The organism is Arthrobacter sp. C9C5 (assembly GCF_013359735.1).
GTDB lineage: Bacteria > Actinomycetota > Actinomycetes > Actinomycetales > Micrococcaceae > Arthrobacter.
In genome coordinates this window covers 57,021-113,855 of sequence record NZ_JABFMX010000003.1, presented here as the reverse complement: position 1 = coordinate 113,855, position 56,835 = coordinate 57,021, and the positions used below count along the sequence as shown (strand labels likewise).

The window sequence follows — 56,835 nt, the reverse complement described above, 5'->3', positions numbered from 1 at the left end:
CCGCAGCCGGTCCGAGATTCCCGAGGCCACCGTGTGGGTGGACGTGGACGCCACGGCGCTCGTGGAGCTTCGTGCCGCATTGAAGAAGGCGGATCCGCACCACACCCCGGGGCTGCTGGCGTTCATTGCCCGCTTCGTCACCGCCGGGCTCAAGAAGTTCCCCGAGCTGAACACCCGGATCGTCACCACCGAGGACACCACGGGCGGGGCCAGCCAGGAAATCGTGGCTTTCGATGGCGTCAACCTCGGCTTCGCGGCGCAGACGGACCGGGGCCTGATGGTCCCCTCCGTGCGGAACGCGGACAAACTCAGCGCCCGCGAACTGGATGCGGAGATCCGCCGGCTCACCGCCGTCGTCCGCGACGGTAAAGCGACGCCCGCGGAACTGGGCAGCGGCACTTTCACGCTGAACAACTACGGCGTCTTCGGCGTGGACGGTTCCGCGGCGATCATCAACCACCCCGAGGTGGGCATCCTCGGCGTCGGACGCATCATCGACAAGCCGTGGGTGGTCAACGGGGAGCTCGCCGTCCGCAAGGTCACCGAGCTGACGCTCACCTTCGACCACCGCGTGTGTGACGGCGGAACCGCCGGCGGATTCCTCCGCTACGTGGCCGACGCGATCGAGAACCCGGGGGCCGTGCTCGCCGATCTGTAGCCGGCACCTCTGGCAGGGGCAACCGCGCTGGGACCGGCCCCGGATGCTCGGCACCGTCTGAGTCACTCGACTGGACTGTCCGAAGGAGACGCTTATTATAGGAGCAACCACATCTGCAGCTGGGGGACATGTGTCTGACTTGCACACTCCATTCCTGAGTATCATCACCGTTGTCTTCAACGACTGGCCGGGCCTGGAGAGGACCCTCGCCAGCGTTGCCCCGCTTCGATCCGAGGCCGTCGAGCACTGGATTATCGATGGCAGCAGTGATGGCCAGGTCAGGGAGGCCTTGGATGGGCATCTGCCCGCGCGGACGTTCCTCGTGAGTGAGCCCGACGATGGGCTTTACGACGCGATGAATAAGGGCCTGGCCCGCTCGTCCGGGGAGTATGCGCTGTTCCTCAACGCGGGGGACTCCCTCCACAAGGAGTTTTCGCTGGACAGGGTTGTGGACGCCGCGGCAGGTCAGGTCCTCCTGGGCTACAGCATCGAGCGCTGGAAGGATGATCGATTCCTGCGCCCAGGACTGGGCCGCGAGGCCGATGCGTTGTCCATGCCGGCACACCAGGCAACGTTCTACCCCAGACGCTTCTACGAAGCCAACAGGTACACGCTGGCCCGTCCCATCGGGGCTGACGGAGCCTACACCGCGCATGCCGTCAGGGCTGCCGGAGCTACGTTCCTGCCCGTAGTCGTGTGCGAGTTCGAAATGGGAGGGCGCAGCACCCGCTACGACGCTGACACTACTAAGGCCCGCCTTCTGGAATGCCGCACCAACCGTGATCGTGCCAAGATTCTCACCAAGCGGATACTTTGGGCCGTGCTTCCGCAACATCTGTTTTACCGGTTTCTTGCGAAGGGCAAATTTACGCGCCTGGCCACCTCCCGTCTGCCCGCGCTGCACCCTGATGCGGTGGCGCTGGCTGCAGCAGGCTTGCACAACGACGACGCCTAAGGGTCCGCTCCTCCCCGGCACCGTGCTGCGTGTGCGCGGTGAGTGCCGGTGATGCCGGATGCGATGGGTAGAATCGAGGCCAGAACATCGCACCAACCATGCCGGCACAGCGTCGGAATACGGAGATTTCATGTCACGATGGCTCGAGGTCGGTCAGGACAACTACGTACTGACTACCCAAGGATCCCTGCTCAACACCGGCCTGGTTGTGGGCACCGAACGCGCCATGGTGATCGATACCGGCGGCGGGCCCCGGCAGGGCCGCGAGATCCTGGATGCCGTGCGAGAAAAGACGCAGCTGCCGCTGGTGGTCGTCAACACGCATGCCCACTACGACCACTTCTTTGGCAACGCCATTTTCGCCGACGACGGCGTGACCGAGTTCTGGGGGCACGAAAACTGCGCGGCGGACATCGAAGAGAACGGCGACGCCCAGCGGCACTTCGTCGCGTCGGCGGAACCGGAAATGGCTGCCGGCGAGGGCAGCTCTGTGGAGCTGGTGGTGCCGAACGCGATCGTCAAGGACCAGCCCGTCCTGGTGGACCTGGGCGGCCAGACGGCAACACTTTTCTACCTGGGACGCGGCCACACCGATGGCGACCTGCTCGTGGGGACGGGCACCACGCTGTTCGCCGGTGACCTGGTGGAACAGGGCGCACACCCGTCCTTCGAGGATTCGTTCCCGGAGGAGTGGGCCGATGCCCTGCGGCACCTGTCCGCGTTGCGGCACCGCTACGAGTTCCTGATCCCGGGCCACGGCGAACCGTGCAGCGACCAGTTCGTCAAAACCATGGCCAACACCATGAGCACCGCCGTGCGGCAGGCAACCCAGGCCACCCGCGAGACGCCGAACGACGCCACCAAAGCCGTGCCGATCCTTCCGTACGGACCGGAGCAGTCCCGGTGGTTCATCCGGCGTCTGCAGGAGACCCGCGCCCACCACTGAGGCGGCCCCAAAATCGGGCCACGGATCCGGCCGAAGCTAAGGGTGCTGGCGACTGCGCCTAGACTGGCTCTTTGAAAGAAGTCACAACAAGCGCCGCAGCGTGCTCCGCGGTGAGTCCTGGGGGAGAAACCAAAAGATGCCCGAATCGGTGGAAGACAACTCAGCTGCCACTGCTGAAAACTCAGGACAGCCTGAACTTCGCCGTCGCCGCGACCTGCGTCGTGCCGATGGTGAGAATCCAGCTGTCCGGACAGGAACCATGCCGGTCGTCAACCCCCGCAGCATCCCCGCGGAGCCCTCAGAAGCCCCCGCCCGCCCGGCCCCGCCGCGCAGCAGCTCCTGGGCCCAGGCCGCCGAGGCCGCCGATGAACGCTTTGGAAACCCGGCTACCGGAGCCACTCCGGTGATCAGTCAGGTCCCGGCTGCGCCGCGGCCGCCCGTCGCCCCGCCGACGTCGGCGGCGCCGGCAGTGCCGCAGGAGCCGGAGGAGCCGGACGCCCCCGAGGCCGCAGCCGCCTCCGTGCCGCCGCAGCCCACCCGCGCCACCCGCTCGGCCAGCCGGGCCGCCGCCCTGGCCAACGCGCCGGTGCCGGACTTCATCAGCTCGCCGGGCCTCTTCGTCCGCGAACAGAAGCCACGGCCGGTCGGCGGCTTCCGCGGCGCCCTCTACAACCTCACGGGCGGCAGCCTGAACCTGGGACCGAGTGCCCGGCAACGCGAAGAGGACGAACTCGCACGCCGGATTTCCCGCCAGCTCCAGGGCAGCTACAACACCGCGGTGCTGAGCCTCAAGGGCGGCATCGGCAAGACCTCCACCACGGTGGGCGTCGGACTGACCCTGGCCGAATACCGCGGCGACCCGCCGTGCGCGATCGACGCCAACCCGGACTCGGGCGACCTCGTGGAGCGCGCCCTCGGCGAGGGGATCTACCAGCAGCAGGCCCCGCGGACCATCAGCGACCTGCTCCGCAACGTCGAATCCATCGATTCGCTGACCGCCCTGGCCCGCTACATGCACCATGCCGGCCGCCTGCACCTGATCGCCGGGGAACAGGATCCGGAGGTGTCCGACTCGCTCACGGCGGAGGAGTACCTGCGGATCCGCAAGCTCATCTCCGGCTACTACTCCGTGGCCCTGACCGACTGCGGCACCGGCGTCACGCACAACGCGATGAGCGGGATCCTGCAGTCCGCGGACAACCTGATCATCGCCGCTGGCTACGCCGTCAGCGGCGCCAAGCGCGCACGGAGCACTCTGCACTGGCTCGCCAGCCACGGCTACGAGGACCTCGCGCGGAACGCCGTCGTGGTCATCACGGACAAGGACGAAGTCTCCTCGCGCGTGGACAAGGACGCCATCGAGGACCACCTCTCCGGCATCTGCCGCCAGCTGATCGCCGTCCCGCACGACCGCGGCGTGGCCGACGGTGACCTCGTCACGCTGGATTCCCTCCGCCCCGAAACCCGTCGGGCGTACCGGGAGATTGCCGCCGCAATCGTCGACGGCTACGTTTAGCCGTTACATTTAGGCCATGAGCAAGTACGCCGGGAACGACGCCGCAATCCAGCTGCAGGACCTCATTGTGGGCACCGAAAATGTCGAGGACTTCCTGGACCGCCTCGCGGAATTTTCCGCTTCCACCCTGAGCCAGTCCGTCGGCGCGGATATCGAGTGCGGTGTGACGCTCCGACGCCGGAAGAAAAACATGACCGTGGCCGGCAGCAGCAGCAAAGCCGTGATCTTGGACCGGATCGAGCAAAGCCTGGGCGAGGGCCCCTGCATCGAGGCGCTGCGCACCCGGGGCATCGTGCTCCTGGCCAATGTGGACACGGACCCGCGCTGGCCCGAATACCAGCAACAGCTCGCCGCCCACGGCTGCCGGAGCACCCTCGGCGTGCCCCTGGAAATCGGCGAGGACTCGGCGGCCGCGCTGAACTTCTTCGCCTCCTCGACCGGCGTCTTCACCGCGGCCATCGTGGCCGAGGCCTCGGGGTTCGCGGACCTCGCCGGCCGGGCGCTGCGCCTGGCCGTCCGGATCGGCACCGCCCAGGCCCGCGCCGAGGACCTGCAGGCAGCCATGGAGCACCGCACCTCGATCGACCTGGCCTGCGGCGTCGTGATGGCGCAGAACCGCTGCTCGCAGGACGAGGCGATGGCCATCCTCACCCGGGTGTCCAGCAACCGGAACCAAAAGCTCCGCGACGTCGCCGCCGACGTGCTCAAGAACGTCACGGGTGAGGAAATCCACACCCACTTCGACAGCTGATTTCCCGGCCGCCAGGGCGCACCCGGGCCTAGGATGAAAGCGATGACCACAACTCGCCCCGCCGCCTTCAGCCTCCGCAGCATCGCCGTCCCTGCCTTCGGCCCGGCACTGCTGTTCAGCATCGGTGAGGGAGCGATCCTACCGGTGGTGGCACTGTCCGCACGGGACCGGGGCGCCTCGGTCGCCGTCGCGGCCCTGATCGTGACGCTGATTGGGCTCGGCTCGTGGTTCTTCAACCTGCCGGCGTCGCTCATCACCCTGAAGTTCGGCGAGCGGTGGGCGATTGTCGGGGCGGCGGCCGCGAGCGCCGTCGCCCTCGCCGCCGCCGCCGTTTCCCCGCTGGTGCCGGACGGGATCTGGCTGCTGGCCGCGGCGATGGTGGTGGTCGGCATGGCCGCCAGCGTGTTCAGCCTGGCCCGGCAGAAGTACCTGACCGAGGCCGTGCCCGTCATCCTCCGCGCCCGGGCGCTCTCCACCTTGGGCGGGGTCAACCGGATCGGCATCTTCATTGGCCCCTTCATCGGCGCCGCGGTGATGCAGTTCGGCGGCATCACCGCCGCCTACTGGGCAGGCGTCGTGGCCATGGCCGCGGCCGCGGCACTGTCGGTCACCATCCCGGATCTCGCCGCGGTGCCCGGCCCGGCCGACGGCACGCCAGCCCCGCAGCCCACGCTGCGCAGCGTCGCGGCCTCCCACGCCGGGGTGTTCCTGAGCGTGGGCCTGGGGGTCCTGCTGCTCAGCGCGTTGCGCGCCTCCCGCCAGGTGGTGATCCCGCTATGGGCCGAGCACCTGGGCATGGACGCCACCCAGGCCTCGCTGATTTACGGCATCTCCGGGGCCATCGACATGCTGGTCTTCTACCCTGCCGGGAAGCTGATGGACCGCAAGGGCCGCCAATGGGTGGCGGTGCCCTCCACGCTCATCATGGGCACGGCGATGCTGCTGATCCCGCTCAGCACCGGATTCGTGGGCCTGCTGCTCGCCGCGCTCCTGATCGGGTTCGGCAACGGCATCAGCTCCGGGCTGAACATGACCCTCGGGGCCGACTTCTCGCCGGACAACGGCCGCGGCCAATTCTTAGGGCTCTGGCGGTTCATGGCCGACGCCGGCGCCACCGGCGGCCCGGTGCTGCTCTCCGGCGTCACCGCCGCGGCGTCGCTAGGGGCCGGTGTGGGTGCCACCGGCGTGCTCGGCTTTGCCGCGGCCGCCGTCTTCGCGATCACCATTCCGCGGCTCAGGCACCGCCGCAACTACTGAAGGCTCCTGCACCCGCTGCGCCAAGTCCCGCACCACATATGCCGCATCCCGGCCGACGCCGCCGATCAGGCCCGAAGTGAGAGCGTACTGGAAGGGCAGGCCCACGAAGTACAGCCCCGGCACGCCGGGGACAACGCCCCGCGTCGTTTGCGGCCAGCCCGACGGCGCCCGCTCCGGCCCGTGGACCCAGTCCAGGTCCGGGCGGAACCCGGTGGCCCAGATGACCGTGCGCACCTCCGCTGAAGCGCCGCCGTCGAACACGGGACGGCCCTCCGCTGTGCCGGTGAACCGTGGCATCCGGACGACCCCGGCGCGGTCAAGATCCTTCGGTGAGATGCGGATCAAGGGGGCCCCGCGCTGGTGGAAGGTCGCCGCGACTTTGCGCCCGACCGGGGTGTGCAGCGTCAGCACCGAGTGGATGAACCGCCAGTACGCCCCGCCGGCGTAGCGGAGCAGGGGGTCGGGAATATGGGGGGTGGGCCGGCCGGAGAGCAGCACCCGGTGCCCGGCTGAGAGTTCCAGGGCAATCTCCGCACCCGAGGTCCCGGCGCCCACCACCAGCACCTCGCCGTCCGGGATCTCTGCCGGACCGCGGTAGTGGGAGCTGTGGAGTTGGCTGATGGCCGGATCCAGACCGGCGGCGGCGTTCGGAATGCGGGGGAAGACGTTCGCGCCGGCTGCCACGATCACGTTGCGCGCCCGCACTGTCCCGCGTGCGGTGTCGACGGCGAACCCCGAACCTGCCGCCGTGACGGCGTCCACGCGGACGCCCGTCCGCACCGGCAGGCCGAAGTGGGCCGCGTAGTTTTCGAGGTAGGCGGCGAACTCTTCCTTGCCTGGATAGGTGTTCCGTGCCGCCGGGAAGGGCAGGCCCGGAAGACCGTCGTGCTGGGCGGGGGTGAACAGGCGCAGCGACTCCCACCGGCGCCGCCAGCCGTCGCCCACCCGCGGGGACTGCTCAAGGATTTCGAACCGTAACTTCGCACGGGCGAGGTGGTAGCCGGCGGCCAGCCCCGCCTGGCCCGCGCCGATAACTACTGCATCAAGCTGCTGGCTGTTCTGGTTCATGGTCGCCGCCTCCTTGCTGGGGCATCCTTTTGCTTATATTTAGAATACCGTTCTAGTCAGTGGAGCGATAGTCTAATTCCATGCAAAAAGTGACGCGCCGGGCCATCCAGGCGGCCGGCACGCGGGACGTGATTGTCGAAGCGGCCGGCCGGTTGTTTGCCGCCGACGGATACGTCCAGACCACCATCGACGGCATTGCCGCCGCGAGCGGGGTGGCCGTCCAGACGGTCTACAACTCAGTGGGGAACAAGGCGGCGCTGCTCTCGGCCGTGTTGGATAGCGCGGCCGCGGGGCCCAGGGCGCAGGCGGGCGTGCTGGACCTTATGCGGGATCGGACTCGACAGGCGGCCGACTTGGACGCCCTGATCGCCGTGCTGGCGGACTGGTTTGTGGAGGTTCATCCGCGCACCGCCGGCATCAACGCCGTCATCGCCCGGGCCGCGGCCGTCGATGACACGGCCGCGCAGCTGGAGCGGGACCGCGGGCAGCAGCGGCTCCGGCGCTATGCGGAGGCCGCCGCGGCGGCCCGGGAGCGCGGCGGGCTCAGCTCCGGAATGTCCGACGCCGAGGCCGCCGCAGCCATCTGGTCGCTGGGACATCCCCAGGTGTACCGCGCCATGGTGCAGGACGCAGGCTGGACGGTACCGGCATACCGGGAGTGGATCGCCAAGGCGCTCGCCGCGGCGCTCGACTAGGGCGGCGCTGGGCCCAGGCGGCGGACGAGGCCTCCGGCGCCGGAGGCCTCAGGCGCCGGAGGCGGCGCGCCGGCGTCGTGCGGCGTGGCCGAACAGCCACACACCGGCGACGGTGGCCAGGTACCCGGTGATGACGATCAGCGAGGTGCCGGCCCAGAAGTAGTTGGTGGTGCTGCCCTCCTGCCCCGGTCCCGGGGCGATCTTCAGCAGCGAGTACGTGGCCACCGCGGCGGAGGCGAGCCCCGCCAGCACCGGGACGGCAACCCACAGCCGGGCGGAGGCCCAGTGGCCGTTGTAGCCGTCCCACACGTTCCACTTGGGTCCCTTGCGCATGATCAGCCAGCCCGCCGGCAGCATGAACGCCCCGACCACCAGGAAAGCGGCCACCACGTCGGCGGGCCGGTGCCACTGGTTGATGAGCGTAGAGACCCCGGTGGCGACGGCGAAGCTGCCGCCCAGGAAGCCGGCCAGCGGCCGCCAGCGCGGCGAGACCATCAGGAACACCGCGGCCGCGGCCGAGGCCGCCAGGGTGGTGTGGCCGGACGGGAGCGAGTTGAACTCCAGCGTTTCGATCCCGCGGAACGGCCGCACCGGGACCAGATCCTTCAGAATCTGGGTGGCGACGTTGGCGCCCGCGGCGGCGGCGACGGCGATGCCGGCGGCCGCCCAGCGGCGGCGCGCCACGGTCACGAAGATGACCACCACGGAGGCGATCAGCACGGAGAGCGCGGGCAGCCAGTCCAGGAGTTTGTTGCTCGCCTTGCCAGCCGCGCCGTGGATCTCCACTGCCTCGACCAGCGCGGATTCGTCGATGAACTGGCCGGTGGTGGTCCGCACGAAGAAGTAGTACGTGGCGGCGAGGGCAGCCACACAGCCAAGGGTGCCCAGCAGGAAGAGGAATCCGGTGGCGCTGCCGGGCGCGGGGTTCACGTCCGGCGCGCCAAGCTGGGGCGCCGGGTACTCAGAAGTTGCGTGCCTGCTCGCGCGTTCCTGCCGAAAACTCATGCTTTACAGGTTCCCACAGAACACTGCGAGTTATCCGGGGGCATCCCGCCAGCATCCTGCGCGAGTAGTGTTTTGATCATGGATACCGTGGCTCGCCATTCGGATCCCGCCTTCCCGCGGTTCCACCCGCGGCCCGCGCAGGGGTGGATGGGCGGTCCCGCGGGCCTGCGGTACCTCGATGGCTGGTACCACGTGTTCTTCGACTACAACCCGGACCCGGCAGAGCACCGCCGGACCTGCTGGGGGCACCTGAGTTCCCTGGACCTGCTCCGCTGGGAAGAGCACCCCGTCGCCCTGCGTCCCCGGCTCCCGGGGCCGGACGTCTGGCAGCAGGACGGGCAGCCCGCGGCGCCGGTGCCGCCGGATCCCCACGTGACCGCGGTGCGCGATCCGTTCCTCTTCACCTTCCAGGGCCGGCGCTTTGCCCTGCAGGGGGCGGGCCTGGCCTCGGGGCACGCGGCCGTACTGCTCTACCGCGCCGACGAGCTGCGCGACTGGCGGTATGAGGGCATCTGGTTCACCACCGAGGACGCCCTGGCCGCCAGTCACCTGCCTGCCGGAATCTGGGGGTGCCCGCAGCTGGTCCGCGTGCCGGACTCCTCCGGAGCCGAGACCTGGCTCCTGATGGCCTCCCTCCGGGCCGCCTCGGACGTGCACCACCATCCCGGCGGCGTGGGCTACCTGCTGGGATCGCTCGCGGAGGACACCGCCACGGGGCTGCCGGTCTTCACCCCGGCCCGGGGCGGCAAAGCTGATCTGGGGCCGGACTTCTACGCCCCGCAGATCCTGTCCCTGCCGGACCGCGCCCTGCTGTGGGGCTGGTCCGACGAGGTGTCTGGCCTGGACGGCCGCGCGGGCCGGGGCCAGGCGGCCACGGATGCCGCGGGCTGGGCCGGCCTGCTGACCTTCCCCCGGCAACTGGCGGTGCACGGGGACGCGCTCGCCGTCGATCCGGCACCGGAACTGCGCGGCTACCGGGGCCGCCAGCGCGTCAGGGGTGCCGCGGGGACCCTGCACCTGCCCGGCCACGCGGAAGCCGTGGTCACCGGCGGGGAGGGCCGGATCCGGCTGGTCCTGGCCTCGGCGGCGCAGGTCCGGGCAGTCTTCGCTGACACCGTTGCCGGCGGGGACGAACTGCGGATCTTCGTGGACGGCTCGATCGTGGAAGTTTACCGCCACGGCTCGGTGCCGGCGACGGTGCGCGCCTACCCGGCGCCGGGTGAGGAATGGCGCCTGGAACTGCCGCACGGCGCGGCGGCCGATGTCTGGGACCTCGAGCAGCCCGGAACCGCCCAGCGCGACGGCGGCAGCTAGCGCCGCGGGTAGAGTACAGCCATGCCCACCACTGCCGACCACCCCACCCCTTCCGGCCTGAATCCCGGCGGCGTTGAGGAGCTCCTGGACCTGGCCCGGGTGGTGACCCTGCCGATGCGGGTGAAATTCCGCGGCATCATGCAGCGCGAGGCCCTGCTGCTCCCGGGCCCGCTCGGTTGGGGGGAGTTCTGCCCCTTCCCCGAGTACGGCGACGCCGAGGCCTCCCGCTGGCTTTACGCCGCCGTCGAGGCCGGCTGGCACGGCTTCCCGGAACCCCTGCGGGACAGCATCCCGGTCAACGCCACCGTTCCCGCGGTCGCTGCCGAACGGGTGCCGGAGATCCTGGCCCGCTTCGGCCGGGTGGACGCCGTCAAGGTCAAGGTCGCCGAGACCGGCCAGAGGCTCGACGACGACGCCGCACGGGTGGCCGCCGTCCGCGCCGCGCTGCCGGACGCCGCGATCCGCGTCGACGCGAACGGGGGCTGGGACGTCCCCGCGGCCGTCGAGGCACTGACCCGGCTGGCCGCCGTCGGACTGGAATATGCCGAACAACCGGTCCCGGACATCGCCGGCCTCGCGGAGGTGCGGCGCCGGCTCAGGGCCGCCGGCGTTCCGGTGCTGATCGCCGCGGACGAGAGCGTGCGCAAGGAGGAAGACCCGCTCAAGGTGGCCCGCGCCGGCGCCGCGGACCTGGTTGTGGTGAAGGTGGCACCCCTGGGGGGAGTGCGGCGCGCCCTCGACATCGTGGCACAGGCCGGCCTGCCCGCCGTCGTCAGTTCCGCCTTGGACACCTCCGTGGGGATTCGTGCCGGGTTGGCGCTCGCCGCCGCCCTGCCCGAACTGCCCTACGCCTGCGGGCTGGGGACCGTGTCGCTGCTCGCCGCCGATGTCACCCGTGACTCCCTGGTCCCCGACGACGGCGCCATCCGTCTCCGCGACGTCGCCGTCGACCCGGGCCTGCTGGCGGAATACGCCGCGGCCCCGGAGCGGAGGGACTGGTGGCTGGACCGGCTCCGGCGCGTCTACGGGGTGCTTGCGGCAGGCGGGTGACACGGCCGCCCGTCTTCCTGCTGAGGGGTGCTAGCGGCCTGCAGTGTGGTGCGCTTGGACCTGGCTTGCAGTGAGGGCAACGGGGTAGACGGCGGCATTGTCGACGCTGCCGCCGAAGAAGGAATCGGTGGAGGCGCCGGGCCAGTCCCTGTTCTTGTCGAAATCCATGCTGTCGTAGCCGACCCGCCAGTAGCCGCTGTAGGGGCGCTCCGCCACGAGGCCAGTGTTGGCAGCCACCCGCACCCCGTCCACGTAGAGAACCGACCCGGCCGAAGACATAGTGGCCGTGGCCAGATGCCATTGGCCGTCGTTGTAGGAGCCAGGGCTGGTGATGCCGGCAGCTTTGTACTGCTGGCTGTTGCCGTTGCGGGTTGCGGCGCCGAAGCCGATTCCGCCGGTATCCGTCAGATACAGGTGCCGGTCCGAGAGTGTGGAAAGTCCGCTCTGGGCGTTCCCGAACCCGAGCAGCCGCCCGCCCGCGGTGACTCCCGGCGTTGTCCTGAACCAGATTTCCACGCTGAACGTGTCCGGGGCGTTGAGGAGCTGTGGGGAGCTGACAACGCCGGAGGAGCCGCCGAGGACCAGGGCGGGACTGTCGCCGGCGCAGGATCCCGAAACGCGCTCAACGGCCCCGGACAGGGTGCCGTCGAGTTTGTTTCCGGACCCATCCACGGCCTCCGGCCCGGAGACCTCGTTAAACGCGTAGAACAAGGTGGGGTTGTCCCGGACAGTGGGGGATAGGCAGTCATATTTGCTCGATGCGGCAAAGCTGCCGGCTTGGGTGGGCGCGGCGGCCGAGAAAGCGGCATGCGCCGGTGCAGCCATCAACAGCTGCGGGGTGATGAGAACCGGAAGCGAGGCCAGGCACAGCAGGGTCCGGACGGTTGTTGTCCGCCGCGCCGCTGCCCGGGCACGCCGCCGGACGGCCCGGCGGGTAGTGGGGATATGACGGTGCGGCGTTTGCCGCGCATCGCGGGCGGCGTCGGGCTGGGCGGGAGCGCCGCCGTCGCGCGGGGCCGCACTGGAACCGGCGGCGGCTGCCACCGTCAGCGCTGAAACCGCGACGAACAGTGCGGCGAGGTTGCCCCAGTTCTTTTCAGCGATCCAAACCACCGGAAGTCCCACGTAGGGGACGCGGAGCACGGCCACGCCGTGGACTGCTTCGGGTGCCACCGGGGAGGAATCGTTGGCCTGGTTGGCGTCGCCGCGCAGGATGAGCCTGCCGTCCGGAGTGTCCTCGACATAGCGGTGCAGGCGCAGCTTGTTGGAGTGGTCCGGGTCCTCGACCAGCAGGACGTGCCCCAGCGAGGCCGTTCCGATGGCGATTGGCCGGGCGATGACCACGTCGCCGGCGGAGATCCGCGGCTCCATGGAACCGGTCATCACAGTGGTGGGGATCCATCCGAGGGCGAAGGGGAGCAACGCCCAGGCCAGCATCCCGAGGAGGGCGAAGAGCGCAGCCCTGGCTGCGACGGTGATAGCGAGCCGGACGGACCCTACGACGGCGGTTTCCGGGCCGCCGTCGTGGGGTGCCGCGGCGGCACTGGCGCTGTCACCGGCCACGAGGCCGGTGGTGGCTGGGGACGCGGGACCGTGGTCTCCGCGGGTGCCTCTGTGTGCCGTGGCCCGGCGGAGAAAGGCCCCATGTGTGGTGCCGCTGTCCGGTGCCCCGCCGATGTTGCCGCGGGACGCCCGGACAGCACGGTGCCCGGACGTCGCGGGCAGTCGGCTCGGTCCGGGCATCGGCTTAGCTGTTCTGTGCTTCCCAGGTGAAGCCCATGGAAGCGGAGCCGCCCTGGGTGCTGTTCGGGGCGTCCGACTTCAGCGTGTAGGTGATCTTGTAGGTGCGGGTTTCCGATGCGGTGCCCGTGGGAGTCCAGGAGCCCCAGCCGGTCGCGTAGCTGGTGCTTGCTGCACCGAACGCAGCGAGAGTTCCGGAGTAAGCCGTAGCTGCCGGGGTCAGGACTTTGAAGTCGTTGCAGGCGCTGTTTGAGCCGGTACCCTCGGTGATGTCCAGAGTGATCCAGGTGCTCAGGTCTTTGGTTGAGGCCGGTGCCGTGGCGTAGAGCTTCACTGCGGAGGCCAGGGTGCCGGTGGAGGTCACCGTGATGCACTTGGCACCGGTCGCGCCGGGCTTCATGTTCTCGGCCGAGAACGTCGCGGTGCCGGTGGTCTTGTCTGCGCTGCTGGAGATTGCCACGGTGCCGCTCTTCCAGCTGTTGGTCGCGCTCTCGCTCGTCGCGCTGAACGCGGAGTAAGAGGCCTGGGAGACGGCGACGCCGCTCACCAGGAGTGCTGCGGGGACTGCTGCCCATTTGACCCACGTGGCCGTGCGCGCTGAGACCTTTGACATGACGTGCTCCTGGTGGTGAATGGGGCCCCCGCCCCGGATGAGACCTAGCACAGGATCCCTGAGCGGACCCTGCTAAGGAAAAACTACATAAAGTTTGCTTGATAATCAAGCTAACGAATAATCTCTTTTGTTTTTGGGTCGAAAAAGCCCCGGAATGCAAGGGATTTGGCTAGATAGCTTGAGAGTAAAGTAGATCACAACACGGTTTCACCTTGGATCCGCGGCACGGCTCGAGGCCGGGCGCTTATGATGAATTGCCCGCAGATAGCTGGGCGAAGCAACAAGGAGCTAGACATGGCAGACCAGGCGGAGGGATCACTGGGGGACAAGGACGCGCTGCTGCGCATCACGCAGGGGCTGCGCCGCGTTGACGTAGGTACCTATGCCCTCCGGATCCGGCTGGCCGAGAAGCTTGGCATCGGCACCATCGACATCAATGCCATGGCCTTCGTGGGCGAAGTCGACGGCATGACGCCGAAGGCCCTGGGCAATCTGCTCAACATCACCACCGGATCTGTGACCGCGATGGTGGACCGATTGGAATCCAAGGGTTTCATGGTCCGCAAACCCAACCCCACGGACCGGCGCAGTGTGCTCCTGCACCTGAGTCCGGCCGGGACGCACGCGATGCAGTGGGCCACCGAACACTTCGCTGAAGCTGCCGCGGCAGTCCTTGAGGGATCACCCGAAGCCAGCATTTCCGACGTCGCCGGCTTCCTGGAAGGAATCGGGCAGCGGCTGCTTGTCGCCGCCAGCGCTCCGGACCAGTCGCCGCGATGACGGCCGCCAACCCGTGAGTTACGAGAGTTAACCGGAACTTCACCGGCGGGGCGGCTCCGCGTTGTCTGCCGCTGGCAGGGTGGCGGGGACGCATCCCTCTGCCCTGGAAGGTCCCACCCATGTCTGTCTCCTCCGGACGCAAGTTCTCCCTGCTGCCCATGCTGGGCCACACCAAGGGCAAGCGCAGCCCGGTAACCTGTGCGCTCAAGTGCGATAACGCCTGCTCCGGCGAGGTCTGCAACAGCAGCCCGAACGGCTACTTCCGCGACATTGCCTCCGCCACGATGTCCCGCCGCGCCGCACTCGGCTTCGGCGCCGCCGGCGCGCTCGCCGTCGTCTTCGGTAACGCCGTGACCTCCGCGGAACCGGCTGCCGCCGGCGGCCCCGGCCTGGCCGCCGCCGCCAAGACCGGCTTCGGCAAGTCCAAGCTGCAGTTCACCGCCATTGCCCCGGTTGACGCCGCCGTCGACGCGTTCACGGTGCCGGCAGGCTTCAGCTGGCAGCCGATCATCCGCTGGGGCGACCCGCTCTTCAACGACTCGCCCGCCTTCGACGTGGACCGCCAGAGCGCCGCGGCGCAGGGCCGCCAGTTCGGCTACAACAACGACTACACGGACATCCTGGCGCTCGACGCCAAGGGCCGCCGTGCCGTGCTCTTCACCAACCACGAGTACACCAACGAGAGCATCATGCTCCCGGCCGGCTTCGACGCCGCGGAGACCCGGGCCATCGGCCGTGCCGCCCACGGCCTCACCGTCGTCGAGTTGGAGCGCAAGAACAAGAACCAGCCGTGGCGCTACGTCCAGGGCGCCCCGCTGAACCGCCGCTTCCTGAGCGACACGAGCTACGAACTCACCGGCCCCGCTGCCGGCTCCGCCCTCGTCACCACCGTTGCCGACCCGGCCGGGCGGACCATCAAGGGCACCCTGGGCAACTGCTCCGGCGGCACCACCCCGTGGGGCACCATCCTCTCCGGCGAGGAGAACTTCAACGGCTACTTCGTGTCCGCCGGGACGTCCGCCGCGGACAAGCGTTACGGCCTGACCAGCAAGCCCACGGCCCGCCAGTGGGAGCTCGACGACCCCCGCTTCGACACCCGCAACCCCGGCTACGCCAACGAAAGCAACCGCTTTGGCTGGATCGTGGAGGTGGACCCGCAGGACCCGACGTCGACGCCGAAGAAGCACTCCGCGATGGGCCGCTTCAAGCACGAAGGCGCCAACGTGATCGTGGCCGCCTCCGGTCACGTCGTCGCCTACATGGGCGACGACGAGCGCTTCGACTACCTCTACAAGTTCGTCTCCAAGGACAAGTACCGTCCCGGGACGACGGCGGCCGACCGCCGGCACAACATGACCCTGCTCTCCGACGGCGACCTCTTCGTCGCCAAATTCGGCGGCGACTCCCCGGCGGCCGAGATCGACGGCTCCGGCAAGCTGCCCGCCGACGGCGCCTTTGACGGTGCCGGGGAATGGCTTCCGCTGGTGGTGGGCGGCAAGTCCATGGTGTCCGGGATGTCGGTCGAGGAAGTCCTGGTCTACACCCGCCTCGCCGCCGACAAGGTCGGCCCCACCAAGATGGACCGCTGCGAGGACGTCCAGCCGAGCCTGCACACCGGCAAGGTCTACGTGGCCTGCACCAACAACACGGACCGCGGCAAGACCGGCAAGGAGGGCGCCACCGAGGTCAACCCGCGCACCCTGAACCGCGACGGCCACATCGTGGAAATCACCGAGACCGGGGACCAGACGTCCACGAAGTTCAACTGGAACCTGCTGATGGTCTGCGGCGATCCGGCCAAGAACACGTCCGCGTACTTTGCCGGCTTCCCGGCCAGCCAGGTCTCGCCGATCTCGTGCCCGGACAACCTGGCCTTCGACTCGGTCGGCAACCTGTGGATTTCCACCGACGGCGCGCCCTCGAGCACCGGCTACGCCGACGGTCTCTTCAAGGTCACCCTGGCCGGTCCGGAGCGCGGCCGCGTGGAGCAGTTCCTTGCCGTACCGCGCGACGCCGAGACGTGCGGACCCATCATCCACGATGAGGAACGGCACGTCTTCGTCGCCGTGCAGCACCCGGGCGAGGATGGCAGCTTCGAGACGCAGAACTCCCGCTTCCCGGATTACGTCGCCGCCGGCGCGACGCCGAAGCCGGGCCAGGCGCGGATCCCGCGTCCGTCGGTCGTCCAGGTCTTCCGCGCCGACGACTAGCCCCTCCCGCCCCGGACGCTTCCGCAGTTGTGGGGGTGTTCGGGTGGACGCTCCCGCAGAGCCGCGCGACTGGGCGGCGTGATCTGCGGGAGCGTCGGGGGGAGGCGGGAACTGATAATTTGAACAGTGTGAATAATCCGGCCGAAATGGTTGTCCCCAGAGTCCAGGCAGCTATTGCCCACGCGTTCGGCGAGGAGTACCGCCAGACGGATCCGGTGATCCGGCCCTCGCAGTTCGCGGACATCCAGATTAACGCCGCTATGGCCCTCGCCAAGAAAGTCGGCCTGCCGCCCCGCGACGCCGCGGCCCGGATCGTCGAGGCGCTGGACCTCGACGGCGTCTGCAGCCTGGTGGAGATCTCCGGACCCGGCTTCATCAACCTCACCTTCGACGGCACCTGGATCGAGGAGCTGCTCAACACACCGGCGCCGGCGGACAGCCGGCCGGAGCCGCTGCACCGCGTCGTCGTCGACTATTCCTCCCCGAACGTGGCCAAGGAAATGCACGTCGGACACCTGCGCACCACCGTGGTGGGGGACAGCATCGTGCGCGTGCTCGAGGCGCTGGGCCACACCGTGATCCGGCAGAACCATATCGGCGACTGGGGCACCCCGTTCGGCATGCTGATCGAGCACTGGCTCGAGGTGGGCGAGGACTCGCCCGAGGCCGCCCTGCTGGTCGATGACCCGAGCGCCTTCTACCAGGCCGCGCGGGCGAAGTTCGACGCCTCCGCCACGGACCCGGACGGCTTCGCCACCCGCGCCCGGCTCCGCGTGGTGGCGCTGCAAGGCGGGGACCCTGAGACGTTCGCGGTCTGGCAGCGGCTCGTGGCCCAGTCGAAGCGCTACTTCAATGCGATCTACGCGATGCTCGGCATCAGCCTGACCGACGACCACATTGCCGGCGAAAGCTCCTACGACGCGCACCTGGCACAGCTGTGCCAGGAACTCGAGGAGCGCGGCATCGCCCGGATCAGCGAAGGCGCGCTCTGCACCTTCCCGGCCGGCTTCACCGGGCGGGACGGCGATCCGCTGCCGCTCATCATCCGCAAGTCCGACGGCGGCTACGGCTACGGCACCACCGACCTCGCCACGATCCGGTACCGGGTCCGCGAGCTCGAGGCGGACCGGGTACTGTACGTCGTGGGCGCGCCGCAGAACGTTCACCTGCGGATGGTCATGGCCACGGCCCGCGACGCCGGCTGGCTGCCGGACACGGTGGAAGCCACCCACGTCCAGATCGGCAACGTGCTCGGCGAGGACGGCAAGATCCTCAAGTCCCGCGCCGGCAACCCGGTCAAGCTGATGGCGCTGCTGCAGGAGGCCGTGGACCGGGCCCGCGCCGTCATCGACGCCAGCCGGCCCGAGCTCAGCGACGCCGAGCGGGCGGTCACGGCCCGGCAGGTGGGCATCGGCGCCGTCAAGTACGCCGACCTCTCCACCGGGCACGACACCGAATACGTCTTTGACTTCGACCGGATGCTGGCGCTGACCGGAAACACCGGCCCGTACGTCCAGTACGCGGCCGCCCGGATCCGCTCCATCCTGCGCAAGGCCGGGGCCCTGGACCAGCACCTCGACGGCGCCGCCGCGTCGTCCGCGCCGCCCGCGGCGACGATCGCCGTCGTCGACCCCGCCGAACGCGCACTGGCCCTGCACCTGCTTGAATACGACGCCACGCTGCAGAAAGTCGGCGAACTGCTCGAACCGCACCGGCTGTGCGCCTACCTGTTCGAGCTCGCGCAGCTGTTCACCTCCTTCTACGACCAATGCCCCGTGCTCAAGGCCGACGAAACGGTCCGCGAATCGCGGCTGGCCCTGTGCGGACTGGTCCTGCGGCGGCTCTCCAGCGGCCTGGAGCTGCTGGGCATCGAGACGCCGGAGAACATGTGAGCCCGTCCGGGGAACCGGCCGTTCCTGCTGCGGGCGGCGGGCTGGGGGCGGTTGAGGCCGCGCGGGTAGCCGTCGCGGCCCTGATCGGCTCGGGGGTGCGCTACGTCGTGGTGGCCCCGGGGTCCCGTTCGGCGCCGATGGCCTACGCCCTGGCCGAGGCCGACGCCGCCGGCCGGGTGGAGCTGCTGGTCCGGATCGACGAACGCGACGCCGGCTTCACCGCGCTGGGCCTGGCCTTGGCCACTGGTGCCCCCGCGGCCGTGCTGACCACCTCCGGCACCGCCGTCGGGAACCTGCTGCCGGCCGTGATGGAGGCCAACCACGCCGCCGTACCCCTCGTGGTGCTTTCCGCTGACCGGCCCGAGGAACTGCGCGGCACCGGGGCCAACCAGACCACCGTGCAGCCGGACCTCTTCGGTGAGCATGTCCGCTTCGCCGTCGACGTGCCCGCGGGCGACAATCCGCTCCGCGCCGTCGAGACCGCGTTGAGCGCCGCCACCGGCGCCTTCGCGGACATCCCGCCCGGGCCGGTGCAGCTGAATCTCGCCTTCCGCGACCCGCTGGTCCCGGCCGCCGGCGACGGCCTCGGTGAGGCGTCCGGCCGCAGGATCCACCAGGCAGCCCGGCATCCGCTCGCCCTGGATTTCCCGGCCGCGTCCGGGGCGCTGCCGGAGCGGCGCACCGTGGTCCTCGCCGGGCACGACGCCGGCCCGGTCGCCGAGGCGTTCGCCCGCGCCCACGGCCTGCCGCTGCTCGCCGAACCCTCCTCCAACGCCAGGTTCGGTCCGAACGCGGTGGGCCCCTACCGGCTGCTGCTGGAGCACTTCGGCCCGGAGTCCGCCCAGCCGATCGAACGGGTTGTGCTGTTCGGCCGCCCCACCCTGTCCCGGCCGGTGTCGGCCCTGCTCGCCCGCGCCGACATCCCGTCCGCCCTCTACCAGCCCGTTCCGGTGGCCTGGTACGAGCCCGGCCGCCGCACCGAACTCCCGCTCGAGACCCTCGCGGACCTGGCCGACTTCGCCGGCCGGGGCCCGGCGTCCTGGCTCGACGCCTGGCTGCTGGCCGGTGCCGCCGCCCAGCACGCCCTGGACCTGGTGCTCACCGGTCCCGCCGCCTCCGGCCCCGCCGTAGGCGCCCTGGTCTGGGAACACGTCCGAGGGCAGCTCGTGCTGGGCTCCTCCAATGGGATCCGCGACGTCGACCTCGCAGGCGCCCCGCCGCAGGAGCCACAGGCCACGGTCTTCGCCAACCGGGGCCTGGCCGGGATTGACGGCACCCTCGCCACGGCCACCGGCATCGCCGTCGGCGGCCGGCAGGAAACCACCGTACTGCTGGGCGACGTGACCTTCCTGCACGACGCCGGCGGGCTGCTGCTGGGCGCAGGGGAGTCCGTGCCGGCGCTGCGGATTGTGGTCCTAAACGACGCCGGCGGGGCCATCTTCGGGCTCTTGGAGCACGGCGCCGTCGAGCGGACCGGCCGCTACGGCAGCGCCGTCGAGCGCCTTTTCGGCACCCCGCACACGGTTGACCTTGCCGCTCTCGCCGCCGCGTACGGCGTCGCGCACCGCGCGGTCAGTACGACGGCGGACCTCGCCGCGGCACTCGCGGAGCCCGTGGTGGGCCGCAGCGTCATCGAAGTGCGGACGGACCGCCACAGCCTCCGGGAGCTGCACGGGCGCATCCGCACTGCCGTATCCGCCGCCGTAGCCGGGGTCCTGGGCCGGTAGCACCCGGTTTCCGCTACGAAAAAGGACAGCCGCTACGTGGAGATCCACGTAGCGGCTGTCCGAAATCGGTGCGGAAAGAATTTACTCCGCGATGTCGATGTGCGTCGGGTCGAGCACGCGCCGGAGGAATTCCTTAGTGCGCGGCTGGGTGGGGGCACTCACGACTTGCTCAGCCGCGCCTTCCTCCACCACGACGCCGCCGTCCATGAAGACCACGCGGTCGGCGACTTCGCGGGCGAAGCCCATCTCGTGGGTCACCACCAGCATGGTCATGCCTTCCTTGGCCAGGTTTCGCATGACGGCGAGCACGTCGCCCACGGTCTCCGGGTCCAAGGCCGAGGTGGGCTCGTCGAACAGCATCAGTTCGGGATCCATGCTCAGCGCCCTGGCAATGGCCACGCGCTGCTGCTGGCCGCCGGAGAGCTGGTCCGGGAACCGGTCCGCGAGGTGGTCCAGGCCCACGCGGGCCAGGTTCTTCCGGGCCACGTCTGAGGCGTCGGCCTGGCTGCGCTTGAGCACCTTGGTCTGCGCGATCGTGCAGTTCTGCAGCGCGCTCAGGTGCGGGAAGAGGTTGAACTGCTGGAACACCATGCCGACCTTGCGGCGCATCTTGTCGATGTCCACGTCCGGGTCGGTCGACTCGAAACCGCCGACGTGGATGGTGCCCACGTTGGGCTTCTCCAGCAGGTTGACGCAGCGCAGCAGGGTGGACTTGCCGGAGCCGGAGGGCCCGATCAGGCACACCACTTCGCCGGGAGCGACCTCGAGGTCGATGCCCTTCAGCACCTCGTTGGCGCCGTACGACTTGCGGAGGTCCTTGATGGAAACCCCGGCGGCCTGGATCTGCTTCGCGGCAGCCGATGACGTTGATTCAGTCATGGTGAGTCCTAGCCCTTCGTCTTGGCGGTACGGGATTCAAAGCGGCGGGCCAGAATTCCGAGCGGAACGGTGATGATCAGGTAGCAGGCGCCGGCGATCACCAGCGGGGTCAGGCCGGCGTTGGGCTGCGTGATGCCGTCGCGGCCGAACTTGGTGAGTTCGTACTGCGACGCTGCCAGGCCCAGGAGGTAGACCAGGGAGGAGTCCTTGGTGAGCAGGATGACCTCGTTGGTCAGCGGCGGCAGGACGATCTTGAACGCCTGCGGAATGACAATCGAGACCATGGCGCGCCAGTGGGGCATGCCCAGCGAGCGGGCGGCCTCGAGCTGCCCCTTCGGCACGGCCTGCAGCCCGGCCCGCAGGGTTTCGGCGATGTATGCCGCGGCGACCATGCCCAGGGCGAGCATCACGGTGACGTAGATGTCGAAGCGGACGCCGAACGCCGTCGGGATGCCGAAACCGAAGGCAATGAAGACCAGCAGGGCCGGGACGCCGCGGAAGAACTCGATGTACAGCGTGGCGATCCAGCGCCACACGGCCACCGAGGAGAGCTTCATCAGCGCCAGCAGCAGGCCGCCGGAGAGACCCACCACGAAGCTCAGGGCCGTGTAGATCAGAGTGTTTTTCAGCGCCAGGGTGATGATCTCCGGGAACTGCTTGACCGCGGAATCCCAGTTGAAGAACGCCTTGCCGATGGAGGCCCAGTCGGCGAAGAGGATGAACAGGACGACGGCGAGTGCCAGCAGTCCGTACTGAACGGACCGGCTGACGCGGGCCCGTTGGCGAACAGTCATTGCCATGTGATTTGCCTTTTACATGTTGCGGGGCGGTTCCGGGTCAGGCGCCGGCCGGAGCCAACTACTGATCCGGAACCGCCCTGCTGTGGTCGGTCCGGGCGGGTGGGTTACTTGGCGGCTTCGCCGAACCAGGTGGTCTTGAGCTTGGTCGTGGTGCCGTCGTCGGCAAGGCGCTTGAGCGTCTTGTTGACGGAGTCGGTCATGGCCTTATTGTCCTTCTTGATCGCGACGCCGAGCTGCTCGCCGGTCTTGTAGGTTTCGGCAAAGACCAGGCTGCTGTCGCCCTTGGCCGCGAAGCCCAGCACGGACTGGTTGTTGATGGCAGCGTCCACGCCGCCGGTCTTGATCGCCTGGATCAGCAGGCCGGTGTTCTCGTACTGGATGGTCTCCAGGCCCTTGGACTTGGCGTATTCCTCGCCGGTGGTGCCCTGCTGGACACCGACCTTCTTGCCCTTGAGGTCGGCCAGGGTCTTCAGCCCGGACGCCTTGGTCACGAGCAGCGAGAGATCGTCGTCGAGGTACGGGGTGGAGAAGTCCATCACGGTCTTGCGCGCATCCGTGATGGAGAGGCCCGAGATGGCGACGTCGCACTGGTTGGTGTTCAGGGCCTGGCCCGACTGGATTCCTTCGAACGCCACGGTCAGGACGTTCGGCTCGACCTTGAGATCCTTGGCGATCTCGGATGCCAGATCCATGTCGAAGCCGACGTTCTTGCCGTCCTTGACGAATTCGAACGGCTCGTAGGGGATGTCCGAGCAGACCGTGAGCTTGCCGGATTCGATCAGCTTGACGCCGGAATCGGTGGTCGTCGAGCCGCCGGACGTGCTGCAGCCGGTCAGGGCAAGGGCGCCGACGGCCACGAGGGCAGCCGCTTTGGCCGCGGAGCCGGCCAGGAAGGAACGGGAGATCAGCATTTCTTTACCTTTTGTTGCAGGGGCATGCTTGTCCAAAACGGCTTTTAGTCTATCGCCGAATAAGAGATGTGCATCACAGGAAACTTAGTTTCACTATTGGATAACTAATTGCCGGCAATTATCAAGAGGCCGCACCCGGCGGCTGTCTGTGATTACGGATTCCGGCGCGGGCCCCGGCGGCCCGTCCAGGCCGCCCGTCAGGGAGGGGTGCTAGCTGCTGATGCCGAGGGATTCCAGCATCGGCCGGAACTTGGCCCAGGTCTCTGCCAGTTCGGCTTCGGGCACGGAGCCCTCGACGACGCCGCAGCCGGCATAGAGCCGGACGGTGTCCGGGCCCTCGATGACCGCGCCGCGCAGCGCGATGCCCCACTCGCCGTTGCCGGCGGCGTCGAGCCAGCCGACCGGGCCGGCGTACGGGCCGCGGTCCAGGTGCTCAAGTTTGCGGATGAGGGCTCCGGCCACGGTGGTGGGGGTGCCGCAGACCGCGGCCGTGGGATGCAACGCGTTGATCAGGGCAAGGCAGGTGGGCACATGGCCTTCCACCTCGGTGAGTTCGGCCTTCACGTCCGAGGCCAGGTGCCAGACGTTCGGCAGTTCCAGGATGAACGGCTCGCTGTGCGCGTTCATGGCCTCGGAGAAGGGCGCCAGCTGCGTCGTGAGCGACTGGATGGCGATGTCGTGCTCATGCCGCTGCTTCTCGGACCCGGCCAGCACGCGCTCGGCAAACTCCAGCGGCGAGCCGGCCATCCCCTCGGCGTCGCGCCGGTCCAGGGTTCCGGCCAGGACGCGCGCCTGCGCCGTCCGGCCCTCGACCTGGATCAGCATTTCGGGGGTGGATCCCACCAGCCCGTCGACCCCGTAGGTCCAGCATTCGCGGTATCGGACCGCAAGCTGGCGCAGGATCTCGGCGGCGTCCACGCCGTCGGGCAGGGTGGCGACAATGTCCCTCGCCAGGACCAGCTTCTCCAGCGCTCCGGTGCGGATTTCGGCGACGCCCTCGGCGACGGCGGCCATCCAGTCCGCCTCGCTGAGCGAGCCGGTGCTCAGCTTGGCTTCCCGCCCGGCCGTTTGCACGGCCGGCGACGCCGGGTCGGCCTGTTGCACGGCCGACGACGCCGACGCGTCGTCCGAGGAGGCGCCGGCCCCGGGTGCGGCGCTGTCCACGTCCAGCCAGCGCCGCAGGGCGGCGCGGGCGCCCGCCTCGGTGAGCTCGCCGTCGTTGAACGTGAGCTGGGTGAGCCAGGCTTTGCCGTCGCGCAGGCCCACCACGATTTCGGGGACGATCAGCCGGGAGGCGTGTTCGGAAACTTTGGAGAAGGCGAAGGAGCCGAAGGCCACCGGGCCGGTGCCGGGGCAGCCGACGGCGTCGGTAATGTCTGCCTCGAGGACCAGGTGCCGCCACCAGATGTCCGCCTCGAGGAACCGCTCGGGGCCGGTGGCGCTGAACCGGGCCACCTCGCCGAAGCCGACCAAGCCGGCCTCGCGGCGGGTCCAACAGAGTACGTCGTCACGGACCAGAAACGACGGCAGCCCCCCGGGGAACGAATCTGCATCGAGGGGGACTGTCAGTGTCCTGATAATTCTGGTACGGAACGCGCTCGTCATGATGAGATAACACTACTCCCGCCGCGCGCCGCGCCCCGGCCCGCCCGTGGTTAGGGGGTGCGTCGAAGATTTGAGACAATAACGGGGTGAACCGAGCATCCTTGGATAAGCGTCCGGACGAAGTAGCCACGATGTTTGACGACGTCGCCCCCAAATACGACGTCGTCAATGACGTCCTGTCCATGGGACAGACGCGCCGCTGGCGCCGGGTCGTCGTTGAAGCCATGGATGTGAAGGCCGGCCAGCGCGTGCTGGACCTGGCCGCCGGAACCGGCACTTCCAGCGAGCCGTACGCCGACGCCGGCATCGACGTGATTGCCTGCGATTTCTCGCTCGGCATGCTCAAGGTCGGCAAGCGCCGCCGCCCGGACATCGATTTCATCGCCGGTGACGCCACCCGCCTGCCGTTCGCGGACAACACCTTCGATGCCAGCACCATCTCCTTCGGCCTGCGCAACGTCAACGAGCCCAAGAAGGCCCTCGCCGAGATGCTCCGGGTCACCAAGGCCGGCGGCCGCCTGGTCATCGCCGAGTTCTCCCAGCCGGTGGTGCCGCTCTGGCGGACCATGTACACCGAGTACCTGATGCGCGCGCTGCCCGCGATCGCCGTCAAGGTCTCCTCGAACCCGGACGCCTACGTCTACCTCGCCGAATCCATCCGCGCCTGGCCGGACCAGGACCACCTTGCCGCCTGGCTGCAGGAAGCCGGCTGGGAGTCCGTCACGTACCGCAACCTCAGCGGCGGCATCGTCGCCGTCCACCGCGCCCAGAAGCCCGCGGGTCCGGCTGCCGGTCCGGCAACCGATCCTGCCTCGGGCGCGAAGGCGCTGGCCAACCACACCGGCCCCGTGGCCAAGCTGCGGCGCAACATCACCCGGCCCGAACGTTAGCTGACAGCTGCCGTGAGAGTACTGATCGTCGGGGCAGGTCCGGCCGGATCCACCGCCGCGTTCTACCTTGCCCAGGCTGGCCTCGACGTCACGGTGCTGGAGAAGACGAGCTTTCCGCGGGAAAAGGTCTGCGGCGACGGGCTCACCCCGCGCGCGGTCCGGGAAATCCAGAAGCTCGGCCTGGCGCACCCCGAAAGCGAGGGCTGGCGGCGGAACAAGGGCCTGCGGCTAATTGCCGGCGGCCGCACCATCGAGCTTCCCTGGCCCGAAGTCGCCGACTTCCCTCAGTACGGCCTGATCCGCACCCGGCTCGGCTTCGACGAGGAACTGGCCCGGCACGCGCAGTCCGCGGGCGCCGTCGTCCTGGAACGCCACAGCGTCACCGAGGCGCTGCGCTCCGAGGACGGCCGCGTCACCGGCGTCCGCGCCGCGCTGCTTGACGACGCCGGCCGCAAGACCGGCGAAACGCGGGACTTCAGCGCCGACGTCGTCCTCGCCGCGGACGGGAACTCAACCCGCACCGCCGTCTCGCTCGGCATCCAAAAGCGCGACGACCGGCCCCTGGGTGTGGCCGTGCGCACCTACTTTACGAGCCCGCGGCACGACGACGACTGGATGGAAGGCTGGCTGGAGCTTCCGGGCCGCGACGGCAAGCTGCTGCCGGGCTACGGCTGGGTGTTCGGCGTCGGCGACGGCACCTCCAACGTGGGCTTGGGCATCCTGAACTCCTCCAAGGAATTCGGCAAGCTGGACTACAAGCAGGTGCTGCGCGAGTGGACCGCCGCGATGCCCTCGGACTGGGGTTTCACGCCGGAGAACCAGGTGGGCGAGATCCGCGGCGCCGCGCTGCCGATGGGCTTCAACCGCACCCCGCACTATTCGCCGGGCCTGCTGCTGCTGGGCGACGCCGGCGGCATGGTCTCCCCGTTCAACGGCGAGGGCATCTCCTACGCCATGGAATCGGCCCGTTTCGCGGCCGAGTTCATCATCGACACCGCGGCGCGCTCCGCCTCGGCGGGCTGGAGCGGGGCCGACGCCGACGCGCACCTCGCCGGCTACGCGGACTTTGTTCGGCAGCAGTGGGGCTCGCACTTCACCCTGGGCCGGGCCTTTGCCGCCGTGATCGGCAGGCCGGCCGTGATGAAACTGGCGCTCCGGACGGGCATGCCCCTTCCAGTGCTGATGAAGTTCGTCGTCCGGTTGCTGGCCAACCTGACCGACCCCTCGGCCAGGGGGATCGAGGACCGGATGATCCGGGTCCTGGAAGCCTTGGTCCCGGCCACCTCCAATACCCGGCCCGTTCCAGACTCAAATCCGCGGATTCCGCAACAAAAAGTTAGGGTTAACCCGTGACCAACTCTGCAGACCAAAGCTGGACGCACGCCGGACACGGCCTGCCGGGCTCCGAACCCAGCCTCAACACCACCGCCATCGCCACCGGCCTGCAGCTGCCGGCCGGTTTTGCGGCGATCGCCGGGGACCCGGAACTCGGCCCGGCCATCACCACGAACCTCGCGCGCGTGGAGAAGAAGCTGCGCGAGGCCATCGCCAACTCGGATCCGCTGGCTGACGCAACGTCGCGCCACCTCGTGGAGGCCGGCGGCAAGCGCATCCGGCCGCTGCTGACCCTGCTCTGCGCCCACCTGGGCGACGCCTCACTGCCGGCCGTGGTGCAGGCCGCCGTCGTCGTCGAACTGACGCACCTGGCCACCCTGTACCACGACGACGTGATGGACTCCGCCCCGTTCCGCCGCGGCGCCCCCACCGCGCACGAGGTCTGGGGCAACTCCGTGGCCGTGCTGACCGGCGACCTCATCTTCGCCCGGGCCTCCATCCTGGTCTCCGAGCTCGGTTCGCGGGCGCTCGGCATCCAGGCCCGCACCTTCGAGCGGCTCTGCCTGGGCCAGCTGCATGAGACCGTGGGGCCGCGCCCGGACGAGGACCCGGTGGCGCACTACCTTTCCGTGATCGCGGACAAGACCGGTTCGCTGGTGGCGGCGTCCGGCCAGCTCGGTGCGATCTTCGCCAACGCCGATCCGGCCTACGAGGCGCTGCTGGTGGAGTACGGCGAGAAGGTCGGCGTCGCCTTCCAGCTCGCCGACGACGTCATCGACGTCACCGGTGTCAAGGTCAAGTCCGGCAAGTCCCCGGGCACCGACCTGCGCGAGGGCGTGCCCACGCTGCCGGTGCTGCTGCTGCGCAAGGCGGCGGCCGACGGCGACCAGTCCGCTGTGGAGTTGCTGCAGCTCATCGACGGCGACCTCAGCTCCGACGAGGCCCTCGCCGCCGCCGTCGCCGGGCTGCGCGAACACCCCGTCACCGCCGAGTCCTGGGTTGTGGCGCGGTCCTGGGCCGACGAAGCCATTGCCGCCCTCGCGCCGCTGCCCGGGGGTGTGGTCAAGGATTCGCTCACCAGCTTCGCGCACGCCGTGGTGGACCGCAGCAGCTAGCGGTCATGGCGGCGGGTCCTCCCGCCTGAGTCTTAAACCGGAATGGCCCCGGTTCTTCACAACGTTACGAGTCGTCCGTTGTGCGGAACCGGGGCCATTTCTCCGTTCGCATCAGATTCACCGGAGGCATTTGGTGAACCCACGAACAACTTTATGACAGTTGTGTCATATTGTCTAGTGATTCTGTAAATTGCCTGTCACGGATTTGCCGGGTGTTGGGGCGTGGAACTCTCAACTGTTTTGGGCGCCGCGGACGTCGAACGGCCGGCAAGTCGCGCCGACCCGCCGTCGGGCGCCTCCGAACCCGGGGAGAATCCGCCCGGGACTTGTCCACATAGCAGCCGGGCAGCCTCCCCGCTGTGGGTGTTGGCAGCTCTGCTGGAAGCGTGGATGTCACGACGTACATGAAATTTGCGGGCTCCGTCGCACGGACTGGAACGCTGCTTCAGGCTGGGTTCTCGGAACGGAGTATCCGCAACTCGCTTACTTCCGGGGAAATACTGCGGTTGCGCCATGATGTAGTTGCGTTGCCGGGTGCGGCGCCGGACCTGGTGGCCGCGGTTTTGGCTAATGGCATGCTGTCCTGTGTCTCGGCGGCGGGACACCACAGGATCTGGAGACTCCACGAGCCGGCGCGGCTGCACCTCTTCTGCCGCCACGGTTCGGCCTCCGGTGTGGTTGTCCACCGAGGCAGTGTGCTCCCGCCGGAGTTCCCGCGACCCGTGGCTGGGCTGACGGATACACTGTTGCACGCCCTGCGATGCCGGCCGCCCATGGAATCCGTGGTCATGGTGGAAAGCGCACTCCTGCAGGGTCGAACCACTCTCGAATATCTCAGAGGGCATCTTCCCGGCAACCGGAACGGTTCAGCGCGGGCGGCGCTGGAATTGGTGGACGGTTCGGCGGGATCCGCGATCGAAGTTGTAGCCAGGCTCCTGTTCCGGAGCGAAGGGATCTTCACGCAGACCCAGGTGGATCTCCCGGGGATCGGGATCGTGGACTTCCTGCTGGAGGGATTCCTCATTGTGGAGATCGATGGAAGCACACATTTGGAAGCCCGGCAGGTGAAGAAGGACCGCGGGCGGAACAATGCAAGCACCCTGGCCGGGTACGCGGTGTTGAGGTACGGGTATCAGGACGTTGTTTTCAACCCGCAGAAGATCGTCGCGGAAGTCTGGCAGGTGTTACGCGGAAGGGTCGTCCGCTGAGTTTCCCCACCTTTCGGCGGCAACCGCCGGAATCAACCGGCGATTCTGCGCAACACGCCGGCCGGCCGGCTCAAACGTGGGGAAAGTCCGCGCCCCGCGGCTCGGGGAGGGCCTCTCTAGTCCTCGTCCTCTTCGTTGAAGGCCCACTCGAACATGTCGAAGACGAATTCGGAGAAGGTGCCTTCCTCACTCTTCCACTGGCCGCGGGCGTTGTTGCGGCGGTACACGATCGGGTCCGGGACGCTGAGGTCGCCCACACGGAAGCCCCAGGTGAATTGTTCTTCCTCGTCCTCGAGGAACATCAGGAAGCCCTCGTCGTCGACCTCAAGCTCTTCGGGGTCCCAGAAGTAGTGGTAGGCCTCCATGAGGTCCTCGCAGCCGCCGAGGGCCAGGTAGAACTCCCGCAGGACCAGCGGGACCTGGAATTGGTGCTCGGCCAGGGCCGCATCGAGCTCGTCTGCCGGCAGCCCGTCCTCTTCCTGCCATTCGTCTTCGAGATACTTCGGAACTAGCGCGCGGAACTTCTCGAGGAACATGTCAGTCATGCTCTTATCCTAGCTAATCCTTAGGGCCACTTTCGGCCGCGTCCAGGCCCAGGCGGTGCCAGCCGCGGACCGCCAGCGGCACGTACCAGTGGCGCCGCCAGGCGGTTACGCGGAAGGCGAAAACCACGGCGGCCACCGCACTCGCCGTCACCGCGGTGAACACCCCGGTGACGGACAGCGCCACCGTCAGCGCGGCCCCCGCGAACGCCGGCAGGGCATAGATGTCCTTGGGGTCAAAGAGCTGCGGCACCTCGTTAGCGGTGATGTCCCGGAGCAGGCCGCCGCCCACCGCCGTCGTGACGCCCAGGAGCACCGCGGCCACGGGGTGCATGCCCGCGGCGAGGGCCTTCAGGCTTCCCGTGATGCAGAACAAGGCCAGCCCGCCGGCGTCGAACAAGACCAGCAGCGAGGTGAAACGCTGGACACTGGAGAAGAGGAAATACACCAGCACCGTCGCCAGCAGCGGGGGAGCGAGGTACGCCGGGTTGGTGAAGGCCGCCGGCGGGCCCGCGTTGATGATGATGTCGCGGATGACGCCGCCGCCCAGGCTCACCACCGAGGCCAGCAACAGGGACCCGACTATGTCGAACTGCTTCCGGGCCGCGAGCAGCGAACCGGAGACCGCGAAGAAGAAGACGCCGGCGAGGTCCAGCCAGACCATAACGAGGCTAAAGGAGAAGGTCATGGGGCGTCCCGGTCGGTTGCAGGGGGGGCGGATAGGGCGGCTCCAAGGTTACGCTAACGGCTATGAATAGCCCCATCCTGATCGCCTGCGCCCACGGCACCTCCAGCACGCAGGGGGCTGCGGAAGTCAATGCCCTGCGGGCCGGTATCGCCGCGCTGCGTCCCGGGCTCGACGTCCGCGAAGCCTACGTCGATGTTCAGGACCCCGAGCTGCCCGCCGTGGTGGCGGGGCTCCCGGCGGGGGAAACCGCCGTCGTCGTGCCGCTGCTGCTGAGCGTGGGGTACCACGTCAAGGTGGACATCGCCCGGGCCGTGAAGAGCCGGCCGGGCACCCTCGCCGCGGCGCCGCTGGGCCCCGACCCGCGGCTCGCGGCGCTGCTGGACCAGCGGCTGCGCGAGGCCGGAGTGACCGACAACGACGCCGTGATCCTCGCCGCCGCGGGATCTTCTGACGCTACCGCCGCGGAAAACGTCGAGGAACTCGCGGGCCAGCTGCGCGCGCTCCGTTCCAACCGGATCGTGGCCGCATACGGCGCCTCGGCGACGCCGTCGGTGCCGGACGCCGTGGCCATGCTCCGCGAGGAGGCGGCGGGAGGCGCCGGCGCGGGGCTGTCGGCCGGGGCGGTGGACCTGGGCGGCCGGGTGGTCATCGCGTCCTACCTGCTGGCCCCGGGGTTCTTCCACGACCAGCTCGCCAAGGCCGGCGCGGACCTGGTCACCGCGCCCCTGCTGCCTTCCCCGGTGCTCGCCGAGATTGCGTTGGCGCGTTATGACGCGGCGGTCGCCGGCAGCGCTTCATGACGAAATGTTGCCCTAGGTGACCCCGCGTTTCTGACCCTTTGTGACGCCATTACGGCCACCCCTACAGTCGATCCATGACTGATACAGCTCTAGCCGGAGCGTCCCCGGACCAGGCTGCCGCAGGCCGCGCCAAGCGACCCGCCCGACCCGCGGCCAAGCCGCACGGGCAGTGGAAAGTGGACGGCACCGCCCCACTGAACGCCAACGAAACCTGGAAACAGGAAGACAACGGCCTAAACGTCCGCGAGCGTATCGAGTCCGTCTACGCCAAGCACGGCTTCGACTCGATCGACGGCACGGACCTGCACGGCCGCTTCCGCTGGTGGGGGCTCTACACCCAGCGCAAGCCCGGGATCGACGGCGGCAAGACCGCCACGCTTGAGCCGCACGAGCTCGAGGACAAGTACTTCATGCTCCGAGTCAGGATCGACGGCGGCGCCCTCACCACCGAACAGCTCCGCGTCATCGGCCAGATCTCCGTGGACTTCGCCCGTGGCTCGGCCGACCTCACCGACCGGCAGAACATCCAGCTGCACTGGATCCGGGTCGAGGACGTGCCGGAGATCTGGCGCCGCCTCGAATCCGTGGACCTGTCCACCACGGAGGCCTGCGGCGACGTTCCGCGCGTCATCCTCGGCTCCCCGGTCGCCGGCATCGCCAAGGACGAGATCATCGACCCGACGCCGCTGATCCACGAGCTCGCCGAACGGTTCATCGGCGACCCGGAGCTCGCCAACCTGCCGCGCAAATTCAAAACCGCCATCACCGGCCACCCCAGCCAGGACGTGGTCCATGAGATCAACGACGTCGCCCTGGTGGGCCTGGTCCACCCCGAGCTCGGCGCCGGCTACGACCTCTGGGTGGGCGGAGCCCTCTCCACCAACCCGATGCTGGGCAAGCGGCTCGGTGCCTTCGTCCGGCCCGAGCAGGCCGCCGACGTCTGGCTCGGAGTCACCAGCATCTTCCGCGACTACGGCTACCGGCGGATGCGCACCAAGGCCCGGCTGAAGTTCCTGCTGGCCGACTGGGGGCCGGAGAAGTTCCGCCGGATCCTCGAGGACGAATACCTCGGCTACAAACTTGCCGACGGCCCCGCGGCGCCTAAGCCCGCCACCCCCGGCGACCACGTCGGCGTGCACGAGCAGAAGGACGGAAAGTTCTTCATCGGCGCCACCCCGCTGGCCGGCCGGCTCTCCGGCAGCCAGCTGGTCCAGCTCGCGGACACCCTGGAGGCCCGCGGCTCGCAGCGGCTGCGCACCACGCCGCACCAGAAAATCGTGGTCCTCGACGTGCCCAAGGACGAGGTGGAACCGCTCGTGGCCGAACTCGACGCCCTGGGCCTCTCCGCCCGGCCGTCGGTGTTCCGCCGCGGCACCATCGCCTGCACCGGCATCGAGTTCTGCAAGCTCGCCATCGTGGAAACCAAGGTCACCGCCGCCACAGCCGTGGCCGAGCTGGAGCGCCGCCTCTCCGACCTGGTCGAGACCAAGCAGCTCCCGCAGGCCCTGTCGCTGCACATCAACGGCTGCCCCAACTCCTGCGCCCGGATCCAGACCGCGGACATCGGCCTGAAGGGCATGATGCTTCCCACGCCCGACGGCGACCCCACCCCGGGTTTCCAGGTCCACCTCGGCGGCGGGCTGGCCTCGGACAGCCGCGAGGAGGCGGGTCTGGGACGCACTGTGCGCGGTCTCAAGGTCACGGCCGAAGAGCTGCCCGACTATGTGGAGCGTGTGGTCCGGAAATTCGTCGCGGACCGTTCGGAGGGCCAGACCTTCGCCGAATGGGCCTTCGCCGCCGATGAGGGTGACCTGCAATGACGGCCGCACCCCGTTCCCGCGAGGAGCTCAAGGCACTCGCCGAGGCCGGCGCCGCCGAGCTCGGCTGGGACGTCCCGGCCCGCGAGGTGATCGCCTGGGTGGCGCGCAACTTCGAGCTGCCCGCCGTCGCCGTGGCCTGCTCCATGGCGGATGCCGTCTTGCCGGCGCTCGTCGCGGACCAACTCCCCGGCGTCGACGTGCTGTTCCTCGAAACCGGCTACCACTTCCCGGAAACCCATGCCACCCGCGATGAAGTGGCCGCGAACCTGCGCGTCAACGTCGTCGACGTGCTGCCGGAAACCACCGTGGAGCAGCAGGACCGGCTGTTGGGCAAGGATCTCTTCGCCCGCGACCCCGCCCAGTGCTGCGCCCTGCGCAAGGTGGCGCCGCTGCGCCGCACCCTCGCCGGCTACGAACTCTGGTTCACCGGGGTCCGCCGCGACGAGGCGCCCACCCGCACCAACACCCCGCTGGTCACCTGGGACGAAGCCAACGGCCTGGTCAAGGTCAACCCGGTGGCGGCCTGGAGCTTCGACCAGCTGGTGCGGTACTCCGATGACAATCTCCTGCCCGTCAACCCGCTGCTTACCCAGGGCTACCCGTCCATTGGCTGCCAGCCCTGCACCCGCAAGGTGGCGGCCGGCGACGACCCCCGCGCCGGACGCTGGGCAGGAACCGACAAGACAGAATGCGGACTACACGTATGAGCACTTTCCTGACTTCCGTGGCCGTCGACCCCGATGCCGCCCCCGCCCCTTCGCGGGACGGCGATGCTGCAAGCAGCATCGCGTCCCGCTCCGACAGGCCCGATGCCACTCCCTGGGCGGCATCGGGGTCGACGGCGGATGGCCGCCTGAGCTCCCCGGCCCGCCTGTCGTCTTTGGATACGTTGGAATCGGAAGCGATTCACATCATCCGGGAAGTGGTCGCCGAGTTTGAGAAGCCTGCGCTGCTGTTTTCCGGCGGCAAGGACTCTGTGGTGATGCTGCACCTGGCCACGAAGGCGTTCTGGCCGGGGAAGGTGCCGTTTCCGGTGCTCCATGTGGATACCGGGCACAACTTTCCTGAGGTAATCGAGTTCCGTGACCGGACGGTGGAGCGGCTGGGGCTCAGGCTCGTCGTCGGCAGCGTCCAGGAGTTCATCGATTCCGGCGCGCTGGCTGAGCGCGCGGACGGCACCCGCAACCCGCTGCAGACCGTCCCGCTCCTGGACGCGATCCAGCGCAACAAGTTCGACGCCGTCTTCGGCGGCGGCCGCCGGGACGAGGACAAGGCCCGGGCCAAGGAGCGCATCCTGAGCCTGCGCGACGAATTCGGCCAGTGGGACCCGCGGAACCAGCGCCCCGAACTGTGGAACCTCTACAACGGACGGCACACTGTGGGCCAGCACGTCCGGGCCTTCCCCATCAGCAACTGGACCGAGCTGGACGTGTGGCGCTACATCGAACGAGAGAACATCGAGCTGCCGGGCCTGTACTACGCCCACCAGCGCGAGGTCTTCGCCCGCGACGGCATGTGGCGCGCGGTCGGCGAGGCCTCCCAGCCGCGGGAAGACGAGCAAGTTATCACCAAGACCGTCCGCTACCGGACCGTCGGCGACATGTCCTGCACCGGCGCCGTGGAATCGGCCGCCGCCACCGTGCGCGACGTCGTCATTGAGGTTGCCGCCTCCACCATCACCGAACGTGGCGCCACCCGGGCCGATGACCGGATCTCCGAGGCTGCCATGGAAGACCGCAAGAAGGACGGCTATTTCTAATGAGCACCACCGCAACTGTGCCTGAATCCGCCGCAGCAAGCCTCGGGCTCTCATCCGCTTCACTGTTTAGGTTCGCGACCGCCGGCTCGGTCGACGACGGCAAGTCCACCCTGGTGGGCCGGCTGCTGCACGACTCGAAGGCGATCCTCTCCGACCAGCTCGACGCCGTTGCGCGCACCTCCGCGGACCGCGGCTTCGGCGGGTCCGGGGCAGCGGCCCCGGGAGGGACACAGCGGATCGACCTCGCCCTCCTGACCGACGGCCTCCGTGCCGAACGGGAACAGGGCATTACCATCGACGTCGCCTACCGCTACTTCGCCACGGACCGCCGCAGTTTCATCCTCGCGGACTGCCCCGGGCACGTGCAGTACACCAAGAACACCGTCACCGGCGCGTCCACCGCGGACGCCGTCGTCGTGCTCATCGATGCCCGCAAGGGTGTCCTGGAGCAGACCCGGCGGCATCTGTCCGTGCTGCAGCTGCTGCGTGTGGCCCACGTGGTCGTCGCCGTGAACAAGATCGACCTCGTGGATTTCAGCGAGGACGTGTTCCGCGCGATCGAGGCGGATGTCCAGCAGGTCGGGCGCGAGCTCGGGCTCGGTCGCCAGGAATCAAGTGCCGTCGGCGTCGCCGATCTGTTCGTCATCCCCGTGTCCGCGCTCGACGGCGACAACGTCGTCGACCGCTCGGACCGCACCCCCTGGTACCAGGGTCCGGCGCTGCTGGAGGTCCTCGAGACGCTGCCCGCCGCCGACGAACTCGAAAGCCACCTGGAGAGCTTCCGCTTCCCGGTCCAGCTGGTCATTCGGCCGCAGGGTGCGCTGGCGCCCGACGCCGTCGCCGGGGGACTCGACGTCGAGAATTACCGTGACTACCGGGCCTACGCCGGACAGATCACCGAAGGCTCGGTAAAAGTGGGGGATAAGGTCAATGTCCTGACCCCGGGCCAGGCGCCGCGCACCACCACCGTCACCGGGATCGACTTTGCGGGCCGCGAACTCACCGAGGCCGTGGCCCCGCGGTCCGTAGCGCTCCGGCTCGCGGACGAGTTCGACGTCGCCCGCGGCGACACGATCGCGGCGGCGGGGCCCGCCGGGGGCAAAATCCCGGAGTCCACCGCCGACCTGTACGCGGCGCTGTGCTGGCTCTCGCCCAAGCCGCTCCGCGAGGGCGCGAAGGTCCTGGTGAAGCACGGCACCCGCACGGTCCAAGCCTTGGTCCGCAACGTGACGGGCAAGCTGGATCTCGCCAACTTCCAGTTGGAGCCCACCACCACCCTGGAGCTCAACGACATCGGCCACGCCCAGCTCCGGCTCGCAGCGCCGCTGCCGCTGGAAAACTACCTGCGCCACCGGCGGACCGGGGCCTTCCTGGTGATCGACCCGCAGGACGGCAACACGCTTGCCGCCGGGCTCGTCAAGGACCACCCGGGCGACCACGAGGACGAGCGCTACTCGATCTGAGGCTCACCGATCGGGGGCGCTGTTCTACTGCCCTAAGCTTTGCAATAGCTCAAACCGGCGGCCTTGGATACCCTGCTGCTTAGAGGCGCTGCGCGTTGATCCGAGGGGGAGCGGTTGGAAGACCATGATTCCGTTATTGCCAGGTCCCTGGAGCACTACAGGGCTCTGCTTCCCCGGCTGAATGCTGCTTCGGACGCGATCGGGGATGCCATCCGCGCCCGGCTCCGCGACGATGGTCTCAACCACCACACCGTGCAGGCCCGGGTCAAGGACCCAGACTCGGTCAAGGAAAAGCTGGACCGCCTCACGGCCGACGGCAGGTTCAAATACGAGCGCGGCCTCGAGCAGCTCAATGACCTCATCGGTGTCCGGATCATCATGTTCCTGGAACCCGACATCGCGGACGTTGCCACGGCGCTGAAGGGGCAGTTCAACTGCCGCGAGGACGACGACAAGACCAGCTCCCAACGGCGGAACGGCCAGATCGGCTACGCCGGCCGGCACCTCATCCTCGAAGTCCCTGCCGGGAACGTACCAGTGGGCTGCCACACGTTCATCGGCGAGCGCTTCGAAGTCCAGATCCGGACGGTGCTGCAGCACGCGTGGGCCGCCTTCGAGCACGACATCCGGTACAAGGGACTCGCCGAGGCCAACGCGGAAGTGGACCGAGCGTTCACCATGGCGTCGACCCTGATCGAACTCGCCGACGCCCAGTTCTCGGCAATCAACGACATCGTCAAACGCCGCCAGGCCGAAAGCACGGCCGAGTTCGCCGCGAATCCCGCCACCGAGCTCACCGGGGACATCCTCCACGACATGCTCGCGCGGCTGCTCTCCGAACACCCCAGAAGCCAGGCCCGGCAGTACGGCTGGCTGGGGGACGTCCTGGCGGCCAACGGGGTGCGGACCGTGGCCGAGGCCGAGAAGCTGTTCGGTGCCGCCGACTGGTCCGGCGTGGCGAAGCGGATGGACTACAAATTCCCCGCCGGCCACGTCCGGATCGCCGACGACTTCCTGCTCAAGACATGGGGCGCGGACTACATTGCGCGGACCAAGTCCCTGGGCGACGACCCCAAACGGGAGGCGAAGCTGACGTACCGGCTGGAGCGGATGCAGGACTGAGCCTGCCGCACCCGAAACAATCAGGCGCCCGGCGGCCGGTATTTGATCTGCTCGGCCTTGGCCAGCGCTTCCATGGTTTCGTCGACCGTCAGGAGCACGGTCGTCTCGAAGGAGCTAAGTGCCCCGCCTCCGCTGATCGCGAGCGCAACCGCGGCCATGGACACGTTGTCGGGCGCCTCCCACAGGTTGTAGCCGTCGTGCGAGCCAAAGGCGTACCAGAAGCCGTGGAGCTTCCCGCCCACCGATTCGATGTAGGCCTGGGCGGCCTTCCTGCGGTCTTCCGGTTTGCTGATCAGTCTCGCCCACGTCTCGGGTGTGTAGCTGAACTTCGACAGATAGAGGGGCATCGTCTCGTCCTTTCCTGCGTGTCCCGGTTCAGTAAGAATGGCAGTCGGCTGCCTGGCCAGCAATGGCCGCGCCCGGGTCTCCCGCGAGCGGAGAGACCCGGGCCGTGCCCGGGCCTCAGGGTCCTTGCCACCCGGCCACCGGCGGACCATCATCGTCGTGGGAGGGCAGATCGTTGGAAGCCATCAACAGCCGTCTCTTCAGCTGGGCATCCATCCTGGACGACGAGACCCGCAGGCAGGCCCTCGCCACGGCCCAGCTGCCCATCATCTACCCGCACCTTGCGCTGATGCCGGACGCCCACCTGGGCAAGGGGGCCACTGTGGGCTCTGTCATCCCCACCGTGGGCGCCATCATCCCGGCCGCCGTGGGCGTGGACATCGGCTGCGGCATGATCGCCGTCCGCACCCAGTACATGCGCAAGGAGCTGCCCAAAGACCTGCAACGGCTGCGCGAGGCAATCGAGCGCGCCATTCCCTTGTCCGCCGGCCACTTCAACCGCAGGATCTCCGCCACCGCCGGACCCCGGCTCGCCGAGCTGCGGCGGCTGGCGGCGAAAGCGGGCTTTGACCCGGCTATGTACGCGGCCAACTGGGAGCTGCAGCTTGGCTCGCTGGGCTCGGGCAACCACTTCATCGAGGTTTGCGTGGATGAGAACGCCGCGGTGTGGCTGTTCCTGCATTCGGGCTCCCGCGGGGTGGGCAACAAGATCGCCCAGCGGCACATCGCCGAGGCCCGGAGCGTGGCCCTGCGCCGGCACATCGCCCTGCCGGACCGGGACCTGGCCTACCTCGAGGAAGGCACCCCCGAATTCCGCCGGTACCTCCGGGAACTGCGGTGGGCGCAGCACTTCGCCCTGCTGAACCGCGAGGAAATGATGGACAGGGTGGTCCAGCAGTTCGAATGCTGGGTCGGCGGCCCGGTCCGGGAACTCGAACGGATCAACTGCCACCACAACTTCACCGCGCAGGAAACGCATTACGGCAAGTCTGTCTGGGTCTCGCGCAAGGGCGCCATCAGGGCCCAGGCAGGGGACCCCGGGCTGATTCCCGGGTCCATGGGCACGGCGTCCTACATCGTCGTCGGGCGGGGGAACCAGGCGTCGCTGAACTCCGCACCGCACGGCGCCGGCCGGGAGTATTCCCGCACCGCCGCGCGGAAAGCGTTTTCGCTCGCCCAGCTGAAGACCGCCATGCAGGGCATCGAATTCCGGCCCCGCGAGGCCTTCATCGACGAGATCCCCGCCGCATACAAGCCCATCGACCTGGTGATGCGCGACTCTGCGGACCTCGTCAGGGTGCGGCACAAGCTCCGGCAGCTCGTCAACGTCAAAGGCGACTGAGCCCGGCCGGGTGCGAATGCAGGGTCCGCATATGACGCTGCATGAACTTGCGTGACCCCGGGTTTCCGCACCATTGAACCCGGTTCGTGGCCCTCCCTAGGGTGAGTCCATGACTACTCCGGAACGGTTCAACAGCCCCTCCCTCAGGGCACTCCAGGGGCGATGTCGCCGGCGCTGACCACCCGCCCGGCCCACCCGCACCCCCACGAACAGGATCCTTCCATGTCATCCACGCCTGAGAACCCCACCCCCGGCACCACCCGGATCGTCGCCGGCGAATCGGCCAAGCCGAAACGCAAGCGCACCGTCGAAATCGGCGTCGCCGTCGGCCTCGCCCTGCTGATCGGCGCCGGCGCCGCCGTCGCCTCGACGGTGTCCCGCACCAACGAGGCCGGGGCAGCGCCGGCCGCGGGCACCGCCCCGGCGACGGAACTCCGGCTCGGCTACTTCGGCAACATCACCCACGGCCCGGCCCTGATTGGCGTCACCAAGGGGTTCATCGCCAAGGAACTGGGTCAAACCAAGCTCAGCACACAGGTCTTCAACGCCGGCCCCGCCGCGATCGAGGCGCTCAACGCCGGCGCGATCGATGCGACCTACATCGGACCCAACCCGGCGATCAACTCCTACGTGAAGAGCAAAGGCGAATCCATCAGCATCATCGCCGGCGCCACGGCCGGCGGTGCGCAGCTTGTGGTCAAGCCCGGTATCAACTCGGCCGCCGGCCTCAAGGGCAAGACGCTCGCGTCGCCGCAGCTCGGCGGCACCCAGGACGTGGCCCTGCGCGCCTGGCTCGGCCATCAGGGGTTCAAGACCTCCACGGACGGCAGCGGCGACGTCACGATCAACCCGACCGAGAACGCCCAGACCCTCAAACTGTTTCAGGACGGTAAGCTCGACGGCGCGTGGCTGCCGGAGCCGTGGGCGTCACGCCTGGTGCTCCAGGCCGGGGCGAAGGTCCTGGTCGACGAGAAGGACTTATGGGAGAAGGGCGAGTTCGTCACCACCGTCCTGATCGTCAACAAGACGTTCGCCGCCGAGCACCCGGCCACCGTGCAGGCGCTCCTCAAGGGGCATGTTGAATCCGTCGACTGGCTGAACGCGGCACCCGCCGCAGAGAAGGCCACCGTCCTCAACGACGCACTCAAGGCAGCCGCCGGAAAGGCGCTGCCGGCCGACGTCATCGACCGGTCCCTGAAAAACATCGTCTTCACCACCGACCCGCTCGCCGGGACCTACAAGAAACTGCTCCAGGACGGCGTCGACGCCGGAACCACCAAGCAGGCCGACATCAACGGCATCTTCGACCTCACGGCGCTCAATAGTGTCCTGGGCGAGAGTGCGGCCGGCAAAACGATCTCCGCCGGAGGGCTCGGCAAGGACTAGCTCCTTAGCCTCCAGCCAACCGCAACAACAGTAAGGACCAGACCATGCCAGTCGTACTGGAAAACCTGGGCAAGCGCTTCGGCGACGGCGCCCCGGTGCTGGACGACGTCAATGCCACCATCGGGCAGGGCGAATTCGTCGCCCTGCTCGGTGCGTCCGGCTGCGGCAAGTCCACCCTCCTCAACATCATGGCGGGATTGGAGGCCCCGACGTCGGGCGCCCTCGAAGTGCCCAGCGACGGCGCTGCGTTCATGTTCCAGGACGCGGCGCTGTTCCCGTGGCTGACCGCCCGGGAAAACATCGAGCTGGCCCTGAAGCTGCGAGGCATCGGGAAAGCCGACCGCAGGATCCGGGCGGGGGAGCTGCTGGACCTGGTGCACCTGGGCGGCGCCGGCGACAAACGGCCCCACGAACTCTCCGGCGGCATGCGCCAGCGGGTGTCCCTGGCCCGTTCCCTGGCCCAGGACCGGCAGCTGCTCCTCATGGACGAGCCCTTCGCGGCCCTGGACGCGATTACCCGCGACCTGCTCCACGACGAGCTGGAACGGATCTGGAAGGAAACCGGCCGCACCATCGTCTTTGTCACGCACAACGTCCGGGAAGCGGTCCGCCTGGGCCAGCGTGTGCTGCTGCTCTCCTCCCGGCCCGGCCGCGTGGTGCGCGAATGGCAGGTCAGCGAGGAACACCGCACCGACGCCGGCCTGGCAGGCCAGCTCACCGGCGAAATCACCGCCCGGCTGCGAGAGGAGATCCGCCGCCATGCCAAATAACCAACTTCCCGTAGCGGAAGCTCCGGCCGAGACCCGCAAGGTCACCGCCGCCCTGACCCGTTCCGCCAGCGGAAAGGAAGACCTGCGCGAGCTCGAAGCAGGCCTCGATTCCCTGCAGTCCGATGCCATCCGCAGGGCCCGCATCGACTGGAGCAGGATCCTGCTGCCGGTGGCTGCGCTCGCGGTGCTGGTGATCCTCTGGCAGCTGTACGTGTCCCTCGGTTTCAAACGGCGCGACGTCGTGCCCGGCCCGCTGGATGTCATCGGCCAGATCGGCACGCTCTGGGGCGAAGGCAAGCTGCAGGAGGCTGTCTGGACCTCGCTGCAGCGCGGCGTGCTGGGCTTCCTGATCAGCGTGGTCATTGCGACGCCGGTGGGGCTCCTGCTCGCGCAGGTGGCACCCTTGCGGCGCGCCTTCGGGCCGCTGATCTCGGGCCTGCAAGTCCTGCCGTCTGTGGCCTGGGTGCCTGCCGCCATCCTTTGGTTTGGGATCACTGATGCCACCGTTTATTTCGTGGTGTTCATGGGTGCCATCCCATCGATCATCAACGGGCTGGTCTCGGGCGTCGACCAGATTCCACCGCAGTACCGCAGCGTCGGAAAAGTGCTGGGGGCCTCCCGACTCCAGTTGGCCCTGCAGATCATCCTGCCTGCGGCCCTGCCGGGCTACCTCGGCGGTCTCAAACAGGGATGGGCGTTCTCCTGGCGCTCGCTCATGGCCGCGGAAATCATCGCCGTTGGCGGCACCATCGGCTTCGGCCTCGGCTCGATGCTGGACCAAGGCCGTGTTCTGTCCGACATGACCATCGTCATGTCCGCCATCCTGCTGATCCTCGGCGTCGGGATCCTGATCGAACTGCTCGTCTTCGCACCGATCGAAAAACGCCTGCTTCGCCGCCGCGGCCTCCTCGCCGGCAGCACCCGCTAGATCCCTGGCGCCAAGCAGCGCGGGGTCCCTTACAGCCCATGATCTAAGGATTTATGGCCCGTAAGTGACCCCGCGTTGCTGTTGTCTGTCGTCAAAGGCAGGCCTACACTCACGGCTATAGGCCGGGTTACGGCCAAACCATCCGATTCCAAGGAGACAGCCGTGGCGCCAAAATTTGGAGTGCTGGCACTGGTCGAAGCCAAAGCGGGAAAGGAACAGGAAGTCTGGGACTTCCTCAACGGAGGCCGCGAGATCGTGCTCAGCGAACCTGGCACCCGGACCTGGTACGCCTTCCGGGTCAACGAGAACACCTTCGGCATTTTCGACACTTTTGACACCGAGGAGGACCGGCAGGCCCATCTCAACGGGGCCATTCCTGCCGCCCTCGGCCAACACGGCCCGGAGCTGCTGGCCAAGGATCCGGACATCAAACTGGTCGAAGTCATTGCGGTGAAGTAGGGGCGAAGGCTTTTTTCAGGACCCGGCGCCGTCCGTCCGGGGCGGCTTTGACACGGACACGCCGCCGTTTGAGGCCGGTGCGGCTGCCGCAGCCGTCAAAGTTCCCCCGGAGCGCCAGCGACTCAGCCAAACATCGGCCGGCCAGCCAGCCGGAGGAGACCCAGGTTACGCCCCGTTACCCTGCATGAACGGGTGTTTCCGCACCGTTGTTCCACTCTCGGACGCCGCCCTATCGTCGATGCATGGCAATTCAGGACATTTACCCCACCGCGCTGCGCCTGCTCGGCCGGCCCGTGCTGGTCGTCGGCGGCGGACCCGTCGCCGCACGCCGCGCCAGGGGACTGCTCGACGCCGGCGCCCGAGTCACCGTCGTGGCGCCGCTTGCCTGCCCGGCCCTGAACGACCTGTCCGACGCCGGGCTCCTCAGCTGGCAGCCCCGCCCTTACCGCAGCTCCGACGTCGACGGCGCCTGGTTCGTCCAGACCGCCACCGGCGACGCCGGCGTGGACGCGCAGGTCGCCGCCGACGCCGAGGCGCAGCGCATCTGGTGCGTCAACGCCTCCGACCACGAGGCCTCCGCCGCCTGGACGCCGGCCGTCGCCGTCGTGGATGACGTCAAGATCGCCGTCAACGCCGGGGGGGACCCGCGCCGGGCGATGGCCCTGCGCGACGCCGTCGCCACCGCCCTGGCTGCCGGGGACCTGCCGCTGCGCCGACACCGCGCTTCGGGCACAGGCTCGGCCGCCGGGGCCGGCACGGTGGCGCTCGTGGGCGGCGGACCAGGCGATACCGGACTCATCACCGTCCGCGGCCGGCGGCTCCTGGGCCAGGCCGACGTCGTCGTCGCCGACCGGCTCGGCCCGCGCGAACTCCTGGCCGAACTGGCCCCCGACGTCCGCGTGATCGAGGTCGGCAAGACCCCCGGCCACCACCCGGTCCCGCAGTCCGAAATCAACCGGATCCTCGTCGACGAAGCCCTCGCCGGCCACCGGGTGGTCCGGCTCAAGGGCGGCGACCCCTACGTCCTTGGCCGCGGCGGCGAGGAGGCCGAATTCTGCCGGCAACACGGCGTCGAGGTGGAAGTGGTGCCCGGCGTGACCTCGGCGGTCTCAGTCCCCGCCGCCGCCGGCATCCCGGTCACGCACCGGGGCCTCGCCAAGGGCTTCAGCGTGGTCACCGGCCACGAGGAGCTTTCCGAGGTGCCCGCCCGCGCCGACCACACCGTGATTCTGCTCATGGGCGTGGGACAACTGCGCGATTCCGCGGCCTCGCTGGGACGCGCCGGTTTGCCAGCCGGGACGCCTGTTGGCATCGTAGAGAATGGATACCTGCCCAACCAGCGGGTGACCATCGGAACGCTCGAAACCATCGCGGACCAGGCGGAGGCCGCAGGCGTCGCGAATCCTGCCGTGATCGTGATCGGAGACGTGGTCCGCGTCAGCCCGTTCGCGCCGTCGCACTTCAAGACCGCGGACTACAGCACCACCTCCCCGAACGTCCCGCGCGTCCCCGCCCGTTAGTTTCAGCCCGCGTCACGACCCCGTAAAGACCGTCGATTGCTCCATAACTGCCGTTATCAAGCCTCAAAAGGGCGGTTATGGAGCAACGGATGCAGAAGAATAAGGAACACAGCCGTGTCAACGAACACCCCCGTAGGAACCGCCGCCCGCCCGCTGCGCGTCGCCGTCGTCGGTTCCGGCCCCGCCGGCGTCTACGCCGCGGACATCCTGACCAAGAGCGAGGCCGTCAAGAGCGGCGAGCTCACCGTCAGCATCGACCTCTTCGACCGCTACCCGGCACCCTACGGCCTGATCCGGTACGGCGTGGCCCCGGACCACCCGCGCATCAAGGGGATCGTGAACGCCCTGCACAAGGTCCTGGACCGCGGCGATATCCGTTTCTTCGGCAACGTGGACTACGGCACTGACCTCACGCTCGAGGACCTCCGGACCCACTATGACGCCGTCATCTTCGCCACCGGCGCCATCAAGGACGCGGACTTGAACATCCCGGGCATCGAGTTGGCAGGCTCTTACGGCGGGGCCGACTTCGTCTCCTGGTACGACGGGCACCCGGACGTGTCCCGCGACTGGCCGCTGGAGGCCAAGGAAATCGCGGTGATCGGCAACGGCAACGTGGCCCTGGACGTGGCCCGGATGCTCTCCAAGCACGCCGATGACCTGCTGGTCTCAGAGATCCCGGACAACGTCTACCGCGCCCTGAAGGATTCCCCGGTTACCGACGTCCACGTCTTCGGCCGCCGCGGCCCGGCGCAGGTGAAGTTCACCCCGCTGGAGCTGCGCGAACTATCCCACTCCAAGGACGTGGACATTGTCCTCTACCCGGAGGACTTCGAGTTCGACGCCGAATCGGACCGCCAGATCCAGAGCAACAACCAGACCAAGACCATGGTGGGCACGCTCACCAACTGGATCGCCGAGCAGCCGGAGGATCTCTCCGAGCTCACCGCGTCCCGGCGCCTGCACCTGCACTTCCTGCACAGCCCGGTCGAGATCTTCGACGATGCCGCCGCCCCCGGCCGCGTCGCCGGCATCAAGTTTGAGCGCACCGAACTGGACGGCACGGGCAACGCCCGCGGCACCGGCGAGTTCATCGACTACCCGGTCCAGGCCGTCTACCGCGCCATCGGCTACTTCGGTTCGGCCCTGCCCGAGGTCGAGTTCGACCACAGCAAGGGCGTCGTCCCGAACGACGGCGGCCGCGTGCTGGATGCCTCCGGAGACCACGTGCCGGGCATCTACGCCACGGGCTGGATTAAGCGCGGCCCGGTGGGCCTGATCGGGCACACCAAGGGCGACGCCCTGGAAACCGTGACCTACCTGCTGGAGGACCGCGACAGCCTGCCGCAGGCGGCTGCGCCCGCGCCGGAGGCGATCGTCGGACTGCTGGAAAACCGGGGCGTGCAGTACACCAGCTGGGAGGGCTGGCTTGCCCTGGACGCGCACGAGCGGTCCCTCGGCGAAAAGGCGAGCGCCGGCGCGGACAGCGTCCAGCGCGAACGCATCAAGGTGGTCCCGCGCGAGGACATGGTGGAGATCTCCCGCGGCGGAGTCGCTGCAGAGGTCTGATCTCTTGTAGCTATGTTGCGTACGCGATCCGGGGCGGTAGTCAGTAGGCTTACCGTCATGGACATTGCCAGGCACCCAGGATCCGGCCGATGAGGCTCCGTCACAGCAACGCGTCCGGCCGCGGCTACCGCCGGGTTCCCGCCGGGACCGGGTTCAGCTACAAGGACCTGGACGGGTCGACCCTGCCGGCCGGCCCGGTGCGGGAGCGGCTGGAAAGCATCGGGATCCCGCCGGCCTGGACCGATGTCTGGATCGCGCCCTACGAGAACGGGCACATCCAGGCCACCGGGGTCGACGCCGTCGGCCGGCGCCAGTACATCTACCACCCAAGCTGGCGGGAGCGGAAGGACCGGCTGAAGTTCGACCGTTCGCTCCAACTCGCGGAAACCCTGCCGTCCGCACGCCGGCTGGTGACCCTGGACCTGCGCTCCGAAGGGCTCACCCGGGAGCGCGTGCTCGCGGCCGCCTTCAGGATGCTGGACAGCGGATCGCTGCGCGTGGGCTCCGAGCGGTACACCAACGAGAACGGCAGCCACGGCCTGGCCACCCTGCTCTGCGCCCACGTGAAGGTGCGCAAGGACGAACTCCGGCTCAGCTTCCCGGCCAAGAGCGGCAAGACCTGGGAGTCCCGGATCGACGACGCCGACCTCGCCGCCGTCGTCCGCTCGCTCAAGCGCCGCGGCGGCAACGCCCGCCTGCTGGCCTACAAGAACGGCCGCAGCTGGCATCCGGTCACCAGCGCCGAGATCAACGAGTACGTCAAGGAACGCACCGGCGCGGACTTCACCGCGAAGGACTTCCGCACCCTGCGCGGCACCGTCGCGGCGGCCGTAAGCCTGGCCAAGAGCGGCCCGCAGGCCAAGGTCTCGGCCCGGAAGCGCGCCGTGAGCCGCGCCATGGTCGACGCCGCGGCGGTGCTGGGCAACACGCCGTCGATCGCCCGGAAGAGCTACGTGGATCCGCGCCTGCTGGACCACTTCGCGGCGGGGGAGACCATCGACCCGAAGCGGCTGGATTCGGCCGAGTCGGAGATCCGGGCGCTGCTGTACCAGGAGGGTGCGGTCGTCCCGCTGCGCTGACCGGCAGCCGCAGCGGAAAGGGCCGGCGCGGAACCCGGCGCGTCAGAACCCGGCGCGTCAGAACTCGGCGTTGATGAATCCGATGATGATCGCCGTCCACCAGCACGCCTGCGAGATAACCAGGCACACCAGCAGGTGGATCCGCTGACCGGCGCTCAGGCCCCGGAAGGGGGTTTCCGGCGGCAGATGGGCCAGCCGCCGCATCAGCGGGATCAGCATGATGCCGTTCAGGCTGAGCACCAACACGGCGGCCAGTTTGACGTCTGTCATCGGGTTGTTCAGGTGCGGGTTCAGGAACACCCCGGTGGCCAGCAGGCCGGCGAGGCCCGCCCAGATCAGCGGCGTGGCGGCTCCGTCGAGCCGAATGGTTTCGGCCAGTTTGCGCCGGCCGAGGAGCCACAGGAAGCCGTGCCAGTCGACCAGGAGGATGGCACCGAAGGACACCACCAGGGACAGGACATGCAGGACGACGGCGATGTTGTGGGCGTAGCCGCCGACCCGGACCGCCGTAGACATCGTGACCGACAGCAGCCACGCCGCTGCCGCCGCCGCGGACAAGGCGATCACCAGGCGCCGGGTGGACCGCTCGGATTCACGGTGGCGCCGGATGGTGCGTCTGCTGACTGGGACGTAGCTCATGGCCCTACCTCGAAGAACCGACCCGCTGGGGGCGTGCTCGGTACCTGCCGGAAGAGAAGGAAACGCGGTTCCGGGCCTAGCTAAAACGATATCCCCGGCCCCGCGCGGCAACAAGGGAGGAAACCTACGCTACATCCGGCCGAACCGTGCGCGGATCAGGGCGAAAACCCCGTAGGCCATGAACCCGGCGCCAATAGCCAGCAGCAGGTAAGGCCCGAACGGGTGGTGCTGCAGCGCCTTGAGGCTACCGTCCAGCCCGGTGGACGAGCCGGGGTCATTGGTGGCCGCGGCCATCACGAACAGCAGGCCGGTCAGGACCAGCGCCAGACCCTTGGCAACGTGGCCGGCCACGCCCAGGCCGCTGATGAGGTGGCCGCGGTGCGTGCCTTCGAAGTGGCGCAACTCCTCCTTGAATTTCTTGCCCAGGCCCTTGACCACGAAGAAGACGCCGATCCCACCCACTGTCAGTCCCAGGCCGATCAGCAGTGGTGCGCCCAGCGGCCGGTTCATCAGGGCTTCGCTGAATGCCGCGGTGGAATCGCCCGAGTCGCTGCGGAAGCCCAGGGCGAAGCTGGCAAAGGTGAAGCCGACGCTGCCGTAGGCGATTGCCAGGAAGCCCGAGGAGACCAGCTTGCCCAGCCGTTCGCCGCGGGGCAGGTGCCTGGCCCGCAGGGTCGCCTCGCTCAGCTGCCACAGGGCGAGTCCGGCGCAGCCGATGAAGCAGAGCCACAACACCGCCGGACCCCAGGGGTTGGCGGCGAGCTGCTCGATCGCTCCGGTGGGCTCGGCCTGGCCCGGCGCGCCCAGGACCAGCGCGACGGCGATCGCCCCGATGACAATGTGGAGCAATGCCATCACGGCGAACCCCCACCGCGCGACGACGTCGAGCACCCTGCTGTTTGAGGCGGCCTCTGCGGCATCGGCGGCTCCGCCGATGGCAGCCTCGTGCTGCGGCACGGCACGACCGCCCGGCAGTTCGCCGCTCAACCGTTTGCCTCCATGGCCACGAGCTTACGCGCAACGGGGCGGCTCTTCCGGCGGCCCTTCCGGCTGGAAGCCGGCGGACTGGCACCGGAATACCGGGACTACCAACTTGTTGGTAAGTGTGCTTACTATGTCCGGGGTGCGGCGTCGCATGTGGCCGCACCATTCCGGATTCGAATTCACACGATAGGAAGCTCACCATGGCAGGTAATCTTGTTGCCCGATCCATCCACGACCTGACCGCCGGCGCGTGGTTTGGCGGTTCGCTGATGGGCGCCATCGGGCTGAACGGCGCGACGGCGGAGGCCAAGGATCCCGCCGAGCGCACCCGTCTGTCCAGCCTCGGCTGGAAGAAGTGGGCCCCGTACCAGACGGCCGCATTCGGCGCGCACTTCCTTTCCGGCCTCGCCATCATGTGGGAGAACAAGGGCCGGATGGCCAAGCAGGACGGCGTTACCCGGCTGAGCATCTACAAGTCCATCGTCACCCTGGCCGGTGCAGCCGTGACGCTGTACGCCGGACTGCAGGGCGCGAAGGTGGACAAGCTGGCCGCCGAGGGCGCCGAGGGTGCCACCGAGCCCAAGCCGGGCGCCTCGGAGGAACTCCGCTCCGCCCAGCAGCAGCTGAAGATCCTGCAGTGGGCCATCCCGGTCTTCGCAGGCTGGGTGATCGTCCTGGGCGCCAAGCACGGTGAAATGCAGCGGCCGAAGAACGTCTTCAAGGGCCTCTCCCGCTAAGCGCGCTGGTTCCACTCCGACGCGGGGTCAGACCGCTCCCACGGCACTTGCCGGACGGGCGCGGTCTGGCCCCGCGTTGTTCGTGGCGGGGATGCGTGCGTCAGCGCGGGTGCCGGGCGCTGAGCCGCTGCACGGCCAGCGCCAGCCAGAGCTGAACCCGGTCCGCGGTCTGTGCCGGGTCGTAGCCGGTCAATTCGGTGATTTGCGCCAGCCGGTAGCGGACCGTGTTGCGGTGCAGGGTGAGCTCCTCGGCGACGGCGGCGACCGAGCCGTTGTTGCTCAGGTAGCTCTCCAGCGTGGTCATCAGTTCGGCGCCGTGCGCGGCGTCGAAGTTCCGGAGCGGGTTCAGCGACTCGTTCGCCATGTCCGCCAGCGGAACGTCCTCGCTGGCCAGCAGCAGCGAAGTCAGGCTCAGCCGCTCCGGCTCGTTGACGGGCAGGCCGTGGCTGGCGGCGTCGCGGGCCTCGAAGTAGCTCCAGCGCAGGCCGTTCGGCTTCGTATACGCCCCGCCGATGCCGATCGTGGCATGGATGCCCGCCTCGGCGAGGTGGTCGCTGAGGCTCCGGGCCAGGGCGCTGGCGCCGCTGCCGTCGTCGTGCACCAGCACCACCAGGTCCTTGCCGACGACGGCGGTCACCGCCGCCGCCAGCGGCTGCGGCAGCGAGGAGCTCCCTAGCTGCTTGGTGTGGGCCGCCGATTCCGCCAGCAGGACCACGTTCTTGCGGGTGCTGTTGACGCCGATGCCGGCGAGCCTGCGGGTGGCTTCGGTGGCATCGAGGGTCCCGTGGATCACGTCCTCAAGCACCTGCCCGGCCAGGGCGCGCTGCGACTGGCGTTGCTTGACCATGTTGTTGAGCTCGACGCTGATCAGGTTCTGCGCATAGCCGACGATGCCCGAGTCTTCGAACGGGTGCCTGACCCACAGCGTGCAGGCGTCGCGGCGGCCGGTCGGGATCGGGTACGAGGCCCAGCGGTCCGCCGTGGGGGAGGGGCTGCCGACGGCGCTGTTGTAGAGCTGCGCGGTGAACTGCGTCAGGACTATCTCGGTGCGCAGCATGGAGCCGAGGTGCTTGAGCAGCTCGGCGAGGCCGCCGCCGGTCAGCAGGGCGCGGGCAAGGACCTGGTGCCCGGCGATCAGGCGCTCCAGCTTGGCGTAATGGTCCGCTGATTGGGCATCGGCCACGAGCTTGCCGATGGCGATGAAGGGTGTTTCGTAGGGCACTTCCACCACCGGAAGGCCCCAGCGGTTGGCCTCGGCGATCAGGGCCGGCGGCACCGCGTCGTGCGTCAGCCCGATCCCGAAACCGATGCCCACCGCGCCGGCGCGCTGGACCTGGCGGACAAAGCGGCGCTGCTCGGGGGCGGTCCTGAGCCGCATCCCGGTGGTGAGGACCAGTTCCCCGCCATTGAGGAAGCGCTGCGGGTCCTCCTGCTCCGTCACCGCGACCCAGTGGATATCCTGGTGCCAGGTGGTCTCCGCGAGGCCCGATTTCGTCAGCTTGAGGGACGGAACCCCCAGCAGGGCCGCGAGTGAAATTGCCATGGAATCAGGATAACCGGGGGTTGGTCAACCGCACTAAAGTCCCGCGGCTTCGGTGTGCAGCTGCCTATTCCCTGCCTTGCGTGCCTGGCATAGGCTCGGAGCAGTCGCAGTTCCCTCATACCTGCCTTTCCGAGGCCAGCACGAAAGAGGTTGTACACCGTGGTTCAAACCTTGCAGAACTTCATCAACGGCGAGTTCGTCACCCCCGCCGGGACCGCCCTGCTGGACATCGTCAATCCCACCAACGGGGAGGTGGTGGCCAAGTCGCCGGTCTCGGTGCAGGCCGACGTCGACGCCGCCATGACCGCCGCGAAGGACGCCTTCGCCAGCTGGAAGCACGTCACCCCCGGCCAGCGCCAGCTCATGCTGCTCAAGCTCGCCGACGCCGTCGAAGCCAACAGTGACGAACTCGTCGAGGCCCAGCACCGCAACACTGGTCAGGTCCGCTCCCTGATCGCCGCCGAGGAGGTTGCCGCGGGGGCAGACCAGCTGCGCTTCTTCGCCGGTGCCGCCCGGATCCTGGAAGGCAAGTCCGCCGGCGAGTACTTCGAGGGCCACACCTCATACGTGCGACGCGAACCGATCGGCGTCGTCGCCCAGGTCGCCCCGTGGAACTACCCGTTCCTGATGGCGATCTGGAAGATCGGCCCCGCACTCGCGGCCGGCAACACCATCGTGCTCAAGCCCTCCGACACCACACCGGAATCCACCCTGGTCCTGGCCCGCCTCGCTGGCGAGATCCTGCCGTCAGGGGTGCTCAATGTTGTCCTCGGCACCGGTGAGACCGGCTCGCTGATGGTGGAGCACAAGGTCCCCGGCCTTGTCTCCATCACCGGTTCGGTCCGGGCCGGCATCGCCGTCGCCTCCGGTGCCGCCAAGGGCCTTAAGCGGGCCCACCTGGAACTTGGCGGCAAGGCGCCCGCGATCGTGTTCAAGGATGCGGACATCAAGAAGAGCGCCGCGGCCATCGCCGAGTTCGCCTTCTTCAACGCCGGCCAGGACTGCACCGCGATTGCCCGCGTGCTGGTCGAGGACGCTGCCTACGATGACCTGCTCGCCGCCATGGTGGAGCACACCAAGACCCTGCGCACCGGTTCGCAGAACGATGAGGACAACTACTTCGGGCCGCTGAATAACGTCAACCACTTCAACACGGTCAAAGCCCTGGTGGAGTCGCTGCCGGAGAACTGCAGGATCGAGACCGGCGGCCACCAGGCCGGGGACAAGGGTTTCTTCTTCGAGCCCACGATCGTCACGGGCGTCAAGCAGAGCGACGACATCGTGCAGAAGGAAGCCTTCGGCCCGGTCATCACGGTGCAGAAGTTCAGCACCGAGGCCGAGGCGATCGAGCTGGCCAATGACGTCGACTACGCCCTCGCCTCCAGCGTCTGGACCACGGATCACGGCACGGCCATGCGGGTCAGCCGCGACCTGGACTTCGGTGCCGTCTGGATCAACACCCACATCCTGCTCACCGCCGAGATGCCGCACGGCGGGTTCAAGCAGTCCGGCTACGGCAAGGACCTCTCGATGTACGGCGTCGAGGACTACACCCGCATCAAGCACGTCATGAGCGCGCTCGACGCATAACCACAGATGCATAACTCAGGCGCATAACGCGGCTGCATAACGCTACCGCCAGACTCGGCCCCGCCGACCCTTCCACGCTTAGAAAGGCCTTCCCATGACCACCACAGCAAACGACATCACCTACCGTCTGGAGCAGAAGCGCCGCGTCCAGGCCGACTTCCCGGGCCCCAAGTCCGTCGCCCTGACCGAGCGCCGCAAGGCCGTCGTCGCGTCCGGCGTCGCCTCCAGCGTCCCGGTCTACGTCGCCGACGCCGACGGCGGCATCATCCAGGACGTCGACGGCAACTCCTTCATCGACCTCGGTTCCGGCATCGCCGTGACCAGCGTCGGCGCCTCGGACCCCGCCGTCGTCGGCGCGGTGAAGGAAGCCGTGGAGCACTTCACCCACACCTGCTTCATGGTCACGCCCTACGAGGGCTACGTCGCCGTTGCCGAGCAGCTGAACCGGCTCACCCCGGGCGACCACGAGAAGCGGACCGTGCTGTTCAACTCCGGTGCCGAAGCCGTGGAGAACGCCGTCAAGGTGGCCCGCCTCGCCACCGGCCGGGACGCCGTCGTCGCCTTCGACCACGCCTACCACGGCCGGACCAACCTCACCATGGCGCTGACCGCCAAGGCGATGCCGTACAAGACCAACTTCGGCCCGTTCGCGCCCGAGGTCTACCGGATGCCGATGAGCTACCCGTACCGCGAGGAAAACCCGGGGATCACCGGTGCCGAGGCCGCCAAGCGTGCCATCACCATGATCGAGAAGCAGATCGGCGGCGAGTCGGTTGCCGCGATCATCATCGAACCCATCCAGGGCGAGGGCGGCTTCATCGTCCCGGCCGAGGGCTTCCTGCCGGCCCTTGCGGCCTGGGCCAAGGAGAAGGGCATCGTCTTCATTGCCGACGAGGTCCAGTCCGGCTTCTGCCGCACCGGCGAATGGTTCGCCGTGAACCACGAGGGCGTCATCCCGGACATCGTCACCATGGCCAAGGGAATCGCCGGCGGCATGCCGCTCTCCGCCATCACCGGCCGCGCCGACCTGCTCGACGCAGTCCACCCCGGCGGCCTCGGCGGCACCTACGGCGGCAACCCGGTGGCCTGTGCCGCGGCGCTGGCCTCCATCGGCTCGATGGAGCAGTACGACCTGAACGCCCGGGCCCGCCACATCGAGGAACTCGCCCTGGGCAAGCTGCGGGAGCTCGCGTCCGAGCTCACCGTGGTCGGTGACATCCGTGGCCGCGGCGCCATGCTCGCGATCGAACTGGTCCAGGCCGGTTCCAAGGAACCGAACCCGGAACTGACCAAGGCCGTTGCCGCGGCCTGCCTTAAGGAGGGTGTCATCATCCTCACCTGCGGCACCTACGGCAACGTGATCCGGCTGCTGCCGCCGCTGGTGATCAGCGACGAGCTGCTGCTGGACGGGCTCGAGGTGCTGGCCGCGGCGGTCCGCGCCAACGCCTAAGCGCCGGCGGGAAACCCCCAGCGGGACACCCCCAGCGGGACACCCCCAGCGGGACACCCCCAGCGGGACACCCCCAGCGGGACCAAAGAAGCAACGTGAACGAGCCGCGGACCGAGAAGTCCGCGGCTCGTTCGCGTCCGGGGCGGCCTCCTGGGGTGGCCCCGCGCCGGCCTACTTCCAGGAGCTGGCGTCGAGCTGGATCGCGACGACGTACAGGTGCCGGCCCTGCTCGATCTTCTCCACCTCGTAGACCCGCACCTTGGTCTGCTGCACTGCGGTACCCGGGCGGCCGACGCCGATCCCGTAACTAAGGACCCCCTCGAAATCGCCGGCCGGGGCGTAGCGGGTGAGTGCGCGGTAGCCGATCGACGGTGCGGGGCTGCTCTTGATGGTGCTGGCCTTCCCGTCTGCGGTGTGCGCCTGGGCGCCGTGGAAGACGACTTTCAGGATGGCGCCCGTCCCGGGCATCGGCACGGGCAGGCCGCTGCCGTCGGCGATCAGCTCGGGGACGAACGAGATGTCGTAACTGGGAAAGGCGCCGTTGAACCGGAAGCTCAGCTGGTCATAGGGCGGGGTGTCCGAGGGGTGCTGGCCGGCGCCGATCGTGTACAGCGTGGGCAGGGGTTCCGCCGGCGGCGGGGCCAACGGTACGGGATTGCTGTGCGTGGTCTTGAACGGCGACTTCGCTCCGGGCCAGGCCCAGTCATGGGTGATGGTCGAGGAGATCACGCGGTCGCCGTCCTGCGGGGCTTTGGTCTCATCGGCATCCGGAGGCAGCGTCGCGGAGGCCGACGGCGTCGCCGAGGTGGTCGAGGCGGTGGATGAGGGCGTCGCAGTGCCGGAAGGGGTGGATGTCGACGTCGCGGAGTCCGTCGCCGATGCCGTGCTGCTCCCGGGCGGCTGGGGCGGGGAGGGGGTGCAGCCGGTCAGCGCGAGCAGGAAGATCAACACTCCCAGCCCGCTCGTTTGTGCCGCGAACCCGGTGTTCCTGATCAGACTCATGGTGAGCTCCCCTCCACGGCTTCAGCGTAGTCGCGGAAACTTGCGTGCCGCAGGGCCAAAAGTCACCCACTATTCCCCGCAACGCTGGGCTAGAGTCGTTCCTACCACTGCAGGAACGCAGACCGGCCGACGTCGCCCGGAACCCCGGAGCCAAGCTGGATTCTGCCCCAGACCCATAAGGGGTTTTTACATGCGATACGTAGTTGGCTACACACCCAACGACCGCGGCGCCGACGCCGTCGCCCTGGCTTCCGCCATGGCCCGCGCCCAGGGCGCGCACCTGGACCTGGTCCATGTGGTGGACCGGAACACCCCCTATGTCGCGCTGAACCCGCAGGGAAACCGTGTCAGCGCTGCGGAGCAGGCCGTGCTGACGGCGGAGCGGCAGGGCCTGTCCCTGGTCCCGGAGGGCCTGGAGGCCAGGTTCCACGTGCGCCAGGCGGATTCCTTCGCCGCGGGACTGATCGACGCCGCCAAGGAGTACCGCGCCGGCCTGATCGTGGTGGGCGCCGCGAGCAACGGCCTGTTCAAGCGGTACAGCGTCGGCAGCGTGGCCAACGCACTGCTGCATGCTTCGCCGGTGCCGGTTGCCCTGGCTCCCCGCGGCTACCGGCGAACGGATCCGATCACCCGGCTGACCCTCGCCGTCGGCCAGCGCACCGGCGCGGAGGCGGCGATCGACGTCGCGATTGAGTCGGCCGAGCGCCGCGGCGTGCCGCTGCGGCTGGTCTCGCTCGTCGAGCTGGACGCCGAGGGCGACGGCGGCGAAAACGTCAACGCCGCGCATGTCCACGCGAACACAGTGCTCAAGGCCGCGGCCGCGCGCCTGCCCGCGGGACACCACGTCAGCGTGGAGGTCGCGCACGGCCGGACCATTGAGGAAGCCATCGACGACCTCGAATGGGACGACGCGGAGATCATGATCGTCGGCTCGTCCCGCCTGGCGGAGAAGAACAAGCTCTTCATCGGCAGCACGGCCAACAAGGTGCTCCGCGCCCTGCCGGTCCCCATGGTCGTGGTGCCGCGCGACTACGTGCGCATCGACACCAGCCCGGAGGACTAAGCCCCTCGCCATGCGCGAACGGACACTTGCGGCCCGCTCGCCATGCGCGAACGGACACTTGCGGCCCGTTTTCGTGGCACAAGCAGGGCCTCAAGTGTCCGTTCGGGCTCCGGCAGGGCAGCGTTCTTAGGGGTTGCTCAGGCGGCGGCGCGGGCCAGCCTGCGGGTGACGGAGTTCTTCCGGGCCGTCCGCAGCATGTCCGCCGTGAGCAGCAACAGCGCGAGCCATACGACGCCGAAGCCGATCCAGCGCTCCGGGGTCATCGCCTCCTTGAACACCACGAGCGCCACAATGAACTGCAGCACCGGGGCGAAGTACTGCAGCAGCCCGATCGTGGTCATCGGCAGCCGCCGCGCGGAGGCGCCGAAGAACAGCAGCGGGACAGCGGTGATGACGCCGGACGCGGCAAGCAACCAGAAGTGTCCGGCGCCGTTGCTGGTGAGCGAGGCGGCGCCGGTCAGGGCCAGGACGATCATGGTCACGCCGGCGATCGGCGCCAGCACGATGGTTTCCACCGACAGGCTGGTGATCGCGTCCGCCCGCGGACCGACGCGCTTCTTGACGAAGCCGTAGAGGCCGAAACTGAACGCCAGCGTCAGGGCGATCCACGGGAGCTTGCCGTACGAATATGTCAGCACGCCCACGGCGATGAAACCGACGACGACGGCGGCCCACTGCAGCGGCCGCAGCTTCTCCTTCAGGACAAAGACGCCCAGCAGCACGGACACGAGCGGGTTGATGAAGTAGCCCAGCGATGTTTCCACGGCCTGGCCGGTGGTCACGCCGTAGGTGTAGGTCAGCCAGTTGATCGCGATCAGGCCGGCCGCGAGGGCCAGCGGACCAATCACGGTGCGGTTCCGGAACGCGGCGCCGATCACCCGCCAGGCGCGGGTGACGGTGATTAGCAGGACACAGAACAGCAGGGACCAGACCACGCGGTTGGCCACGATCTCGACGGCGCTGGCCGGGTGCAGCACGAAGAAGTACAGCGGGAGCAGCCCCCACAAGCCGTAGGCGCCGATGCCGAACAGGATCCCCGCCGTCGTGTCCTTGTCCACTGCCTTGAGTCCCGGTGCCGCGGCGGCTCCGGCGGCTCCGGTAGCGGGGGCAACGCCGCCCGGGGAAGTCAGGGTTGCGGGGGCGGGGGATCCGTCGGAGATAGGCACAAGATCAATAACACCACCCCCGGTGCGGCTATTCCTGCCGCGGGGCGCGGCAGGGCAATCCGGCGCCTGCGATCTCCCTCACCCGGGCACCAGCCACCGCGGGGGCACTTAGAATGGGGGACTGTGCGCTGTATCTGCCGGCGCACCCG

Annotated in this window: 51 protein-coding genes (1 of these 51 cut by a window edge); 35 read left to right on the top strand and 16 right to left on the bottom strand. The window is 68.6% G+C overall.

The genetic code is table 11. The features are described from left to right. The 6 genes from HNO80_RS03280 to HNO80_RS03255 form a co-directional block, all read left to right on the top strand. A protein-coding gene (locus HNO80_RS03280; protein WP_175321409.1) for a dihydrolipoamide acetyltransferase family protein crosses the window boundary here: on the top strand, positions 1–658 show its end. Its footprint begins 1,013 nt before the window's first position; only the last 658 of its 1,671 coding nucleotides appear in the window; its start codon lies off the left edge, out of view; it ends in the stop codon at positions 656–658. A 130-nt stretch (positions 659–788) separates the two neighbouring features. Next, complete coding sequence (locus HNO80_RS03275) at positions 789–1,613, top strand: glycosyltransferase (RefSeq protein WP_175321408.1); 825 nt, start codon at positions 789–791, stop codon at positions 1,611–1,613. Positions 1,614–1,743: 130 nt separating this feature from the next. Then, positions 1,744–2,559, top strand: coding sequence for an MBL fold metallo-hydrolase (locus tag HNO80_RS03270; protein WP_175321407.1), 816 nt, complete (start codon positions 1,744–1,746; stop codon positions 2,557–2,559). A gap of 259 nt (positions 2,560–2,818) precedes the next feature. Continuing rightward, positions 2,819–4,075, top strand: a complete 1,257-nt coding sequence (locus HNO80_RS03265; protein ID WP_502707802.1) for a MinD/ParA family ATP-binding protein — start codon at positions 2,819–2,821, stop codon at positions 4,073–4,075. A 16-nt stretch (positions 4,076–4,091) separates the two neighbouring features. Beyond that, on the top strand, positions 4,092–4,826 hold the full coding sequence (locus HNO80_RS03260; protein WP_175321405.1) for a GAF and ANTAR domain-containing protein: 735 nt from the start codon (positions 4,092–4,094) through the stop codon (positions 4,824–4,826). Positions 4,827–4,868: 42 nt separating this feature from the next. Beyond that, positions 4,869–6,083 carry an MFS transporter gene (locus tag HNO80_RS03255; protein WP_175321404.1) on the top strand — a complete coding sequence of 405 codons (1,215 nt, stop codon included), beginning with the start codon at positions 4,869–4,871 and terminating at the stop codon, positions 6,081–6,083. On the opposite strand, the gene HNO80_RS03250 is transcribed toward HNO80_RS03255, so the two are convergent. Continuing rightward, entirely contained in the window at positions 5,985–7,151 is a 1,167-nt protein-coding gene (locus HNO80_RS03250; protein ID WP_175321403.1) for a flavin-containing monooxygenase, read from the bottom strand. The two genes, HNO80_RS03255 and HNO80_RS03250, sit on opposite strands and share 99 nt — an antisense overlap. A gap of 80 nt (positions 7,152–7,231) precedes the next feature. Here HNO80_RS03250 and HNO80_RS03245 point away from each other — a divergent pair, with 80 nt between their 5' ends. Next, positions 7,232–7,846, top strand: coding sequence for a TetR/AcrR family transcriptional regulator (locus HNO80_RS03245; protein ID WP_175321402.1), 615 nt, complete (start codon positions 7,232–7,234; stop codon positions 7,844–7,846). A 48-nt stretch (positions 7,847–7,894) separates the two neighbouring features. Here the strand turns inward: HNO80_RS03245 and HNO80_RS03240 are convergent, their stop codons facing one another. After that, positions 7,895–8,851 (bottom strand): phosphatase PAP2 family protein, encoded by a 957-nt coding sequence (locus HNO80_RS03240; protein ID WP_175321401.1) that lies wholly within the window; start codon positions 8,849–8,851, stop codon positions 7,895–7,897. A gap of 78 nt (positions 8,852–8,929) precedes the next feature. Between HNO80_RS03240 and HNO80_RS03235 the strand changes: the two genes are divergently transcribed. Continuing rightward, on the top strand, positions 8,930–10,165 hold the full coding sequence (locus HNO80_RS03235; RefSeq protein ID WP_175321400.1) for a glycoside hydrolase family 32 protein: 1,236 nt from the start codon (positions 8,930–8,932) through the stop codon (positions 10,163–10,165). Between the two features lie 21 nt (positions 10,166–10,186). Beyond that, a complete protein-coding gene (locus HNO80_RS03230) occupies positions 10,187–11,215 on the top strand; it encodes an o-succinylbenzoate synthase (protein ID WP_175321399.1) in 1,029 nt (342 codons plus the stop codon). Between the two features lie 30 nt (positions 11,216–11,245). Here HNO80_RS03230 and HNO80_RS18135 read toward each other — a convergent pair whose 3' ends face one another. Continuing rightward, positions 11,246–12,778: a LamG-like jellyroll fold domain-containing protein gene (locus HNO80_RS18135; protein WP_217500527.1), complete on the bottom strand. Its 1,533-nt coding sequence runs from the start codon at positions 12,776–12,778 to the stop codon at positions 11,246–11,248. A gap of 184 nt (positions 12,779–12,962) precedes the next feature. Next, positions 12,963–13,568: a hypothetical protein gene (locus tag HNO80_RS03220; protein WP_175321397.1), complete on the bottom strand. Its 606-nt coding sequence runs from the start codon at positions 13,566–13,568 to the stop codon at positions 12,963–12,965. 294 nt (positions 13,569–13,862) lie between these two features. Between HNO80_RS03220 and HNO80_RS03215 the strand changes: the two genes are divergently transcribed. From HNO80_RS03215 to menD, 4 genes are all read left to right on the top strand, one after another. Continuing rightward, a complete protein-coding gene (locus HNO80_RS03215) occupies positions 13,863–14,348 on the top strand; it encodes a MarR family winged helix-turn-helix transcriptional regulator (protein WP_175321396.1) in 486 nt (161 codons plus the stop codon). Positions 14,349–14,467: 119 nt separating this feature from the next. Further along, positions 14,468–16,558: a PhoX family protein gene (locus HNO80_RS03210; RefSeq protein ID WP_175321395.1), complete on the top strand. Its 2,091-nt coding sequence runs from the start codon at positions 14,468–14,470 to the stop codon at positions 16,556–16,558. Positions 16,559–16,704: 146 nt separating this feature from the next. Further along, positions 16,705–18,450 (top strand): arginine--tRNA ligase, encoded by a 1,746-nt coding sequence (argS, locus tag HNO80_RS03205; RefSeq protein ID WP_217500525.1) that lies wholly within the window; start codon positions 16,705–16,707, stop codon positions 18,448–18,450. After that, positions 18,447–20,177: a 2-succinyl-5-enolpyruvyl-6-hydroxy-3-cyclohexene-1-carboxylic-acid synthase gene (gene menD / locus HNO80_RS03200; RefSeq protein ID WP_175321323.1), complete on the top strand. Its 1,731-nt coding sequence runs from the start codon at positions 18,447–18,449 to the stop codon at positions 20,175–20,177. The genes argS and menD overlap by 4 nt, the downstream gene beginning before the upstream one ends. 81 nt (positions 20,178–20,258) lie before the next feature. On the opposite strand, the gene HNO80_RS03195 is transcribed toward menD, so the two are convergent. The 4 genes from HNO80_RS03195 to HNO80_RS03180 all read right to left on the bottom strand — a co-directional run bounded on the left by HNO80_RS03195 (position 20,259) and on the right by HNO80_RS03180 (position 24,372). Continuing rightward, on the bottom strand, positions 20,259–21,056 hold the full coding sequence (locus HNO80_RS03195; RefSeq protein ID WP_175321393.1) for an amino acid ABC transporter ATP-binding protein: 798 nt from the start codon (positions 21,054–21,056) through the stop codon (positions 20,259–20,261). 8 nt (positions 21,057–21,064) lie between these two features. After that, the gene (locus HNO80_RS03190; protein WP_056737689.1) at positions 21,065–21,856 is read right to left on the bottom strand and encodes an amino acid ABC transporter permease; all 792 of its coding nucleotides are present in this window, start codon (positions 21,854–21,856) and stop codon (positions 21,065–21,067) included. A 104-nt stretch (positions 21,857–21,960) separates the two neighbouring features. Continuing rightward, the gene (locus tag HNO80_RS03185; protein WP_175321392.1) at positions 21,961–22,767 is read right to left on the bottom strand and encodes an ABC transporter substrate-binding protein; all 807 of its coding nucleotides are present in this window, start codon (positions 22,765–22,767) and stop codon (positions 21,961–21,963) included. Positions 22,768–22,977: 210 nt separating this feature from the next. Further along, the gene (locus tag HNO80_RS03180) at positions 22,978–24,372 is read right to left on the bottom strand and encodes an isochorismate synthase (RefSeq protein WP_175321391.1); all 1,395 of its coding nucleotides are present in this window, start codon (positions 24,370–24,372) and stop codon (positions 22,978–22,980) included. An 86-nt stretch (positions 24,373–24,458) separates the two neighbouring features. Here HNO80_RS03180 and HNO80_RS03175 point away from each other — a divergent pair, with 86 nt between their 5' ends. The 4 genes from HNO80_RS03175 to HNO80_RS18130 all read left to right on the top strand — a co-directional run bounded on the left by HNO80_RS03175 (position 24,459) and on the right by HNO80_RS18130 (position 28,920). Further along, entirely contained in the window at positions 24,459–25,262 is an 804-nt protein-coding gene (locus tag HNO80_RS03175; protein ID WP_349627184.1) for a demethylmenaquinone methyltransferase, read from the top strand. 12 nt (positions 25,263–25,274) lie between these two features. Further along, complete coding sequence (locus tag HNO80_RS03170) at positions 25,275–26,615, top strand: geranylgeranyl reductase family protein (protein WP_175321390.1); 1,341 nt, start codon at positions 25,275–25,277, stop codon at positions 26,613–26,615. Further along, positions 26,612–27,712, top strand: coding sequence for a polyprenyl synthetase family protein (locus HNO80_RS03165; RefSeq protein ID WP_175321389.1), 1,101 nt, complete (start codon positions 26,612–26,614; stop codon positions 27,710–27,712). The genes HNO80_RS03170 and HNO80_RS03165 overlap by 4 nt, the downstream gene beginning before the upstream one ends. Positions 27,713–28,098: 386 nt before the next feature. Then, a complete protein-coding gene (locus HNO80_RS18130; protein ID WP_217500520.1) occupies positions 28,099–28,920 on the top strand; it encodes an endonuclease domain-containing protein in 822 nt (273 codons plus the stop codon). A 116-nt stretch (positions 28,921–29,036) separates the two neighbouring features. On the opposite strand, the gene HNO80_RS03155 is transcribed toward HNO80_RS18130, so the two are convergent. Together HNO80_RS03155 and HNO80_RS03150 are read right to left on the bottom strand one after the other, a co-directional pair. Continuing rightward, positions 29,037–29,465, bottom strand: a complete 429-nt coding sequence (locus tag HNO80_RS03155; protein ID WP_175321387.1) for a hypothetical protein — start codon at positions 29,463–29,465, stop codon at positions 29,037–29,039. A gap of 13 nt (positions 29,466–29,478) precedes the next feature. Beyond that, positions 29,479–30,150 (bottom strand): trimeric intracellular cation channel family protein, encoded by a 672-nt coding sequence (locus HNO80_RS03150; protein WP_175321386.1) that lies wholly within the window; start codon positions 30,148–30,150, stop codon positions 29,479–29,481. A 62-nt stretch (positions 30,151–30,212) separates the two neighbouring features. Between HNO80_RS03150 and HNO80_RS03145 the strand changes: the two genes are divergently transcribed. The 6 genes from HNO80_RS03145 (at position 30,213) to HNO80_RS03120 (ending at position 37,114) form a co-directional block, all read left to right on the top strand. After that, positions 30,213–30,950 (top strand): sirohydrochlorin chelatase, encoded by a 738-nt coding sequence (locus HNO80_RS03145; protein ID WP_175321385.1) that lies wholly within the window; start codon positions 30,213–30,215, stop codon positions 30,948–30,950. A gap of 74 nt (positions 30,951–31,024) precedes the next feature. Next, positions 31,025–32,770 carry a nitrite/sulfite reductase gene (locus tag HNO80_RS03140; protein WP_217500518.1) on the top strand — a complete coding sequence of 582 codons (1,746 nt, stop codon included), beginning with the start codon at positions 31,025–31,027 and terminating at the stop codon, positions 32,768–32,770. Next, positions 32,767–33,477: a phosphoadenylyl-sulfate reductase gene (locus HNO80_RS03135; protein WP_175321384.1), complete on the top strand. Its 711-nt coding sequence runs from the start codon at positions 32,767–32,769 to the stop codon at positions 33,475–33,477. Before HNO80_RS03140 ends, HNO80_RS03135 begins: the two co-directional genes overlap by 4 nt. After that, the gene (cysD, locus tag HNO80_RS03130) at positions 33,474–34,529 is read left to right on the top strand and encodes a sulfate adenylyltransferase subunit CysD (protein ID WP_249777135.1); all 1,056 of its coding nucleotides are present in this window, start codon (positions 33,474–33,476) and stop codon (positions 34,527–34,529) included. Before HNO80_RS03135 ends, cysD begins: the two co-directional genes overlap by 4 nt. Further along, positions 34,529–35,992 (top strand): sulfate adenylyltransferase subunit 1, encoded by a 1,464-nt coding sequence (locus HNO80_RS03125; protein ID WP_175321383.1) that lies wholly within the window; start codon positions 34,529–34,531, stop codon positions 35,990–35,992. The genes cysD and HNO80_RS03125 overlap by 1 nt, the downstream gene beginning before the upstream one ends. Before the next feature lie 114 nt (positions 35,993–36,106). Continuing rightward, positions 36,107–37,114, top strand: a complete 1,008-nt coding sequence (locus HNO80_RS03120) for a GTP pyrophosphokinase (protein ID WP_175321382.1) — start codon at positions 36,107–36,109, stop codon at positions 37,112–37,114. A gap of 20 nt (positions 37,115–37,134) precedes the next feature. On the opposite strand, the gene HNO80_RS03115 is transcribed toward HNO80_RS03120, so the two are convergent. Continuing rightward, positions 37,135–37,461 carry a GYD domain-containing protein gene (locus tag HNO80_RS03115; RefSeq protein WP_175321381.1) on the bottom strand — a complete coding sequence of 109 codons (327 nt, stop codon included), beginning with the start codon at positions 37,459–37,461 and terminating at the stop codon, positions 37,135–37,137. Between the two features lie 173 nt (positions 37,462–37,634). On the opposite strand from HNO80_RS03115, the gene HNO80_RS03110 reads away from it, so the two are divergent. From HNO80_RS03110 to HNO80_RS03075, 8 genes are all read left to right on the top strand, one after another. Continuing rightward, positions 37,635–38,801, top strand: a complete 1,167-nt coding sequence (locus HNO80_RS03110; protein ID WP_175321380.1) for an RtcB family protein — start codon at positions 37,635–37,637, stop codon at positions 38,799–38,801. A gap of 222 nt (positions 38,802–39,023) precedes the next feature. Continuing rightward, a complete protein-coding gene (locus tag HNO80_RS03105; protein WP_175321379.1) occupies positions 39,024–40,187 on the top strand; it encodes an ABC transporter substrate-binding protein in 1,164 nt (387 codons plus the stop codon). Between the two features lie 44 nt (positions 40,188–40,231). Beyond that, complete coding sequence (locus tag HNO80_RS03100; RefSeq protein ID WP_175321378.1) at positions 40,232–40,957, top strand: ABC transporter ATP-binding protein; 726 nt, start codon at positions 40,232–40,234, stop codon at positions 40,955–40,957. After that, positions 40,947–41,885: an ABC transporter permease gene (locus tag HNO80_RS03095; RefSeq protein WP_175321377.1), complete on the top strand. Its 939-nt coding sequence runs from the start codon at positions 40,947–40,949 to the stop codon at positions 41,883–41,885. The genes HNO80_RS03100 and HNO80_RS03095 overlap by 11 nt, the downstream gene beginning before the upstream one ends. A gap of 162 nt (positions 41,886–42,047) precedes the next feature. Then, positions 42,048–42,344 (top strand): putative quinol monooxygenase, encoded by a 297-nt coding sequence (locus tag HNO80_RS03090; protein ID WP_175321376.1) that lies wholly within the window; start codon positions 42,048–42,050, stop codon positions 42,342–42,344. A 242-nt stretch (positions 42,345–42,586) separates the two neighbouring features. Beyond that, positions 42,587–43,864, top strand: coding sequence for a uroporphyrinogen-III C-methyltransferase (gene cobA / locus HNO80_RS03085; RefSeq protein WP_175321375.1), 1,278 nt, complete (start codon positions 42,587–42,589; stop codon positions 43,862–43,864). Between the two features lie 114 nt (positions 43,865–43,978). Then, a complete protein-coding gene (locus HNO80_RS03080) occupies positions 43,979–45,433 on the top strand; it encodes an FAD-dependent oxidoreductase (RefSeq protein ID WP_175321374.1) in 1,455 nt (484 codons plus the stop codon). Between the two features lie 89 nt (positions 45,434–45,522). Next, a complete protein-coding gene (locus tag HNO80_RS03075; RefSeq protein WP_175321373.1) occupies positions 45,523–46,512 on the top strand; it encodes a DNA topoisomerase IB in 990 nt (329 codons plus the stop codon). A 57-nt stretch (positions 46,513–46,569) separates the two neighbouring features. Here HNO80_RS03075 and HNO80_RS03070 read toward each other — a convergent pair whose 3' ends face one another. Both HNO80_RS03070 and HNO80_RS03065 read right to left on the bottom strand, forming a co-directional pair. After that, positions 46,570–47,151, bottom strand: coding sequence for a hypothetical protein (locus tag HNO80_RS03070; protein ID WP_175321372.1), 582 nt, complete (start codon positions 47,149–47,151; stop codon positions 46,570–46,572). Between the two features lie 129 nt (positions 47,152–47,280). After that, positions 47,281–48,138 (bottom strand): DUF1206 domain-containing protein, encoded by an 858-nt coding sequence (locus HNO80_RS03065; RefSeq protein ID WP_249777134.1) that lies wholly within the window; start codon positions 48,136–48,138, stop codon positions 47,281–47,283. A gap of 197 nt (positions 48,139–48,335) precedes the next feature. Here HNO80_RS03065 and HNO80_RS03060 point away from each other — a divergent pair, with 197 nt between their 5' ends. Beyond that, the gene (locus HNO80_RS03060; protein ID WP_175321371.1) at positions 48,336–48,872 is read left to right on the top strand and encodes a hypothetical protein; all 537 of its coding nucleotides are present in this window, start codon (positions 48,336–48,338) and stop codon (positions 48,870–48,872) included. A gap of 100 nt (positions 48,873–48,972) precedes the next feature. On the opposite strand, the gene HNO80_RS03055 is transcribed toward HNO80_RS03060, so the two are convergent. Beyond that, positions 48,973–50,415, bottom strand: coding sequence for a PucR family transcriptional regulator (locus HNO80_RS03055; RefSeq protein WP_175321370.1), 1,443 nt, complete (start codon positions 50,413–50,415; stop codon positions 48,973–48,975). Between the two features lie 159 nt (positions 50,416–50,574). Between HNO80_RS03055 and HNO80_RS03050 the strand changes: the two genes are divergently transcribed. Together HNO80_RS03050 and gabT are read left to right on the top strand one after the other, a co-directional pair. Continuing rightward, complete coding sequence (locus HNO80_RS03050; protein ID WP_175321369.1) at positions 50,575–52,005, top strand: gamma-aminobutyraldehyde dehydrogenase; 1,431 nt, start codon at positions 50,575–50,577, stop codon at positions 52,003–52,005. 94 nt (positions 52,006–52,099) lie between these two features. After that, on the top strand, positions 52,100–53,455 hold the full coding sequence (gene gabT / locus HNO80_RS03045) for a 4-aminobutyrate--2-oxoglutarate transaminase (RefSeq protein WP_175321368.1): 1,356 nt from the start codon (positions 52,100–52,102) through the stop codon (positions 53,453–53,455). A 171-nt stretch (positions 53,456–53,626) separates the two neighbouring features. Here the strand turns inward: gabT and HNO80_RS03040 are convergent, their stop codons facing one another. Beyond that, complete coding sequence (locus tag HNO80_RS03040; protein ID WP_175321367.1) at positions 53,627–54,457, bottom strand: AMIN-like domain-containing (lipo)protein; 831 nt, start codon at positions 54,455–54,457, stop codon at positions 53,627–53,629. Between the two features lie 190 nt (positions 54,458–54,647). On the opposite strand from HNO80_RS03040, the gene HNO80_RS03035 reads away from it, so the two are divergent. Continuing rightward, positions 54,648–55,520: a universal stress protein gene (locus HNO80_RS03035; protein WP_175321366.1), complete on the top strand. Its 873-nt coding sequence runs from the start codon at positions 54,648–54,650 to the stop codon at positions 55,518–55,520. A gap of 137 nt (positions 55,521–55,657) precedes the next feature. Here HNO80_RS03035 and rarD read toward each other — a convergent pair whose 3' ends face one another. After that, positions 55,658–56,695 carry an EamA family transporter RarD gene (gene rarD / locus HNO80_RS03030; protein ID WP_175321525.1) on the bottom strand — a complete coding sequence of 346 codons (1,038 nt, stop codon included), beginning with the start codon at positions 56,693–56,695 and terminating at the stop codon, positions 55,658–55,660. Positions 56,696–56,835: the final 140 nt, after the last annotated feature.

Bases quoted from the DNA above. Each gene is read 5' to 3' on its own strand.
- HNO80_RS03270 (WP_175321407.1), top strand. From the start codon at position 1,744: ATGTCACGATGGCTCGAGGTCGGTCAGGACAACTACGTACTGACTACC.
- HNO80_RS03265 (WP_502707802.1), top strand. From the start codon at position 2,819: ATGCCGGTCGTCAACCCCCGCAGCATCCCCGCGGAGCCCTCAGAAGCC.
- HNO80_RS03260 (WP_175321405.1), top strand. From the start codon at position 4,092: ATGAGCAAGTACGCCGGGAACGACGCCGCAATCCAGCTGCAGGACCTC.
- HNO80_RS03255 (WP_175321404.1), top strand. From the start codon at position 4,869: ATGACCACAACTCGCCCCGCCGCCTTCAGCCTCCGCAGCATCGCCGTC.
- HNO80_RS03250 (WP_175321403.1), bottom strand. From the start codon at position 7,151: ATGAACCAGAACAGCCAGCAGCTTGATGCAGTAGTTATCGGCGCGGGC.
- HNO80_RS03245 (WP_175321402.1), top strand. From the start codon at position 7,232: ATGCAAAAAGTGACGCGCCGGGCCATCCAGGCGGCCGGCACGCGGGAC.
- HNO80_RS03240 (WP_175321401.1), bottom strand. From the start codon at position 8,851: ATGAGTTTTCGGCAGGAACGCGCGAGCAGGCACGCAACTTCTGAGTAC.
- HNO80_RS03235 (WP_175321400.1), top strand. From the start codon at position 8,930: ATGGATACCGTGGCTCGCCATTCGGATCCCGCCTTCCCGCGGTTCCAC.
- HNO80_RS03230 (WP_175321399.1), top strand. From the start codon at position 10,187: ATGCCCACCACTGCCGACCACCCCACCCCTTCCGGCCTGAATCCCGGC.
- HNO80_RS03220 (WP_175321397.1), bottom strand. From the start codon at position 13,568: ATGTCAAAGGTCTCAGCGCGCACGGCCACGTGGGTCAAATGGGCAGCA.
- HNO80_RS03215 (WP_175321396.1), top strand. From the start codon at position 13,863: ATGGCAGACCAGGCGGAGGGATCACTGGGGGACAAGGACGCGCTGCTG.
- HNO80_RS03210 (WP_175321395.1), top strand. From the start codon at position 14,468: ATGTCTGTCTCCTCCGGACGCAAGTTCTCCCTGCTGCCCATGCTGGGC.
- argS (WP_217500525.1), top strand. From the start codon at position 16,705: ATGGTTGTCCCCAGAGTCCAGGCAGCTATTGCCCACGCGTTCGGCGAG.
- HNO80_RS03195 (WP_175321393.1), bottom strand. From the start codon at position 21,056: ATGACTGAATCAACGTCATCGGCTGCCGCGAAGCAGATCCAGGCCGCC.
- HNO80_RS03190 (WP_056737689.1), bottom strand. From the start codon at position 21,856: ATGGCAATGACTGTTCGCCAACGGGCCCGCGTCAGCCGGTCCGTTCAG.
- HNO80_RS03185 (WP_175321392.1), bottom strand. From the start codon at position 22,767: ATGCTGATCTCCCGTTCCTTCCTGGCCGGCTCCGCGGCCAAAGCGGCT.
- HNO80_RS03180 (WP_175321391.1), bottom strand. From the start codon at position 24,372: ATGACGAGCGCGTTCCGTACCAGAATTATCAGGACACTGACAGTCCCC.
- HNO80_RS03155 (WP_175321387.1), bottom strand. From the start codon at position 29,465: ATGACTGACATGTTCCTCGAGAAGTTCCGCGCGCTAGTTCCGAAGTAT.
- HNO80_RS03150 (WP_175321386.1), bottom strand. From the start codon at position 30,150: ATGACCTTCTCCTTTAGCCTCGTTATGGTCTGGCTGGACCTCGCCGGC.
- HNO80_RS03145 (WP_175321385.1), top strand. From the start codon at position 30,213: ATGAATAGCCCCATCCTGATCGCCTGCGCCCACGGCACCTCCAGCACG.
- HNO80_RS03140 (WP_217500518.1), top strand. From the start codon at position 31,025: ATGACTGATACAGCTCTAGCCGGAGCGTCCCCGGACCAGGCTGCCGCA.
- HNO80_RS03135 (WP_175321384.1), top strand. From the start codon at position 32,767: ATGACGGCCGCACCCCGTTCCCGCGAGGAGCTCAAGGCACTCGCCGAG.
- cysD (WP_249777135.1), top strand. From the start codon at position 33,474: ATGAGCACTTTCCTGACTTCCGTGGCCGTCGACCCCGATGCCGCCCCC.
- HNO80_RS03125 (WP_175321383.1), top strand. From the start codon at position 34,529: ATGAGCACCACCGCAACTGTGCCTGAATCCGCCGCAGCAAGCCTCGGG.
- HNO80_RS03115 (WP_175321381.1), bottom strand. From the start codon at position 37,461: ATGCCCCTCTATCTGTCGAAGTTCAGCTACACACCCGAGACGTGGGCG.
- HNO80_RS03105 (WP_175321379.1), top strand. From the start codon at position 39,024: ATGTCATCCACGCCTGAGAACCCCACCCCCGGCACCACCCGGATCGTC.
- HNO80_RS03100 (WP_175321378.1), top strand. From the start codon at position 40,232: ATGCCAGTCGTACTGGAAAACCTGGGCAAGCGCTTCGGCGACGGCGCC.
- HNO80_RS03095 (WP_175321377.1), top strand. From the start codon at position 40,947: ATGCCAAATAACCAACTTCCCGTAGCGGAAGCTCCGGCCGAGACCCGC.
- cobA (WP_175321375.1), top strand. From the start codon at position 42,587: ATGGCAATTCAGGACATTTACCCCACCGCGCTGCGCCTGCTCGGCCGG.
- HNO80_RS03075 (WP_175321373.1), top strand. From the start codon at position 45,523: ATGAGGCTCCGTCACAGCAACGCGTCCGGCCGCGGCTACCGCCGGGTT.
- HNO80_RS03070 (WP_175321372.1), bottom strand. From the start codon at position 47,151: ATGAGCTACGTCCCAGTCAGCAGACGCACCATCCGGCGCCACCGTGAA.
- HNO80_RS03060 (WP_175321371.1), top strand. From the start codon at position 48,336: ATGGCAGGTAATCTTGTTGCCCGATCCATCCACGACCTGACCGCCGGC.
- HNO80_RS03055 (WP_175321370.1), bottom strand. From the start codon at position 50,415: ATGGCAATTTCACTCGCGGCCCTGCTGGGGGTTCCGTCCCTCAAGCTG.
- gabT (WP_175321368.1), top strand. From the start codon at position 52,100: ATGACCACCACAGCAAACGACATCACCTACCGTCTGGAGCAGAAGCGC.
- HNO80_RS03040 (WP_175321367.1), bottom strand. From the start codon at position 54,457: ATGAGTCTGATCAGGAACACCGGGTTCGCGGCACAAACGAGCGGGCTG.
- HNO80_RS03035 (WP_175321366.1), top strand. From the start codon at position 54,648: ATGCGATACGTAGTTGGCTACACACCCAACGACCGCGGCGCCGACGCC.